Annotated in this window: 46 protein-coding genes, 1 tRNA gene and 2 rRNA genes; 8 read left to right on the top strand and 41 right to left on the bottom strand. The window is 60.0% G+C overall.

Annotated features, from left to right (window positions below; translation table 11 throughout):
- Positions 1-124 precede the first annotated feature (124 nt).
- From hisE to AAAV44_RS08255, 25 genes are all read right to left on the bottom strand, one after another.
- Entirely contained in the window at positions 125-442 is a 318-nt protein-coding gene (gene hisE / locus AAAV44_RS08375) for a phosphoribosyl-ATP diphosphatase (RefSeq protein ID WP_006235893.1), read from the bottom strand.
- A gap of 45 nt (positions 443-487) precedes the next feature.
- Complete coding sequence (gene hisI / locus AAAV44_RS08370; protein WP_055285578.1) at positions 488-817, bottom strand: phosphoribosyl-AMP cyclohydrolase; 330 nt, start codon at positions 815-817, stop codon at positions 488-490.
- Positions 818-957: 140 nt separating this feature from the next.
- The gene (gene hisF, locus AAAV44_RS08365; RefSeq protein WP_117769949.1) at positions 958-1,740 is read right to left on the bottom strand and encodes an imidazole glycerol phosphate synthase subunit HisF; all 783 of its coding nucleotides are present in this window, start codon (positions 1,738-1,740) and stop codon (positions 958-960) included.
- Between the two features lie 3 nt (positions 1,741-1,743).
- Positions 1,744-2,487 carry a HisA/HisF-related TIM barrel protein gene (locus AAAV44_RS08360; RefSeq protein WP_349115317.1) on the bottom strand — a complete coding sequence of 248 codons (744 nt, stop codon included), beginning with the start codon at positions 2,485-2,487 and terminating at the stop codon, positions 1,744-1,746.
- Positions 2,484-3,185, bottom strand: coding sequence for an imidazole glycerol phosphate synthase subunit HisH (locus tag AAAV44_RS08355; protein WP_349115316.1), 702 nt, complete (start codon positions 3,183-3,185; stop codon positions 2,484-2,486). The genes AAAV44_RS08360 and AAAV44_RS08355 overlap by 4 nt, the downstream gene beginning before the upstream one ends.
- Before the next feature lie 88 nt (positions 3,186-3,273).
- Positions 3,274-3,861: an imidazoleglycerol-phosphate dehydratase HisB gene (hisB, locus tag AAAV44_RS08350; RefSeq protein WP_349115315.1), complete on the bottom strand. Its 588-nt coding sequence runs from the start codon at positions 3,859-3,861 to the stop codon at positions 3,274-3,276.
- The gene (gene hisC, locus AAAV44_RS08345; RefSeq protein WP_349115314.1) at positions 3,862-4,977 is read right to left on the bottom strand and encodes a histidinol-phosphate transaminase; all 1,116 of its coding nucleotides are present in this window, start codon (positions 4,975-4,977) and stop codon (positions 3,862-3,864) included.
- A 1-nt stretch (position 4,978) separates the two neighbouring features.
- Entirely contained in the window at positions 4,979-6,415 is a 1,437-nt protein-coding gene (gene hisD / locus AAAV44_RS08340) for a histidinol dehydrogenase (protein ID WP_349115313.1), read from the bottom strand.
- A gap of 105 nt (positions 6,416-6,520) precedes the next feature.
- Entirely contained in the window at positions 6,521-8,236 is a 1,716-nt protein-coding gene (hisG, locus tag AAAV44_RS08335; RefSeq protein ID WP_349115312.1) for an ATP phosphoribosyltransferase, read from the bottom strand.
- A 169-nt stretch (positions 8,237-8,405) separates the two neighbouring features.
- Positions 8,406-9,242: a sugar phosphate isomerase/epimerase gene (locus tag AAAV44_RS08330; protein ID WP_349115311.1), complete on the bottom strand. Its 837-nt coding sequence runs from the start codon at positions 9,240-9,242 to the stop codon at positions 8,406-8,408.
- A gap of 73 nt (positions 9,243-9,315) precedes the next feature.
- Entirely contained in the window at positions 9,316-10,377 is a 1,062-nt protein-coding gene (locus tag AAAV44_RS08325; protein WP_349115310.1) for an SIS domain-containing protein, read from the bottom strand.
- Positions 10,378-10,547: 170 nt separating this feature from the next.
- Positions 10,548-11,762 carry an MFS transporter gene (locus AAAV44_RS08320; protein ID WP_271739664.1) on the bottom strand — a complete coding sequence of 405 codons (1,215 nt, stop codon included), beginning with the start codon at positions 11,760-11,762 and terminating at the stop codon, positions 10,548-10,550.
- 91 nt (positions 11,763-11,853) lie between these two features.
- Positions 11,854-12,687 (bottom strand): PTS system mannose/fructose/sorbose family transporter subunit IID, encoded by an 834-nt coding sequence (locus AAAV44_RS08315; protein ID WP_349115309.1) that lies wholly within the window; start codon positions 12,685-12,687, stop codon positions 11,854-11,856.
- A complete protein-coding gene (locus AAAV44_RS08310) occupies positions 12,668-13,441 on the bottom strand; it encodes a PTS sugar transporter subunit IIC (RefSeq protein ID WP_349115308.1) in 774 nt (257 codons plus the stop codon). The genes AAAV44_RS08315 and AAAV44_RS08310 overlap by 20 nt, the downstream gene beginning before the upstream one ends.
- 227 nt (positions 13,442-13,668) lie before the next feature.
- Positions 13,669-14,559, bottom strand: a complete 891-nt coding sequence (locus AAAV44_RS08305) for a DMT family transporter (RefSeq protein ID WP_271739786.1) — start codon at positions 14,557-14,559, stop codon at positions 13,669-13,671.
- Between the two features lie 88 nt (positions 14,560-14,647).
- Complete coding sequence (locus AAAV44_RS08300; protein ID WP_349115307.1) at positions 14,648-15,481, bottom strand: PTS system mannose/fructose/sorbose family transporter subunit IID; 834 nt, start codon at positions 15,479-15,481, stop codon at positions 14,648-14,650.
- Positions 15,462-16,235, bottom strand: coding sequence for a PTS sugar transporter subunit IIC (locus tag AAAV44_RS08295; RefSeq protein WP_148346726.1), 774 nt, complete (start codon positions 16,233-16,235; stop codon positions 15,462-15,464). The genes AAAV44_RS08300 and AAAV44_RS08295 overlap by 20 nt, the downstream gene beginning before the upstream one ends.
- 58 nt (positions 16,236-16,293) lie before the next feature.
- Complete coding sequence (locus AAAV44_RS08290) at positions 16,294-16,776, bottom strand: PTS sugar transporter subunit IIB (RefSeq protein ID WP_099432286.1); 483 nt, start codon at positions 16,774-16,776, stop codon at positions 16,294-16,296.
- 57 nt (positions 16,777-16,833) lie between these two features.
- Complete coding sequence (locus AAAV44_RS08285; RefSeq protein ID WP_148346728.1) at positions 16,834-17,253, bottom strand: PTS fructose transporter subunit IIA; 420 nt, start codon at positions 17,251-17,253, stop codon at positions 16,834-16,836.
- Between the two features lie 46 nt (positions 17,254-17,299).
- Positions 17,300-18,361 carry an SIS domain-containing protein gene (locus AAAV44_RS08280; protein WP_349115306.1) on the bottom strand — a complete coding sequence of 354 codons (1,062 nt, stop codon included), beginning with the start codon at positions 18,359-18,361 and terminating at the stop codon, positions 17,300-17,302.
- Positions 18,362-18,420: 59 nt separating this feature from the next.
- Entirely contained in the window at positions 18,421-19,536 is a 1,116-nt protein-coding gene (locus tag AAAV44_RS08275) for an SIS domain-containing protein (RefSeq protein ID WP_349115305.1), read from the bottom strand.
- A 193-nt stretch (positions 19,537-19,729) separates the two neighbouring features.
- The gene (locus AAAV44_RS08270) at positions 19,730-20,443 is read right to left on the bottom strand and encodes a GntR family transcriptional regulator (protein ID WP_250787564.1); all 714 of its coding nucleotides are present in this window, start codon (positions 20,441-20,443) and stop codon (positions 19,730-19,732) included.
- Positions 20,428-21,195, bottom strand: a complete 768-nt coding sequence (locus tag AAAV44_RS08265) for a GntR family transcriptional regulator (RefSeq protein WP_196022646.1) — start codon at positions 21,193-21,195, stop codon at positions 20,428-20,430. Before AAAV44_RS08265 ends, AAAV44_RS08270 begins: the two co-directional genes overlap by 16 nt.
- A 38-nt stretch (positions 21,196-21,233) precedes the next feature.
- Positions 21,234-21,722, bottom strand: coding sequence for a hypothetical protein (locus tag AAAV44_RS08260; RefSeq protein WP_117847836.1), 489 nt, complete (start codon positions 21,720-21,722; stop codon positions 21,234-21,236).
- A 250-nt stretch (positions 21,723-21,972) separates the two neighbouring features.
- Entirely contained in the window at positions 21,973-23,001 is a 1,029-nt protein-coding gene (locus AAAV44_RS08255; protein WP_349115304.1) for a LacI family DNA-binding transcriptional regulator, read from the bottom strand.
- Positions 23,002-23,184: 183 nt separating this feature from the next.
- On the opposite strand from AAAV44_RS08255, the gene murB reads away from it, so the two are divergent.
- Positions 23,185-24,147 (top strand): UDP-N-acetylmuramate dehydrogenase, encoded by a 963-nt coding sequence (gene murB, locus AAAV44_RS08250; protein WP_349115303.1) that lies wholly within the window; start codon positions 23,185-23,187, stop codon positions 24,145-24,147.
- Between the two features lie 228 nt (positions 24,148-24,375).
- Here the strand turns inward: murB and AAAV44_RS08245 are convergent, their stop codons facing one another.
- The gene (locus tag AAAV44_RS08245; RefSeq protein ID WP_161144585.1) at positions 24,376-25,566 is read right to left on the bottom strand and encodes a hypothetical protein; all 1,191 of its coding nucleotides are present in this window, start codon (positions 25,564-25,566) and stop codon (positions 24,376-24,378) included.
- 265 nt (positions 25,567-25,831) lie between these two features.
- Between AAAV44_RS08245 and galE the strand changes: the two genes are divergently transcribed.
- The 3 genes from galE (at position 25,832) to glgP (ending at position 31,016) form a co-directional block, all read left to right on the top strand.
- Positions 25,832-26,893 carry a UDP-glucose 4-epimerase GalE gene (galE, locus tag AAAV44_RS08240; protein WP_006235870.1) on the top strand — a complete coding sequence of 354 codons (1,062 nt, stop codon included), beginning with the start codon at positions 25,832-25,834 and terminating at the stop codon, positions 26,891-26,893.
- A gap of 209 nt (positions 26,894-27,102) precedes the next feature.
- Positions 27,103-28,620 carry a 4-alpha-glucanotransferase gene (malQ, locus tag AAAV44_RS08235; RefSeq protein ID WP_349115302.1) on the top strand — a complete coding sequence of 506 codons (1,518 nt, stop codon included), beginning with the start codon at positions 27,103-27,105 and terminating at the stop codon, positions 28,618-28,620.
- 128 nt (positions 28,621-28,748) lie between these two features.
- Positions 28,749-31,016 (top strand): glycogen/starch/alpha-glucan family phosphorylase, encoded by a 2,268-nt coding sequence (gene glgP / locus AAAV44_RS08230; RefSeq protein WP_349115301.1) that lies wholly within the window; start codon positions 28,749-28,751, stop codon positions 31,014-31,016.
- A 457-nt stretch (positions 31,017-31,473) separates the two neighbouring features.
- On the opposite strand, the gene ugpC is transcribed toward glgP, so the two are convergent.
- The 5 genes from ugpC to AAAV44_RS08205 form a co-directional block, all read right to left on the bottom strand.
- On the bottom strand, positions 31,474-32,673 hold the full coding sequence (gene ugpC, locus AAAV44_RS08225; protein WP_035137764.1) for a sn-glycerol-3-phosphate ABC transporter ATP-binding protein UgpC: 1,200 nt from the start codon (positions 32,671-32,673) through the stop codon (positions 31,474-31,476).
- Between the two features lie 68 nt (positions 32,674-32,741).
- Entirely contained in the window at positions 32,742-33,581 is an 840-nt protein-coding gene (locus tag AAAV44_RS08220; RefSeq protein ID WP_022095055.1) for a carbohydrate ABC transporter permease, read from the bottom strand.
- On the bottom strand, positions 33,581-34,435 hold the full coding sequence (locus AAAV44_RS08215; RefSeq protein WP_006235864.1) for a sugar ABC transporter permease: 855 nt from the start codon (positions 34,433-34,435) through the stop codon (positions 33,581-33,583). The genes AAAV44_RS08220 and AAAV44_RS08215 overlap by 1 nt, the downstream gene beginning before the upstream one ends.
- Positions 34,436-34,522: 87 nt before the next feature.
- Positions 34,523-35,839 carry an ABC transporter substrate-binding protein gene (locus tag AAAV44_RS08210; protein WP_006235863.1) on the bottom strand — a complete coding sequence of 439 codons (1,317 nt, stop codon included), beginning with the start codon at positions 35,837-35,839 and terminating at the stop codon, positions 34,523-34,525.
- 306 nt (positions 35,840-36,145) lie between these two features.
- Entirely contained in the window at positions 36,146-36,865 is a 720-nt protein-coding gene (locus AAAV44_RS08205) for a GntR family transcriptional regulator (protein ID WP_035137765.1), read from the bottom strand.
- A gap of 229 nt (positions 36,866-37,094) precedes the next feature.
- Here AAAV44_RS08205 and AAAV44_RS08200 point away from each other — a divergent pair, with 229 nt between their 5' ends.
- The 4 genes from AAAV44_RS08200 (at position 37,095) to AAAV44_RS08185 (ending at position 41,838) form a co-directional block, all read left to right on the top strand.
- Entirely contained in the window at positions 37,095-39,545 is a 2,451-nt protein-coding gene (locus AAAV44_RS08200; protein ID WP_349115300.1) for a PTS transporter subunit EIIC, read from the top strand.
- Between the two features lie 125 nt (positions 39,546-39,670).
- A complete protein-coding gene (locus AAAV44_RS08195) occupies positions 39,671-40,684 on the top strand; it encodes a polyprenyl synthetase family protein (protein WP_260699342.1) in 1,014 nt (337 codons plus the stop codon).
- A gap of 138 nt (positions 40,685-40,822) precedes the next feature.
- Entirely contained in the window at positions 40,823-41,728 is a 906-nt protein-coding gene (locus AAAV44_RS08190) for a peptidoglycan-binding protein (protein WP_022094145.1), read from the top strand.
- Positions 41,729-41,766: 38 nt separating this feature from the next.
- Positions 41,767-41,838: transfer RNA gene (locus AAAV44_RS08185), tRNA-Gln, on the top strand.
- Positions 41,839-42,263: 425 nt separating this feature from the next.
- On the opposite strand, the gene AAAV44_RS08180 is transcribed toward AAAV44_RS08185, so the two are convergent.
- The 10 genes from AAAV44_RS08180 to AAAV44_RS08135 all read right to left on the bottom strand — a co-directional run.
- Positions 42,264-44,447: a hypothetical protein gene (locus AAAV44_RS08180; protein ID WP_349115299.1), complete on the bottom strand. Its 2,184-nt coding sequence runs from the start codon at positions 44,445-44,447 to the stop codon at positions 42,264-42,266.
- Positions 44,448-44,630: 183 nt separating this feature from the next.
- A complete protein-coding gene (locus AAAV44_RS08175; RefSeq protein ID WP_349115298.1) occupies positions 44,631-46,520 on the bottom strand; it encodes a carbon starvation CstA family protein in 1,890 nt (629 codons plus the stop codon).
- Positions 46,521-47,331: 811 nt separating this feature from the next.
- Positions 47,332-49,716, bottom strand: a complete 2,385-nt coding sequence (gene tsaD, locus AAAV44_RS08170) for a tRNA (adenosine(37)-N6)-threonylcarbamoyltransferase complex transferase subunit TsaD (RefSeq protein ID WP_349115297.1) — start codon at positions 49,714-49,716, stop codon at positions 47,332-47,334.
- Entirely contained in the window at positions 49,703-50,209 is a 507-nt protein-coding gene (tsaE, locus tag AAAV44_RS08165) for a tRNA (adenosine(37)-N6)-threonylcarbamoyltransferase complex ATPase subunit type 1 TsaE (RefSeq protein ID WP_117735673.1), read from the bottom strand. Before tsaE ends, tsaD begins: the two co-directional genes overlap by 14 nt.
- A gap of 12 nt (positions 50,210-50,221) precedes the next feature.
- Positions 50,222-50,842 carry a uracil-DNA glycosylase gene (locus AAAV44_RS08160; RefSeq protein WP_349115296.1) on the bottom strand — a complete coding sequence of 207 codons (621 nt, stop codon included), beginning with the start codon at positions 50,840-50,842 and terminating at the stop codon, positions 50,222-50,224.
- A gap of 8 nt (positions 50,843-50,850) precedes the next feature.
- On the bottom strand, positions 50,851-51,996 hold the full coding sequence (gene alr / locus AAAV44_RS08155; protein WP_035137770.1) for an alanine racemase: 1,146 nt from the start codon (positions 51,994-51,996) through the stop codon (positions 50,851-50,853).
- A gap of 2 nt (positions 51,997-51,998) precedes the next feature.
- Positions 51,999-53,615, bottom strand: a complete 1,617-nt coding sequence (locus AAAV44_RS08150; RefSeq protein WP_195521708.1) for an NAD(P)H-hydrate dehydratase — start codon at positions 53,613-53,615, stop codon at positions 51,999-52,001.
- On the bottom strand, positions 53,616-54,155 hold the full coding sequence (gene acpS, locus AAAV44_RS08145) for a holo-ACP synthase (RefSeq protein WP_349115295.1): 540 nt from the start codon (positions 54,153-54,155) through the stop codon (positions 53,616-53,618). It abuts the gene before it with no gap.
- Positions 54,156-54,330: 175 nt separating this feature from the next.
- Positions 54,331-54,446: ribosomal RNA gene (gene rrf / locus AAAV44_RS08140) — 5S ribosomal RNA — on the bottom strand.
- A 148-nt stretch (positions 54,447-54,594) separates the two neighbouring features.
- Positions 54,595-54,771 (bottom strand): 23S ribosomal RNA (locus tag AAAV44_RS08135); the annotation flags it as partial.

Raw genomic sequence — 54,771 nt, 5'->3', positions numbered from 1 at the left:
CACGGGCGGGCGCTCAAGGCCGTCGCGAGGAAGCGGCTCAGGGCGATATACGCCGTGATGCGCGACCGGGTGCCCTACCGGGAGTAGCCCCGACGGTTGACAAAACTATAGGAACACCCAATGACTAGTGGCGGCGGGCGTTGAGTTCGCCGGCCAGTTCGTCGAGGGTGATGCCGTAGCGCTCGAGCGTCACGAGCAGGTGGTAGACCAGGTCGCCGGCCTCATAGCGAATGTGATCGTGGTCGTTATCCTTGCAGGCCATGATCACCTCGCTCGCCTCCTCGGCAAGCTTCTTGAGCAGCTCATCCTCGACGTCGGTCAGCAGACGCGCGGTATAGCTCTCCTGCGGCGATGCATCACGACGACCGTGAATCACCTCGGCCAGACCTGTCAGCGTCTCACCGATATTTCCATCCTGAACGTTTGCGGTGCGCACACCCATGGTTCAATCCTTTCTGGTGGCCGAGCGTCTAATCGAGCGCCCGCCCTACGCGAGTTTCTTAAAGAAGCAGGTACGGTTGCCGGTATGGCAGGCCGGACCCGGCGAGTCGACCTTGACCAGCAGCGTATCGCTATCGCAGTCGGCCCAAAGCTCCTTGACCTCCTGCATGTTGCCGCTCGTCGCGCCCTTGTTCCAGAGCTCCTGACGGCTGCGGCTCCAAAACCACGTGGTCCCGGTCTTGAGCGTCAGCCCCACCGATTCCTCGTTCATCCAAGCAACCATAAGCACCTCGCCGGTGTCATACTGCTGAACCACACAAGGAATCAGCCCCTTGGCGTCATACGTAAGCTTTGAAGGATCGGTTATCTCTTCCATTTTTCTCCCCAATTAAAACCTCGCAGATCGGCGAGGGTTGCCCAGGTGCCGCAGGTTGCCGCGAAAGAGGAGCGACGCGTACTTTGGTACGCGAGCGACGGTTTGAGCGGCAAGATGCGGCACCTGGGCAAGCCGCAGCGCTAAAAGTCCAGCCTCACAGGGATGCCCTGCGACGCCATATACTCCTTCACCTGGCGAATGCTGAAGGTTCCAAAGTGAAAGACGCTCGCCGCCAGCACGGCATCGGCCTCGCCCTCGATCACGCCCTCGGCAAAATGCTCGAGCGTGCCCACGCCGCCGCTCGCGATGACGGGAATCGGCACCGCGCGCGCCACGGCGCGGGTGAGCGCCAGGTCAAAGCCGGCCTTGGTGCCGTCGCGATCCATGCTGGTGAGCAAGATCTCGCCGGCGCCGCGACGAGCCGCCTCCTCGGCCCACGCCACCGCGTCGATGCCCGTGGCGTTGCGGCCGCCCGCCGTGAAGACCTCCCACTTGTCGGCACCAGATGCGCCGGGCAAACCGACGCGCTTGGCATCGATCGCCACGACCACGGCCTGGCTACCAAACGCCGCGGCAGCTTGGCTAATCAGCGACGGGTCACGCACGGCCGCCGAGTTGAGCGACACCTTGTCAGCACCGGCGGCAACCATGGTGCGCATGCCTGCCAGGTCGCGAAAGCCGCCGCCCACGGTATAGGGAATGGCCAGCTCCTCGGCTGCATGCGCCGCCATCTCGATAGTCGTCGCACGGTTGTCGCTCGTGGCGGTAATGTCCAAGAAGACGACCTCGTCCGCACCCTCGCGGTCGTAGGCGCGTGCCAGCTCCACCGGATCGCCCGCATCGCGCAGGCTCACAAAGTTGACGCCCTTGACCACACGGCCGTCCTTGACGTCCAGGCAGGGAATCACGCGTTTGGTAAGCATGGGCTACTCCTCCCCTCGGACGGCGTCCAGCGCCTGGACCAGCGTAAAGTTGCCCTCGTAGAGTGCGCGACCGGTAATGGCACCTTCAATCGCGCCCTCACCCACTGCGGCCAGCGCACGGATGTCGTCGAGCGTCGAGATGCCGCCCGATGCCACGACGGGAAAGCCCGCGACCTCGGCCACATGGCGATACGCCGCCACATCGATGCCCGTCTGCATGCCATCGCGCGCAATGTCGGTATACACCAGATGCTTAAAACCCAGCTCGGAAAGCTGCGCCACGGCGTCGTCGAGCGCCACGCCCGCGCCGTCACGCCAGCCATTCACCTTGACCTGGCCGTCGCGTGCGGCAATATCTGCCACCAACAGCTCGCCAAAGCCTTGGGCCGCCACCTCGGCAAAACCCGGCTCGGTCACGAGCACCGTGCCTAGTGCGATGCGGCGCGCACCGTAGCCGACCAACTCGTCGATGCGCGCGAGCGAGCGGACGCCGCCGCCCACGTCCACGGACAGACCGTTGACGCCGCAGATGGCCTTAATCGCCGCCGAGTTGGCAGCGCATGTGTCCTCGTCCTCGCCAAAGGCAGCGGACAGGTCGACGACGTGCACCCAGCTTGCGCCCTGCTCGGCAAACGAGCGAGCAACGGCCACGGGGTCGTCGGAATATACCTTGCAGCGGCTGCGGTCGCCACGCTCCAGGCGCACGACCTTGCCGCCGATCAGATCGATTGCGGGAAACAGGATCATCGGCCAGCCTCCTCGACGATGTTGACGAAGTTCTTAAGGATGCGCTGACCCAGCGCGGAGGATTTCTCGGGATGGAACTGGCAGCCCCACACGTTGCCATGGCGCACGATGCACGGGAAGCTCCGCGTATAGTGCGTGCGCGCCAGTACATCGGCGGCATCGGCGTCGTCGGCCACCGCGTAGCTGTGGGTGAAATACATGTTGGCGCCCTCGGCAAAACCGGCAAGCAGCGGATCGGCCGCACCGGCAGGCGTCATGTGCACCTGGTCCCAGCCCACGTGCGGCACCTTCAGGCGGCTCGACTCCAAGCGCGTGCACGAGCCGCGCATAATGTCCAGGCCATCGACCCAGGGACCACCAGCCTGCTCGGAAGCGCTGTCGTCCGCGTCCGCACCCTCGTCCGCTGGCACGCCCTCGTTGCCGCGCTCAAAAAACAGCTGAAGGCCCAGGCAGATGCCGAGCAGCGGAGTTCCGGCGGCAACGACATCGAGCACGGCCGCCTCCTCGCCGCTCCGACGCATAAAGGCAATCGCGTCATAGAACGCGCCCACGCCCGGGATGACCAGGCCGTCGGCATTGCGGATCTGCTCCGGATCGTCCGACGTGCAGGCGGCGGCACCGGCGCGCGCAAGCCCGCGCACAACGCTCGACAAGTTGCCCTTGTGGTAGTCGACCACCACGATCTTCGGTTCGCCCACGCGACCCTCCCTTATCTCATCATCCAAAACCACCACAAAGGTGCCTGTCCCCTTTGTGGCGGTTTTGCCCTTACGGCGGTTGCAGCGGTTACAGCGAGCCCTTGGTGCTGGGGATGCCTTGCACGCGGGGATCGAGCTCACAGGCGCGGCGCATCGTGCGGCCCACGGCCTTAAAGGCGGCCTCGATAATATGGTGCGAATTGCCGCCCGCCAGCTCGCGCACGTGCAGCGTGAGCTTGGCGTCGCGCGCGAAGGCATAGAAGAACTCAACGGCCAGCTCGGTATCAAAGCTGCCCACGCGCTCGGTCGGCACGGGCAGCTCGCAGTAGGCCTGGCCGCGACCCGAAATGTCCACGGCAGCCATCACGAGCGTCTCGTCCATGGCAATCGCTGCATCGGCAAAGCGCGTAATGCCCGCCTTGTCGCCCAGCGCCTTGCAAAATGCCTCGCCCAGCACAATGCCCGTGTCCTCGACGGTGTGGTGCGCGTCGACCTCAACGTCGCCTACCGCATGCACCGTCAAATCAAACAGTCCATGACGGCCAAAGGCGTTGAGCATATGGTCGAAAAACGGCACGCCGGTCGAGATATCGCACACGCCGCTTCCGTCCAGGTCGAGCTTGACGACAATGTCGGTCTCACCCGTCTTGCGGGTCACCTCGGCATAACGGCCCATCTACATCTCCTCCTTCACCAGCGCGGCAAACGCGGCCAGCACCTCATCGTTTTCCTGCGGCGTGCCAACAGTGATGCGCAGGCAGTCCGCAAGGCCCGGCGCGTAGCTAAAGTCGCGCACCAAAATCGAATACTCGTCGCGCAGGCGCTCACGCACGCGCGTGGCATGCGGCGTGCGCACGAGCACAAAGTTTGCCGCGCTCGGCCATGCCTCCACGGGCATGCCCTCGGCAGCCATCGCGCGCAGGGCGCACAGCTCACGCTCGCGCTCGAATGCGACCTGTGCCCCCACGGGCGCATACGCATCCCGGGCACGCACGCAGGCAAGCGCGGCTGCCTGGCTCAGCACATTGACCGAATAGATCTGGCGAATCGCCGCGAACACGTCGATGACCTCGGGTGCCGCGATCACATAACCCAGACGCGCGCCGGCGGCGCCAAACGCCTTGGACAGCGTATGCAGAATCACCAGGTTGGGATGCTCGGCGATAAGGCCTTGCGCCGTGGTGGCCGCGCCAAACGAATCGTCGGCGAACTCAACGTAGGCCTCGTCGACCATTACCATGCCGGGGCACGCATCGCAAAGCGCCGCGACAAAGTCGAGCGGCGCCACGTCGCCCGTGGGGTTATTGGGCGAGGTCACGATGGCCAGGTTGCACTCCGGCGCCGCGGCGAGCACGGCCGCCTGGTCAAGCTCAAAGCTCGCCGGGTCGCGCCACACGTCGCGCACCTCGGTCTGGCACAGCGACGCAAAGAAGGCATACTCGCTAAAGCACGGCGGACAGTTGAGCAGGATCCTCCCCGCGCCGCCAAACGCCAGCAGATAGTTATAGAGCAGCTCGTCGCCGCCGTTACCCACGCAAATGTTCTCGCGCGTCACGCCATGCCAGGCAGCAAGCTCGTCGCGCAGGTCGTTGGACATGGGATCGGGGTAGCGGTTGAGCGGCGTAGCGGCGAGCGCCGCGTCAATCGCCTCGCGCACGCCGGCCGGCACGGGATAGGTGTTCTCGTTGGCCGAAAGGTTGATGCGCGTGGGCGTAAAGTTGGGATCATAGGGCTCAATGCCGGCCAGGTAGGGCTGGACGAGCTCCTTCATGCGCGGCGTGAGTTCGGCCATGTTAGACCTCCTCGCCGGTCGCGCCAGCGCCATCCGCGCCCGCAGCCGCCAGGTCCACACCCTCGACGACCGTCGCGGTCGTATCGCCCGGCCAGGCGACCTTCGTCAGGTCGGCCGCGGCCAGCGACTCGGCACTCACGGCACCCTCGCCCTGCTCCAGCACACGGCGACGCAGTGCGGCCGAAAGCGCGTGCGCCCACAGGCCTTCGGCCTCGGCTAGACGCTGTGTGGCGGGAGCATCGGAGAGCAGGCCCTCGGGCGTATAGCAAATGACACTCGAGCGCTTGACGAACTCCTCCACCGAAAGCGGGTTGGAGAACATGGCCGTGCCGCCGGTCGGCAGCGTGTGATTGGGGCCGGCAACGTAATCGCCGAGCGGCTCGGAGCTCCAAGCGCCCACAAAGATGGCGCCGGCGTTGCGAATACCGCCAAGCAGGCCCATCGCATCCTTGCAGTGCAGTTCCAGGTGCTCGGGCGCCACGGTGTTCACCGCCTCGACGGCGGCAGCCATGTCGGCGGCTACCACGATAGTGCCTTCATTGTCGAGTGAGGCGCGCGTGATCTCGGCACGCGGGGACTGCGCCACCAGAATATCGACACCCGCCTCGACCTCACGCGCAAACTGCTCGTCGCAGGTCACCAGATAGCAGGCCGCCAGCGGATCGTGCTCGGCCTGGGCCATCAGGTCGGCCGCGACCACCATGGGCTTGGCCGTGGCGTCGGCCAGCACGCAGACCTCGGAGGGACCGGCGACCATATCGATACCCACATCACCCGAGACAATCTGCTTGGCAGCGGCGACAAAGGCGTTACCCGGGCCGGTAATCTTGTCGACACGCGGAATGGTCTCGGTACCGTACGCCAGCGCGGCCACGGCCTGGGCGCCGCCCACCATATAGATCTCGTCCACGCCGCCGAGCTTTGCCGCAGCGAGCGTGTAGGGGCTGATCAGGCCGTCCTTTTGCGGCGGGGTCACCATGACCACGCGTTTGACGCCGGCCACCTTGGCGGGAATGGCGTTCATAAGCACGGTGGAAGGGTACTGTGCACGACCGCCCGGCACGTAGATACCGGCCGCAGCAAGCGGGGTCACCTTAACGCCGAGCATCGTGCCGTCCGGGCGCGTGGTAAACCAGCTCTGCTCGACCTCGCGCTGGTGGAACTCGCGAATCTGGCGTGCAGCCTTTTCGAGCGCCGCGACAAAAGCGGGATCGAGGCCTTCGAGTGCAGCATCAATCTGCTCCTGCGGCAGGCGAAAACTCTGCAGCTCAACGCCGTCAAAACGCTGGCAATAATCGCGCACCGCGGCATCGCCGTTGGCGCGCACGTTGGCCACGATATCGCGGGCGGCGTCGACGATGTTTTGCGGCAGCACGCCCTTGCGGTTGAGCTGGTTGGTAACGAGGCGCTCACCGGGAGCAAGCTTGATGGTCTTCATTTCGGTATCCCCTATCGGTCGAGGTTGCGTTTGAAAAACGAGAGGCCGGACGGCGGCGCCAGTCGACCCGCAGCCCGTACGTTGGGGCGCCCGTGCGTGCTCGCGCTATTGTGCCGAACCCGCGACGGGCTCAAAATGCTTGTCCTTAACAGCAGCTGCCAAGCGATCGGCAAGATTGCGTACGCGCGGATCCAGGCGCGCGGCACCCGGATTGACAAAGAAGCGCGCCGTGCAGTCCATAATGCGACCAGTAATAACCAGGTCGTTATCGCGCAGGGTGGCGCCCGTGGCGGTAATGTCCACGATACGGTCGGTCATACCGACGATGGGGCCCAGCTCGATGTTACCGTGCAACGAGACGATATCGGCATTCACGCCGCGTTCGGCATACCAAGCGCTCGCGATGCGCGGGTACTTGGTGGCCACGCGAAGAGAACCGCGACGGGCATAGTTGCGCTCGACCTGGCCAGCGCGCCACGCGGGCTCCGCCTCGATAAACGTGCACAGGCCGTAGCCCAGGTCGACCAGCTGCAGCAAGTTGAGGTCTGCCTCGATAAGCGAATCCCAACCGCAGATGCCGCAGTCGGCACCGCCACAGCCCACAAAGGCGGGCGCGTCGCTGGGACGCACGATGACAAACTCGATATCGCCGACCGTGCCCTCGCCGACACGCGTGTCGCGACCGCGCACAATCAGGTGACGGCCGGGGTCACGCAGTTCAGAGACGTCCAAGCCCGCGGCCTCGAGCACGTCGAGCGTGTCGGCCTTGAGCGAGCCCTTGGGCACGGCGATGCGCAGTGGACCCTCGGCGCCACGGCCCACGGCATGGTCACCATCGGAAGCAGCGTCCTCGGCCGAGGTATGCGCGGCCTCCAGACGCTCGAGCGAAAAGGCAAAGCCCGCCGCCGGCACCTCGATGCCGTCGCCAAATGCGCCGGTAAAGATGGAGTCGTAGCGTCCGCCCGAACCGACCGGATCGGGCAAGCCACCGGCATAGGCCTTAAAAACCAAGCCCGTGTAGTAATCAAACGAGTTCATGATGGAGAAGTCGAAGGACAGTACCTGGGCGTCCTCGGGAGCCAGGCCCTCGACCAGGGCACGCAGCTCGCGCGTGAGCGGCGCGACGATACCGGCGGCAACCAGCAACGCGTCAACGCGGTCGAGCACTTCGGGGCCACCGTGTAGACGCGGCAGCTCGCTAATGGCGGCCTTGACGGCCTCGGGCTCGGCACTTGCCGCCACGCGGGTATCGAGGCCCACGAAGTCGTTGGCGTGCACACAACGCAATGCCTCGGCAGCCAGTTCGCGATCCTCACAGGCCGCGAGCAGTTCCTTAAACGGACGCACGCTGCCCGCGATAATGCGTGCACCGGGAAGTGCCAGCTTGTGCACGGCCTCGGCGACCAGCGAGACAATCTCGACATCGCCCGCGGCATCACCCGCGCCGATGAGCTCAAAACCCAGTTGCGTAAACTGACGCGAGCCACCGGCATTGCGCTGACACTCGCGAACCACCGGCGCCTCATAGCGCAGGCGCAGCGGCAGATCGGCCGCGCGCATGCGGGTCGAAACCAAGCGCACAATCGGCAGCGTGTTGTCGGGACGGACCACCAGCAGGCGACCGTCGTCATCAAAGAGCTTAAACGGCGTGTCCGCAATGCGGCCGCCCTCCTCGAGCGAGCCCTTGTCCTCGAGCAGCGGCGTCTCGACCGGCAGGTAATGATGCTCCCTAAAGCAGCCCTTCACCGTCAGCGCAATCTCCTCGCGCGCCTGAGCCTCCTCGGGCAATATGTCCCGGAATCCCCACGGTGTGGCCGTCATCTGGTGAGCCTCCTCATGCTGTGTTTCATATAGAACAGAAGACCAGCATAGCTCCGCCGGTCTTCTGGGTACTTTAGCATACTAGAGTGCTTGCGGGGAAAATCCGTCGCAGCCGCTCACACCGTATTCATTTGGAAACATGGGGCAGGTTGCCGCAACCCAACCCCACCTAGGCGCCAATCGCACGACGATACTCTGCCATTACCTGTGCATCGGCAGCTGCGGGGTCAGCAAAATAGCGCCAGTCATAGGTCTCGGCCGAAACAACTCCGCGATAGCCGCGCGCCACCAGCCTATCCAGGTCGGCGCGCATATCGCGGTCGCCGTCACCCCAGGCAAGATGCGTCGTGCCGTCTGCCGCAACATCGACAAAATGCACGTGGGCGACATCATCGCCAAGCAGATCGAAATAATCGTCGATGGTATCCCCCGCCACCGCCATAGCGCCCAAATCCAGACACGCCTTAAGTGCCGGATGATCAACTGCCTCGATCATGCGCTTCGTATCGGCCGCCGAGTTCACGATCATCGACTCAACCGGCTGTAGGGCCTCGAGCACCAGTCGCACGCCGCGTTCTCCCGCATGCTCGGCAATCGCACGCAGCATCGAGGCGCTGCGACCCCACGCGTCCTCGATCGGCTCGTTCAAAAATGCCCAGCCGCTCGAGACCATGACCTGCTCGGCTCCAAGTTCCGCCGCGATATCCACAACGTTCTTAAAGTACGCGAGCGTGCGGGCGCGCGCCTCATTCCCACGCGCCGCAATATTCCACGGCTTGGGGTTGTTCTGTTCGGGACAAAGCCCCACAATCCGAACGCCATACCGCTGTGACAGCTCCCGCACCTGCTCGAGCGAATCGTATCCATGGCAATCAACATACAGATGCATCGCCCCGGTCCAAAGCTCGCAACACGTGTAGCCCGAGGCCGCTGCCGAAGAAAAGAATTCCTCAAGGTCAAAATAACGATGGCTGATATTCATGACGGCAAGCAGGGGGTAGCTCATAATTACTCTCCAACCTAAACGAGGCCCCGTTCCATATAGGAGCGGGGCCCAATTACATAAACGTTATTTGCTCTTAGTAGTCGAACTGGTGATAGTAACGACGGTAGTTGAGGTTGTGCTTGGTGACCGTCTCGTAGTAAGCGGCAAGGCGATCGGTAATCAGCGAGGAGAGGATCCACGGAGACACGATGACGCGGAACTCGTCGTCAAGGCCGGGGATCGCGAACTCGGCGGTGTCGATGATGTTGATGTCGGTGTCGCCGGTCACGCCGCGGGTCAGGAAGGCGCGGACGCGCTCGTCGAGCTTGCGGTTCTCGTCCTCGCCCATGAACAGGAAGACCGGGACGCCGGGCTCCACGAGCTCGAGGGTGCCGTGGAAGAAGTCGGCCGAGGTGATGTAGCGGGTGCGCTTCCACTGCATCTCCTCCAGGATGCACATCGAGAACAGGATCGTCTCGCCCCACAGGGCGCCGGAGCCGATGAACATGGTGTAGGGGGCCAGGGCGTACTTCTTGGCGAGCTCCTCGGCGCGCGGCTCGAAGCTCTTGCGGATGTCGACCAGATGGGTCCAAACATCCTTGGTCTGCTCAATAAACTTGTCGAACTGCGGGAAGCAGCCGCGGCGGTTGAGCAGGCGCAGGCCGAAGCAGTCGGCGAGGTAGTAGCCCATCTCGCAGCCGCCGTTACCGTGATCGGAAGCCATCTTGACGCAGTTCTCGGCGCCGACAGCCTGGCCGATGGGGCCCTCGGGCTTGGTCATGGCGTAGACGCGCACGCCCATGCCCTTCATCTTCTTGACGGCCTCGAGGACCTCGGGGGTGGTGCCGGACTCGGAGGCGGTGATCACGACGGACTTCTCGGTCATGCGCTTGTGGCCGGAGACGTTCCACTCGGCGGCGTGGATCAGGTAGACCTCGAGGTCGCGGTCGCCGAACTTGTTCATGAGGTACTCGAGCTGCATGAGCTCGTCCCAGGTGCCGCCGACGCCCATCAGGAACACGGCGTCGTAGCCCTCGTCGGCGACCTTGTCGGCGAGCTCGATCATCTTCTTGCCGGTCTCATAGACGTTCTTGCCGTCCTCGAGATAGCCCTCCTGGCTAAAGTGCATGATCTCGATCTTCTCGGTTTCCTTCATGGCTTTTCCTTTCTGTCCTGCACGCGACTCTATACATCGCGTTTCTTTTCGATACCAATTATAGACATACACCTAAGGTGTTTTTAATACCACTTATCAATCTGTTCCAATCCTCGGTGAACGGTCGAAATTCTCTGGTGAGTGGTATTAAATTAGAATTGAATGTATAGCTAACACCTCTGGCGCCTCCCTTGTGTGACAAAGAACAGCGTTCCTACCAGCGCAATAATGGTCGATGCCCCAAATAGCACCGCTTGGACGCCCAAAGCCTCCGCCAAAAAAGGAGCCGCCAGCAGCGGCAGCACGCCGGCGCTCATCAGGCCAAAACGCACAAAGCCGGTAATGCGCCCCAGGTATTTGATGTCGGCACGCTCCTGAATCAAGATCATCTGCAGCGGCTCCAGGAACCCCCAGGCCAGACCGTTAATCGCCTGACCGATAATCGCGACCCCCAGCATATCGGTGCCCACGTACACCATGGACCCAATGCCCACGGCCATGAGCGCGCCGAGCAGCAATCGCAGGTTGACATGGCGAGCAGAAAGCTTGGTCAGGATGAACGCACCCACCGAGGAAGTGAGGCCCACGACCGAGGACAACCAGCCCAGCCAGACGATATCCACGTTGAGTACATCACGGTAGAACAACGACTCCAGCGAATCGAACGCGCCAAACGCAAAGAAACCCAAAAAGCCCGAGATAAAGATGAGGCGCAAGTCGTGGTCGCGAAACGTAAGTCGCGCACCCTCGGCCATGCCGCCCAGAATACCGCCCTTCGGCTTCTCCCCTTTTGCGGGAGCAACACACTCGTGACAGCCCAAGGAGAGCACGGCCGCCACACCCATCATGCCCGCCATGAGCAGATAAACCGATTGCGTGGCAAAACAGCTCACGATGGCACCGCCGAGCAGCGGGCCAGCGGTATAGGCGATATTGCTGTAGAACACCATGAGGCCGTTCACGCGGGTACGACCCTCGGTGGTCGACTCCAGGTATCCCGGAAACGCATGCGTGCAGGTGTTGATAAAGCCGCCCGCAAGTCCCAAGACGCACGCGGCAAACACAAGCCCGGGGACAGACAACGGCGCTAACCCCACGCCAAGCGATAGCACTGCCGTAATCACGCACGTCACAAACGACGTCCGGCGCGGTCCAAAGCGATCGATGACCGAGCCCGACACCATATTGCCCACCGACGTCATAAGATTGCGCGCGAGCGTAATGGCGGCAACCAAAAAGGCCGTGCCGGCCAGATCATACGTGGCCGCACCGATAAGCCCCAAAAAGTAGACCGCGTTGTTGGCGCACCACTGCAGGGACTCAATAAGAATCAGCCTGACCTCTGCCGGCGTCAGGCGCATTGCTTCGCGACCCTTCGCGAACATACGAACTCCTTCTATACAAAAAGGGGATGGAGAGCATAGGCCTGCTCCATCCCCTTTCCAGGTTGCAACGAAAATCTATGCAGCCGGGCCCTTACGCCAGCACGCCGAAGAACGCGCCGATGATGCCCACGACCATGGTGGCCACGATCAGCACCATGGGGTTGATCTTCTTGGACAGCAGCCAGTAGTACAGCCAGAAGGCGATCATGCCGAGCATGCCGGGCATGATGCCGTCCAGGATGTCCTGGAGGGTCTGGGCGTCCTCGCCCGAGCCGATGGCCACCGGGATGCTGGCCCAGAACATGTCCTTGCACATGGCGCCCACGACCATGACGCCCACGATGCCCACGCAGGTCATGATCTTCTGCATGAGGCCGGTCCTCTGGGCCTCGTCCAGGAAGCCCACGCCCAGCTCGTAGCCCTTGACGGCGCCCCAGATGCGCAGCGCGAAGCCGGGGACGTTGTAGATGAGCAGGAAGGCGATGGGGCCGAAGGGGTTGCCGGCCTGGCACAGGCTGATGCCCACCGCGGCGGCGACCACGCGCAGCGTCGACAGGAAGATGGAGTCGCCGATGCCGGACAGCGGGCCCATGAGGGCGGCCTTGACGTCGTTGACGCTCTCGGGCTCGATCTCGCCGCGGGCGACCTTCTCCTCCATGGCCATCGCGATGCCGCCGACGAACGGGGCGTACTGGACGGTGATGTTGAAGAACGCGCAGTGTCGGTGCAGGGCCGCGGCGTAGTCGTCGGGGCGGCCGGCGTAGATCTTCTTGAGCATGTTGGCGACCATCAGGCAGAAGGCGATGTTCATCTGCTTGTAGTAGGTCCAGGAGAACTCCATGCCCAGGGCGCCGACGTTGACGGCGCTCTTGACGAGGTCGGAGCGCGTGATCTTGTTCTCGGGACTAGAAGTCATCGTCCTCATCCCCTTCCGCGGAGAGCTGGGGCTGGGCTCCGCCCAGGCCGAGCAGGTCGAACTTGTCGATGCCGATGATGATGGCGATCAGGGCGACGCCCAGGACGGGCACGTTGGCGTAGGAGCACAGCAGGAAGCCCAGGAAGTAGAAGGGCACGAGCTGCTTGGTGAGCACCAGGCGGCCGAGCATGGCGAAGCCCATGGCCGGCAGGATGTTGGCGGCAACGCCGCAACCATCAATGATGAAGGACGGGACGAAGTCGAGCAGGCCCTGGATGGCATCGGAGCCCAGATAGAAGGCGCCGCCGCACAGCAGGAAATACTCAAGGCAGCCCCAAAGACCCATGCCCCAATGAACGGCGTAAATGCCATTAAGGTTTCCCTTGAGGGCGAACCTGTCTGCCATATCGACAAACACGGTGAACAAGGCACTAGTAATGTTGCCGATCGTCAGCGAAAGGACAGCGATGGGCATGGCGAGCGCGATGGCCGTCTCGGTACCCTGACCGAGCTGAATGGCAAACGCGCAGGCGAGCACGCCGCCGATGGTTTCGTTAGGCGGCACGTAGGCGCCGATGGAAACCGAACCCATGAACAGCAGCTCCAGGCTGGCGCCGACGGCAAGACCAGTCTGCAGGTCCCCCAGCACCAGGCCCACGAGCGGGCACAGGACGATGGGGCGGAACGCGTAGAGGGTGCCGAGCTGGTAGTCGAGGCCTCCAAACGCTCCGACTAAGCCGACGAGGATTGCTTGGGTAAGCATGGTTCCTCCAAAATAGGAAATCTCGAGTCATAGCCGGTCACCGTCGCGCGCGTTGTTGATATCAATTCCGGGAGTTCGATTCCACGGCTCGAAGCGTACCTGGTGTGCTGCTAACACCCATGCCAGGCACAAATGATTTGATACCAATTATAGATATGCAGGTTCTTACTATTTAATACCACTCGCTCAGCGGGGTGTTTTTTACCGTAAACGGCAGACGTATCTCATCAGGCGCGCTCTTTGTTTCGATGGCGGACTAGCGCCACCAGAAAGCCATCGCCAAAGGCATCGGATGCCAAGTTGGCCACAATCACCAAAACGATAATCGCCGCGCCCAAAAACTCGTTCCAGCGAAAGACCTCGCCAAAGAAGAGCGCCGACCAGCAGGGAGCGAGCACGACCTCGCTCATGCAAACCAAGTTGGCCGCAAACGCGTTGGTGCGCGCGATTCCCTTGGCATACAGCACGCTCGCAAGGCCACTGCAAAAAAGGCCATGCACCAGCATGAGCCCCCACTCAAATGGTCTCACGGAGTCTAGGGCGCCAGCAAAATAGACGATCGGCAGCATCGAGATACCGCAGGAGATGAGCGAGGACACCATGGGCGACGCATCGGGGCGAGAGTTCAAAAAGAAACACAGCCCAAAGGTGGCCCCCGAAATGACGGCAAGCAGGTTGCCGAGCATGCCCTCGGCACTCAAATCGCCTAAAAAGAAAAGTCCCATACCCGTAAAAGCAACCACCACGGAGGCAATCTTCGCAGGCGAGGGCAACGTGCGGGTTGCGAGCGATTGATACACGATAACGAAAATCATCGAGGTGTACTGCAGAACGATCGCGTTGCCGACCGTCGTGAGCTGGTTGGCAAAGTTAAACGTGGTGCCCGTCACGAAGTTGCAGACGGCCACAAGGGCAATAAGACGGCTGACGCGGAGGACAGGCCTACCGACGAGCAGGATAAAGAGCGCCATAAATATTGCCGTAACGGCACCGATCAAAAGAGCCGACTGCGAATTGGCGCGAACGAGGATGCCGATAAAACTCCACAAGAGCGCCGTGCCAAATAGATACATCGCCCCGCTCACGCCATTATCGGATGGATTGTCAGATCGAATCACGAAGCACCTCCGGCTAGCTTTCGGTAATAAAAAACGGCGACCGCAATGGGTCGCCGTTTCCCTTGGGGGCAGAATAGAACGCAGGAACCTACGCCAGCACGCCGAAGAACGCGCCGATGATGCCCACGACCATGGTGGCCACGATCAGCACCATGGGGTTGATCTTCTTGGACAGCAGCCAGTAGTACAGCCAGAAGGCGATCATGCCGAGCATGCCGGGCATGATGCCGTCCAGGATGTCCTGGAGGGTCTGGGCGTCCTCGCCCGAGCCGATGGCCACCGGGATGCTGGCCCAGAACATGTCCTTGCACATGGCGCCCACGACCATGACGCCCACGATGCCCACGCAGGTCATGATCTTCTGCATGAGGCCGGTCCTCTGGGCCTCGTCCAGGAAGCCCACGCCCAGCTCGTAGCCCTTGACGGCGCCCCAGATGCGCAGCGCGAAGCCGGGGACGTTGTAGATGAGCAGGAAGGCGATGGGGCCGAAGGGGTTGCCGGCCTGGCACAGGCTGATGCCCACCGCGGCGGCGACCACGCGCAGCGTCGACAGGAAGATGGAGTCGCCGATGCCGGACAGCGGGCCCATGAGGGCGGCCTTGACGTCGTTGACGCTCTCGGGCTCGATCTCGCCGCGGGCGACCTTCTCCGCCATGGCCATCGCGATGCCGCCGACGAACGGGGCGAACTGGACGGTGATGTTGAAGAACGCGCAGTGTCGGTGCAGGGCCGCGGCGTAGTCGTCGGGGCGGCCGGCGTAGATCTTCTTGAGCATGTTGGCGACCATCAGGCAGAAGGCGATGTTCATCTGCTTGTAGTAGGTCCAGGAGAACTCCATGCCCAGGGCGCCGACGTTGACGGCGCTCTTGACGAGGTCGGAGCGCGTGATCTTGTTCTCGGGACTAGAAGTCATCGTCCTCATCCCCTTCCGCGGAGAGCTGGGGCTGGGCTCCGCCCAGGCCGAGCAGGTCGAACTTGTCGATGCCGATGATGATGGCGATCAGGGCGACGCCCAGGACGGGCACGTTGGCGTAGGAGCACAGCAGGAAGCCCAGGAAGTAGAAGGGCACGAGCTGCTTGGTGAGCACCAGGCGGCCGAGCATGGCGAAGCCCATGGCCGGCAGGATGTTGGCGGCAACGCCAAAGCCAGCAAGGACAAAGGGCGGGATGAAGTCGAGCAGGCCCTGGATGGCGTCAGCACCCAGATAGAACGACAGCGAGCACAGCAGGAACGCCATGATGATACCGGTCAAACCGATCAGGAAGTGCATCGCATAGACACCCTTAAGGTTGCCCTGGCCGGAGTAGACATCAGCGCGGTCGACCAGGATCGGCAGGGCGGCGTTAAGGATGTTCTTGATGGCAAGGCACAGCGTGGCGATGGGCATGGCAAGCGCGATGGCTGCCTCGGTGCTCTGGCCCAGCTGGATAGCGAAGGCGCAGGCGAGCACGCCGCCGATCGTCTCATCAGGCGGCACGTAGGCGCCGATGGAGATCGAGCCCATGAACAGCAGCTCCAGACTCGCACCGATCGCGAGGCCGGACTGCAGGTCCCCCAGCACCAGGCCCACGAGCGGGCACAGGACGATGGGGCGGAACGCGTAGAGCGTACCGAGCTGGCAGTCGAACTTACCAAATGCGGCGATAAGTCCGATGAGGATTGCTTGGGTAAGCATACATCCCCCTTTCCATATAGGACACTACGAAGAGCTCAGACTCTTCGAAATTGAACGCCTAGAGCACGCTGGCGCAGTCGACCTTGGGGTCATCGGCCAGGGGTCGAATCTCGACCTCAACGCCACGATCCAGCATCTCGCGCACATCGGCTTCCTCGGCCGCGGTCAGGAAGATCTGACGAGAGACCTGACGAGCGTCGGGACGCTTCTCGTCCTTGGGCTTGGTGTTGCCCAGGTTGACCGACTTGATCTGCGGGCAGCCCTCAACAAGCTGCTTTGCCTCAGCGATAGTGGCGACGCAGATGATCATCTTGTACTTGTCGGTCACGCCCGAGTTGATAGCTTCGATTGCATGCTCCATATCTTTGATGACGAGCTTGCAGCCGGCAGGCTTGCCCATCTTGAGCGTCGTCTTCCACACCGGGTCGTTAGCGACCTTATCGCCCACGCAGAAGATGCAGTTGGAGCCAAGGCCCTGAACCCAGGAAACTGCGACCTGGCCATGAAGCAGGCGATGGTCAACGCGAAGTAGCTGAATCATAATGTGACCCCCCAAAGGTCTTGTGCCGTCATACGGCGTGTCAGTAGGTGCTGCGGATTAGAACTCTTCCTCCTCCTCGTCATCGACCAAAAGATCGTTGACAAACTTCACGCGCGTATCGTCCGCAGCGACGATGGCGCGAATCGTCTCCTCAACCGGCGCCGACTCGTCAGAGAACAGCAGCTGGATGAGCAGAGGAAGGTTCATGTTGGTAACGAGGTACGTGCGGGGACGCGTCTGGACGATCTTGGTGAACTCGTTGTTAACGCTACCGCCAAAGAGGTCGGTGCAGACAACGACATCATCGTCGGCAGACATGCCTGCCAGCAGTTTTTGGGCCTCCTCGGCCACGTCCATGCGGCCATCGACGAACATCGAAAGATCGTGGACGTTGTCGCGAGCGCCCGAGAGCAGCTCGACGCTCTCCTTGATGCCGGTGGCGAAGTGCGCATGGCTGGCGATGATGTACTGTCTCATTCTGTGTTCCTCTCAATAGCCCGGCACGTTCCCGCACCCGTTTTCTTTAGTAGTCGAACTGGTGATAGTAGCGACGATACTTGAGGTTGTGCTTGGTGACCGTCTCGTAGTAGCGAGCCAGGCGGTCGGTCACGAGCACCGTCAGAATCCACGGGGAGACGATGACGCGGAACTCGTCGTCAAGGCCGGGGATCGCGAACTCGGCGGTGTCGATGATGTTGATGTCGGTGTCGCCGGTCACGCCGCGGGTCAGGAAGGCGCGGACGCGCTCGTCGAGCTTGCGGTTCTCGTCCTCGCCCATGAACAGGAAGACCGGGACGCCGGGCTCCACGAGCTCGAGGGTGCCGTGGAAGAAGTCGGCCGAGGTGATGTAGCGGGTGCGCTTCCACTGCATCTCCTCCAGGATGCACATCGAGAACAGGATGGTCTCGCCCCACAGGGCGCCGGAGCCGATGAACATGGTGTAGGGGGCCAGGGCGTACTTCTTGGCGAGCTCCTCGGCGCGCGGCTCGAAGCGCTTGCGGATGTCGACCAGATGGGTCCAAACATCCTTGGTCTGCTCAATAAACTTGTCGAACTGCGGGAAGCAGCCGCGGCGGTTGAGCAGGCGCAGGCCGAAGCAGTCGGCGAGGTAGTAGCCCTTCTCGCAGCCGCCCGAACCATGGTCAGAAGCCATGGCGACGCAGTTCTCGGCACCCACAGCCTGGCCGATGGGGCCCTCGGGCTTGGTCATGGCGTAGACGCGCACGCCCATGCCCTTCATCTTCTTGACGGCCTCGAGGACCTCGGGGGTGGTGCCGGACTCGGAGGCGGTGAGCACGACGGACTTCTCGGTCATGCGCTTGTGGCCCATGGCGTTCCACTCGGCGGCGTGGATCAGGTAGACCTCGAGGTCGCGGTCGCCGAACTTGTTCATGAGGTACTCGAGCTGCATGAGCTCGTCCCAGGTGCCGCCGACGCCCATCAGGAACACGGCGTCGTAGCCCTCGTCGGCGACCTTGTCGGCGAGCGCGGTCATCTTCTTGCCGGTCTCGTAGAGCGCCTTACCGTCCTCGAGATAGCCCTCCTGGTCGAAATGCATGATCTCGATCTTCTCGGTTTCCTTCATTTGTCTCTCCTTTCTGGGGTTGTTTCCACATCCCCCATGCCAACGGGCATCAAACCCGCTTACATTCCGTAACACTCGGCCGCTTTGGCCTTAAGCGCATTGACTGACTCTTCGTAGCCCTCTGCCTTGACCTCCATTTGCTTGGAGACAGCATCGAGATACGGGTGCACGTCCCATGACTTCAGACGTTCGGCGATCATCGCCGCAATCGTCTGGAAGAACACGAGATTGGGAATTGCGCTGAGCAGCGGAGCCACCTGAGGCACCGCAACCTCGTGAGCCCTACCCCTGGGATGGGCCGTGAGCAGCACCGTTTTTGTCGTAACATTCGATAGCGCATCGGCGATATTCGCAAGACGCTCCGACCCCTGCGGATCGTCGACGATAAACACCAGATAGCCCGGAACGATCTGCATCTCGGGACCGTGAACAAACTCCTCGCCCTCGTGATGCATGGCAGGAATCTTGATGGTCTCGCTCAGCTTGAGCGCTGCCTCCTCGGCAACACCGTAGTTGGGGCCGTTGCCGACGACCATGGCGGGCGTGTGCTCAGAAAGCTCGAGCATGTGTTCTTGGACATATGCCTCGGCGGTCTTGCACATCACGGCATTGGCATGGATAGCCTCGCGCAGGTCGTCAAGACGCTGGGCAACGCCCTTGGCGTCAATCGTTCCGCGCGCCTGACCGCCGTAGATACCAAAGAGCACCAGGTACTCAACGAGAACCTCAACGCCCAGAGTCACAAAGTCCACCGACTCGACGCCCACACCGTAGTCAAGAACGATGTCAGCGTGCTCCTTGATGGGCGCCTCGACGTTTGCCGTGAGCGCAACTGCAGCCATATCGTGTGCGCGCATGTAATCGAGCGCCGCAATCGTATTGGTCGAATAGCCACTCTGCGAGACGGCGATGTTGAGCGCATGCTGCGGATAGGTGTGTTCAAAATCAACGAAGGCCTCGGGCGTCACAACGGACACCTGCATTTGCAGGGCATCTTGCAGGTAATCGCGGGCGCAATCGGCGGCATGGCGCGACGAACCCGAAGCAACGATGCGCAGCGCGTCAAAAGAACCGGACTGGAAAATATCAACGAGCTGCGCTACCAGCTCAGACGAACGCTCGAGGTTCTCCCCCATACGCACATGGGCAAGCTGAACGTAATCGAGCATCTTCATCGTCTCACCTCGTAACAAATCATTAGTATTTGATACCAATCACAGTTACAGGTTACGGCTTTTTGATACCTCTTTGTCGATTAATTTATCCCCATCGGCGAACGGTCGATTTTGAGCCCTGTAAGGTTGTATATACAGCTGACCCAACGATCAAAACTGGTTAGTTTCCCTGCCGTTATTCACAAAATACCAGCTAGTACGTATAGGTGTAGCCGCCCGTATCGCCACGATTGAAGGACTTTACATACTCGATAGCCTGACCGCTCGCGTCATAGCTCACGCATTCCAAAAGCAAAACAAGATCGCCCTGTTCCAGTCCAAGGAGGCCGGCATCTCGTGCGCCCAGCGCTTCGATATCGAGCTTTTCCTGTGCCATGACTGGCTTTCGGCCCAGCATCTCATAGGTCTCGTACAAACTGAAGACCGACACGTCAATATCTTCGATGGTTGGGAACAGCAGGCAGGGAATCAGCGCCGTCTCAATCGATACGGGGCTACCGTTTATGCAGTTCAGGCGTCGAACGGAATAGAGCAGGTCGTCCTCGGCGATGCCAAACAGGTCGGCGTAATATGGCCCCGCATAACGCTTGGAACGCGCGAGAATACGGACGGACGGCTCGCCGCCCGAAGCACGGACCGATTCACGGAAACCGACCGTGCGTTCAAAAAAAGCAGGTACTTTCTGCGCCACAAAGGCACCTTTTCCCCGAACACGGCGAATCTGCCCGCGCCGAACCAGCTCATCGACAGCGCTTCGGATGGTCAAGCGTGTCGTACCAAATTCCTCGGCAAGGTCTTTTTCGGACGGAATCATGGAACCCGTGGGATATATACCGCGCTCGATACGTTCCTCGATGCGGCGTCGAATGCGCATATAAACCGGGGTGGCATCTACTGTTTCAGCCATTGTTCACCTGCCACGCTCCTCATGCCGTTCTCTTCGCCGTTATCGGCAAAGCGGAACTTTGTGGGCAAAATCACCGATTTGCAATGCTCCACAAAACGCATGTCCTTATCAAATTCGATCGAGCTCTCATAGAACACCGGCGTTCCCTCTTCTTGCTGGAGCAGCTCGGCCTCTTCGGCGTTCAAACGCGAGATGGAGATATGCTCACGTCCATGCTCAACACGCACGCCACCTTCTTTGAGCAAGACATCGTAAAGGCTCTCACACTCAAAATCGTGCTCGGGAAGCGCGGGGCACAGGGACAGGTTAACGTGAGCGGTCTCGATTGACGCCGGCTCGCCCTCTATAAGTCGAATGCGCTGCATGCGGAGTAAAGGAGCGCCCACAGCCACCCCAAGCTTGTCGGCAAGCGCCTCATCCGCCTCGATGGTCCCGGTGGAAACCAGACGAGAAGAGGGGTGCAGGCCGGCAGTCCGCACAGCATCGGAAAAGTTATACGTTTCCTGGAAGATATTCAGCGGCTTGGGAGGACACACATACGTACCCGATCCGCGACGGCTCTCGAGCGTTCCACACGAGATGAGCCGCGTGATACCGGCGCGTAACGCCGTACGCGAAACGCCAATCTCTTCGCACAGCACGCGCTCAGCCGGCAGGCGATCGCCGCCGGCAAGCTGGTGGTGCTGGATATACCAAAGAATTCCCTCAACAGCACGATCTTTGGGGGGAATTGCATAAGATTCGCCTGCCATTGCACAGACTCCTCATTCAGAAACGTATGCCGCCAAAATTAGACCAGCCCTCCCATGGCATCAAATTCGGCCTTAATCTTCTCGGCGACATTCCGATACGACTTATATAGACTTGAATCGCGTTTGACTTCGTCGGTCATAACGGGAATCTCTAATTTGGAAACCTCGTCTTTTCCCGTCTGAACCGCCACAACAACGCCCATACCAAGACACATATTACGCTTGGCAGCGTTTATTTTCGCCGCCTTGGCAGGATTTGCCAGGATACGCTGGGCAAATTCCTGTTTTGAGGCCACTTCCTCGGCCTCCGGATCGCCCGCCTCGGCCACTTCGCACTGCAACACATCCGCATAGTCAAAAATCTTCGGCTCGCCGCCGCGCTGATGCACGGCCCACTTGCGGCGCGTGGCATCCTGGTAGATAGCCGGCAAAAACGTAAACCGCGGCGGGTCCAAAATCGTATCCGTGATGGTAAACACATCGGGATCAAAGGCATCCTGCGGGTTTTTCTTCTTGAACAGCCCCATATCAGCCTCCCGTACTAGCATTAAACAACTCAAGCTGAATATAGCACCAATTTCAAGCCGCTGCCTTACCCTATCGGTACGCGGCGTCTATGGCTCGCCCAGCGGAAAAGTTCACGGACGAGGGCCGGGGAGGCATACTTTGTTTTGAGAAGTGGGCTCCGCGAACTTCTCAAAACAAAGTATGCCTCCCCGGCCCCGCCGGCAAATAGCGGACACTCCGCATGTAATCTATGCAAACAAACAAGTGCGCTTAGCTATATTCGGTAAGATCAAGCACACTGCCCTTCACGATAAGCGCCGGTTCCAGAACGACCTCTTCGGCACGCTTACCGCCCCTACCGGCAAGACGCTTGGACATGCAGGCAAAAGCATGCTCCGCAAGGACACCGGGATCCTGCTCAATCGCAGTCAGCGCCGGCTCAAAGAGAACGTCGGCCGCCGAGTTGTCATAGCTTACGACCGAGATATCGCCTGGGATGCTCTTCCCCATCTCGTGCAAGCGCTTGAGCAGACCGAGGGCAATGTTATCCGAGCTTGCAAACACGGCGGTGGCATCGGTTGCAAGCACGGCCTCCGAGGCCTCGTAGGCGCTCGGGATGTAATATTCGCTCTCAAACTCCAGGCGCGCGTCGATGGGCAGTCCCACCTCGCGCAGCGCGCGCTCGTAACCGGCGAGTCGCTTGCGGCCCGTATTGGAGCGACGCGCGTTAACCAGACAGGCGATGCGGCGATGACCCTGCTCAATCAGATACCGCGTAGCCATGTAGCCGCCCATCTCGTGGTCGAACATCACCTTGTCGCACTCGAGTCCCTCAATGGCACGGTCGACCATCACGGCAGGGATAGGCAGATGGCTCACTTCCTCGCGCAGGGCGCGATCGTCGGAGAACTCGTCACCCACCACCAGAAAGACGCCGTCGACGCCGCGTGTCACCAGCTGGCGTAGCAGTTCCAGATCGTCATCGGCGCTTCCACCCGAGCTGGTAATAAAGAGTGCATAGCCGTCTTCACGGCAGCGCTTTTCCAAGCTGCCGGCGAGCGAGGCAAAAAAGCGACTCTCGATATTGGGAACAATCAGACCTAAGGTGCGCGACTCGCGCATAACCAGGCTACGCGCGATCTGGTTAGGAACATAGTGGTTGCGCGCCGCAACCTCCTTGATGAGCCTGCGGTTTTCTTCCGAGATGCGACAGGGCCGATTATTGAGAACAAGCGAGACCGACGAAGGGGAAAGCCCCACCTCCTGGGCGATCTGCTTGAGGGTGACTTTGTTGGCCATCTCGCTCCTTCCGGGTTTACGCGCAATCTCTTGAAAGTATAGCGACTGCCCATCTACCTCGGTGATAAACACTTTACCAATCCGGTGGACGGCTGTTTTATCGCCGCCAGCGCACCAAATCCGTCCAGGTGGGGTATATTGCAATCGATCGATGACAACAACCACCAAAAGGCGGATATTCGTATGCACGAGAACGACTTTTTTAACGAGGACCTGCTTTGCGCGCTCGCCGGCGTTGCCGGCGAGGACAACGTACTCATGAGCGAGCCCATGCGCGAGCACACCACGTTTAAGATCGGCGGCCCGGCCGATGTCTTCGTCACGCCCGACACCGAGCAGGGCCTCGTCGCCACGCTCGATACCTGTTATCGCTGCGATCTGCCACTCACCATCGTGGGCAACGGCTCCGACTTGCTCGTCGGTGACAAGGGCATCCGCGGCATCGTCGTAGCGCTGGGCAAGGGCCTCTCCGACATTACGGTCGACGGCACGCATGTCACGGCAGCAGCCGGCGCCTTGCTTTCCGATGTCGCCGCGGCGGCAGCCGAGGCCGGTCTCACCGGTATGGAGCCCATCTCGGGTATCCCCGGATCGGTCGGCGGCGCCTGCTACATGAACGCCGGTGCCTACGGTGCCTGCATGGCCGATGTGCTGGAGTCCGTGCGCGTCTACAAACCCGCTCGCCAGCTCGACGACGGCACCCGCGGCAGCGGCAATATCATTGAGTTCGATGTCGATGAGCTCAACCTGGGCTATCGCAAGAGCCGCATTGCCGACGACGGCTTCATCGTGCTTTCGGCCACCTTCAATCTCGCTCCGGGCAACGCCGCGATGATCAAGGCCGACATGGACGACTACCGCCAGCGCCGTGAGGACAAGCAGCCGCTCGACATGCCGAGCGCCGGCTCCACTTTCAAGCGCCCCGAGGGTTACTTTGCCGGCAAACTCATCATGGATGCCGGCCTGCGAGGACACGCCGTTGGCGGCGCGCAGGTGAGCGAGAAGCACTGCGGCTTCATCGTCAACGCTGACCACGCCACCGCCGCCGATGTCGACGAGCTCATCCGCCACATCCAGGCAACCGTCAAAGACCAATTCGGCGTAGACCTAGAACCCGAAGTCCACCGAGTCGGCGAATTTTTATAAAAAAGAAGGCCCCGAAAGGTGCCTTCGCCATATTTATTCAGATAACCCAGTCCGGCGTGTGACGTATTGGACCCGAGAGGTCCGTGGCTGCCCGAAAGGCATTAGGTTGATCGCGAGTTCCGCACGAGCCGGAGAGCACTTAATGTGCTCTCCGTGCGAGCAGGACTGTCCGAGCAGGCAACCTAATGCCTTTCGGGCAGCCACGGACCAACTTACTTCAAACCACCGTTACGACAGCGCAATACCGCCGAGCCAGCCCCAGCGCACGCCAGAGCCAGTACCATAAAAGCTGATGAACGAATCAAGCGACTTAGACGTAATGGCACCCTCGTTGCTCATAACGATGCCGCCGCCAACGTAGATACCCACATGACCGTAGATAAGGCCCGGAGCACCCGTGCCGCTGTGCGAGGAATCGGCCACGATCATGCCCACCTGCAGCGCCGAGCGGTCGGAGCTATAGCACCAGGCGTTAAACATGTCGCACGCATTGCCGCCAAAGTAGCCAACGCCGGCGTTACGGAAGACATTGGTGACCCACGCCGCGCACCAGTTCTGACCCGGCGAAGGCGTGGAGTAGCACGCGTTGACGACAGCCTGCTGCTTGCCCGAGCCGGCATTCTGCTGCGGAGTTCCGGGCGCGTACGATCCACCACCCGAGTAGGAATTGTTCTTGTTCGCGGCAGCCGCGGCAGCGGCAGCCTTCCTAGCGGCCTCCTCAGCCTGGGCGGCAGCGAGGATCTCGGAATCGCGCTGAGCCATGAGCTCCTTGACGTCGTCGGAAAGACCGTTCAGCACGGTCTGGACTTCTTGCTGCTTGGCCTGCATGTCCTGCATCTGGGCAGTCTGCTGGTCCTTGAGCTTCTCTAAGTCGGCCTTCTGCGACTCGAGCTCGGTCTTTTGCGCATCGAGCTCTTCCTGGATGGTCTGAATGTCCTCGATGGCGTCGCGGTCGCTCTTGTTGATCTTCTCAACGTAATGCGCGTTGGCGACGAGTTCCTCAAACGAGCCAGAGGCCAGCAGCAGCGACAGGATGTTCGTGCCGCCGGACTTGTAGCTGGCGGCCACGCGATCGGAAAGGTCGTTGCGCTTCTTCTTGAGCTCGGCCTTCTTTTCATCGATCTGGGCCTGCGTGTCGTCAATCTTGCCCTGGACATTCTCGATGTCGTTGAGAGTCTGGGCATTCTTGTTGGCCAGCGCCGCATACTCATTTGCGATGCTGTCGAGCTGGGCCTGAACCTCGTCGAGCTGGGCCTGGGCGGCATTCAGTTTATCGGTGGTTTCTTTGGAAGCCTCCGCCGCATGGGCGCGAGCGGGCAGGCCAAAAAGAACTGCCGCAGAAGCGGCGCCGAACAGGGCCTTGAGGGCAGTGCGGCGCGAAAGCTCCTGGGAAAGGATGGAATCGCTGTTTGGTGACATATGTACTCCGTTACATGCTTATTTATATGTCGCTCAACTCATACATATTAGCGTACATATGGCGCGTCCCAACGATTTCCACGAACGGCAGGAAACTGCAAGGTCGGCGGCTCGTAAACAAATGCCAAAGATCAGGTTATGCGTACGCAAGCTCTGTTATGAGTACGTTAACATAATCCTCTGCTTTTCCTACAGCGCACGATTTGGGCGTCCCTGCCTGCGCTATACTCCCTCTAGAAGTGTTCCTGATTCGATAGGAGACTACATGTCCAAAGCACTCGACCCCAAAGACACCTGCGTCCTCGTTACCGGTGGCGCCGGCTTTATCGGCTCGCACACCGTCGTTCAGCTGCTCGAGGGTGGCTACCAGGTCGTCATCGTCGATGATCTCTCCAACTCCAGCGCCGTCGCCGTCGACCGCGTCAAGACCATCGTGGGCGACGAGGCCGCCAAGAACCTCACCTTCTACGAGGCCAACGTGCTCGACCGCGATGCGATGAACAAGATCTTCGATACCCATCAGATCGACCGCGTCATCCACTTTGCCGGCTTTAAGGCCGTCGGCGAGTCGGTGAGCAAGCCCGTCGAGTACTACCACAACAACATCGAGAACACCCTGGTGCTGATCGACGTCATGCGCAACCATGGCTGCAAGTCCATCATCTTCTCGAGCTCCTCGACCGTCTACGGCGACCCGGACAACCCGCCCGTCACCGAGGAGGATCCTAAGAAGCCCGCGACCAACCCCTATGGTTGGACCAAGTGGATGATCGAGCAGATCCTTATGGACGTCCACACCGCCGACCCCGAGTGGGACGTCGTGCTGCTCCGTTACTTCAACCCCATCGGCGCTCATCCGTCGGGCCTGATCGGCGAGGACCCCAAGGGCATCCCCAACAACCTGGTGCCCTATGTCGCCCAGGTCGCCGTGGGCAAGCTCGAGGCCGTTCAGGTCTTTGGCAACGACTACCCCACCCCCGACGGCACCGGCGTGCGCGACTATATCCACGTGTGCGATCTGGCATCTGGTCACGTGGCCGCCCTCAACTGGATGAACGGCAAGACCGGCGTCGAGATCTTTAACCTGGGCACCGGCACCGGCACCTCGGTACTCGAGGTCGTCGCCGCCTTCTCCAAGGCTTGTGGCAAGGAGCTGCCCTACGTGATCCGCGAGCGCCGCGCCGGCGACATCGCTGCCAACTGGTGCGATGCCTCCAAGGCCGAGCGCATGATGGGCTGGAAGGCCCAGTACGACATCGCGGACATGTGCCGCGATAGCTGGAACTGGCAGAGCCACAACCCCAACGGCTTCGCCGACGCCGAGTAGCAAAAAACCTACATACCGCTCTTGCCCCGATCTCACGTTGTGAGGTCGGGGCTTTTTCATGGCATGTAACCATTCGCCGAAAATCGACCAACTTTTTTATCTTGCCTGTACATGTTTAAACAACATGTTTTACAATAGGCGTATCGAATCAGAACATCGGAGGCGGACTGCACCCCCATCGGCAGTCCGACCCCACAACAAGAAGGTTGGTGAGCGCATTCATGGAGCGTGCAAGCGGCGTCCTCATGCCCGTCTCATCTCTGCCCGGACCATACGGAATCGGCGGCTTTGGCTGGAATGCCTACGACTTCGTCGATTTTCTCGTCTCGTGCAAACAACATTACTGGCAGATTCTGCCCCTTACGACGACCAGCTATGGCGATTCGCCCTATCAGTCGTTCTCGGCCCGCGCAGGCAACCCCAACTTTATCGACTTTGCCGAGCTTATCGAGGCAGGGTATCTGGAGCAGCGCGATATCGATGGCGTGTATCTGGGATCCGACCCCAGCAATGTCGACTACGGTGCCATCTTTGGTGGCCGCCGTCAGATTCTCGACCGCGCCGCCGAGCGCTTTGCCGCCGACAAGCCGGCCGATTTCGATGACTTTATCCAGGCCAACGAGGACTGGCTCATCCCCTACTGTGAGTTCATGACCGTCAAAGAGGAGTGCGGTCTCAAGGCGTTTTGGGAGTGGCCCGCGGAGCTCCGCACCCGCGGCGAGGCTTCCGCCAAGGTCTGCGCCGACCATCCGGCGCGTATGCTCTACCACCAGATGACCCAGTACTTCTTCGATCGCCAGTGGAGCCGCCTCAAGGCCTATGCCAACGAGCGCGACATTCTCATCATCGGCGACCTGCCCATCTATGTCTCGCGTGACTCCGTCGAGATGTGGGCGACGCCTGAGCTCTTTAAGATCGACGCCGCCGGCAATCCTGTGAGCGTCGCCGGCACGCCGCCCGACCAGTTCTCGGCCACCGGCCAGTACTGGGGCAACCCCATCTACGACTGGGACGCCATGGAGTCCGACGGCTTCTCCTGGTGGGAGGGCCGCATTCGCGCCGCCCTCGACATGTACGACGTCATCCGCCTGGATCACTTCCGCGGCTTCGAGGCTTATTGGGAGGTGCCGTTCTCCTCTCCCGATTCGTCCTACGGTTCGTGGACGCAGGGTCCCGGCCTCAAGTTCTTCAAGACGCTCGAGGAAAAGCTCGGCACGCTGCCCATCATCGCCGAGGACTTGGGCTTCCTCACCCCCGGCGTCATCGACATGCGCGACAACTCGGGCTTCCCCGGCATGAAGATCCTGCAGTTTGCCTTTGAGGGCACCAACTCGTACTACCTGCCGCATAACTACATCGCCAACACCGTCGCCTATGTGGGCACCCACGACAACGAGACGGCGCGCGGTTGGTTTGAGGGAACGGCCACCCCGCGTCAGCGCGAGCAGGCAGCCCTGTACACCCATCAGCAGGCCGGCGAACCCATGGCAGATGCACTCAACCGCACCATCGCCGCCAGCGTGAGCGACACGTGCATCTACACCATGCAGGACCTGCTCAACTTGGGCAACGAGGCGCGCATCAACACCCCTGCCACGCTGGGCGGCAACTGGACCTGGCGCATGCTCGACGGCGCCATCACCCGCGAGCTCGAGCACAAGCTCACCGACTGGACCGAGACCTACTTCCGCATCCCGTCGGAAGCCGAAATCGAGCTTCCTCAATAGGAGCTACCGCGCCCAACCCCTCCCCACCGTGCGGACGCGCTTGCTTTTCCCGCGCGAGGCCACCCCAATCCCCTCGCGCGGGCTTCTTATGAATTGCAGACATGAAACAACCCATCACAGGAGAAAACATGCCCCAAATTAACCTCATGGAACTCGCCGAGCAGTCTTTTGGCACCTCGCTCGAGCAGCTCGACGACCGTCGCATTTACAAGCTGCTGGTCAAACTCGTGCAGGAGCGCTCCGCCGCCTGCCCGCTCAACAACGACAAGAAAAAGCTCTATTACATTTCCGCCGAATTTTTGATCGGCAAGCTGCTCATCAACAACATGATCGACCTTGGCATCTACGACGAGGTTAAGGACCAGCTCACCGCCGCAGGCCACGACCTCAACAAGATCGAGGAGTTCGAGGTCGAGCCGTCGCTCGGCAACGGCGGCCTGGGCCGCCTGGCCGCGTGCTTCCTGGATTCCATCGCCACGCTGGGCTTGACCGGCGATGGCGTGGGCCTCAACTATCACTACGGTCTGTTCCGTCAGCGCTTTGTCGACAACCAGCAGAAGGCCGTCCCCGACGAGTGGCTCGGCGAGCAGGACATCCTAGTCGACGATGACCGCTCCTACACCGTCGAGTTCGGCGATTTTGCCGTTACCTCCAAGCTCGTCAACATCGATGTGCCCGGTTACGGCCAGCCCACCAAGAACCGCCTGCGCCTGTTCGACCTGGCGAGCGTCGACGACGGCCTGGTCCCCGGCAGCTCCATCGACTTCGACAAGACCGAGATCGCCAAGAACCTCACCTTGTTCCTCTACCCCGATGATTCCGACGAGCAGGGCCGCCTACTTCGCATCTATCAGGAGTACTTCATGGTGAGCAACGCCGCCCAGCTCCTGATCGACGAGGCCGTCGAGCGCGGCAGCAACCTGCACGATCTGGCCGACTACGCCGTGGTCCAAATTAACGACACGCACCCCACCATGGTCATCCCCGAGCTCATTCGCTTGCTCACCACCGAGCATGGCATCGAGTTTGACGAGGCCGTGACCATCGTACGCTCCATGGTCGCCTACACTAACCACACGATTCTTGCCGAGGCGCTCGAGAAGTGGCCGCTCGCCAGCCTGCAGAAGGTCTCCCCTGCCATCGCCGACATTATCGTCAAGCTCGATGAGATCGCGAAGGCCGAGCACGATGACCCGCGCGTCGCCATCATCGACGAATACGACACCGTCCACATGGCCCACATGGACATCCACTTTGGCTTCTCCATCAACGGCGTAGCCGCCCTCCACACCAAGATCCTGGAGGACACCGAGCTTCATCCGTTCTACGAGATCTATCCCAAGAAGTTCTCCAATAAGACCAACGGCATCACCTTCCGCCGCTGGATCCATGGGGCCAACCCCGCGCTCGCCAGCCTGCTCGACGATGTGATCGGCACCGACTGGCGCAGCACCGGCGATCTGAGCAAACTCGCCAAGTTCGCCGACGACAAGGACGTTCTTGAGCGCCTGGCCGCCATCAAGGTCGAGGCCAAGGCCATCATGCGCCAGTTCATGGCGCTCGAGCAGGGCGTGACCATTCCCTCCAACGCCATCATCGACGTCCAGGTCAAGCGCATCCACGAATACAAGCGCCAGCAGATGCTCGCGCTCTACATCATCTGGAAGTACCTCGATATCAAGAACGGCAACAGGCCTAAGCACCCCGTCACCATCATCTTTGGCGGCAAGGCGGCGCCTGCCTACACTATCGCGCAGGACATCATCCATCTGATCCTGACGCTATCGCTGTGGATTGCAAACGACCCCGACGTGGCTCCCTACCTGCAGGTTGTCATGATTGAGAACTACAACGTCACCGCCGCCGAGCGCGTGATTCCCGCCGCTGACATCTCCGAGCAGATCAGCCTGGCCTCCAAGGAGGCGAGCGGCACCTCCAACATGAAGTTCATGCTCAACGGCGCCCTAACCCTGTGCACGCTCGACGGCGCCAACGTGGAGATTGCCGAGCTCGTGGGCGACGAGAACATCTATACCTTTGGTGCCTCGTCCAAACAGGTCGAGCAGCTCTACGCCGACGGCAGCTATAACGCCAGCGCACTCTACCGCAAGCCTGGTATCAAGCTGCTGGTGGACTTTATCACCAACCCCGCCTTTATGGCGACCGGCAACGCCGAGCGCCTGCAGCGCCTGCACGACGACATTAAGGGCAAGGACTGGTTTATGGCCCTGCTCGACATTGAGGAGTACATCCAGACCAAGGAGCGCGTACTGGCCGACTACGAGGACCAGGACGCCTGGATGCGCAAGGCGCTCATCAATATCGCCAACGCCGGCACTTTCTCGTCCGACCGCACCATCTCCCAGTACAACGACGAGATCTGGCACCTGAACTAATTTCGCTTCCCTTACCCATCCTCTTGAGAAACGGGGTCGTTGCAACACGGCTCCGTTTTTTGTGCCCGCACGTTACCCTGTGACCCGACTCGACCAAACAATCTCGATCCATAACAACTACTCAACCAAAACGGTCCCAGCTGTTACAGATTGAGACATACCAGCCCCTCCCCTTGGGTTTATCTCAACCTGTAACATCTAGCAGCTGAAATTCGCCTTTGGTGTTACAGATTTAGATGAAATGGTTAGCTCAGCGGGACCGTCTCGATCTGTAACATCTAACGTCCGAAATCGGCCCTACCTGTTACAGATCGAGACAAACGACCGGTCAGACAACCCCAACACAAAGAAAGGCTCCCCTCTCGCCCAGCGGACGGGAGGGGAGCCTTATATGTGACCGCGGCAAAAGGATGGCAATACCGCAGTCGCCCAAAGGGAGGGCCTGGATGCACCGGGCCTAGATAAGGTTCTTGCCAGAGACCTTATCGAAGAGGTGGGTCGCGTTCTTCTCGAACTTGAACCAGATGGTGTCGCCAGCCTTGAGCGCGCCCTTGGCCTCGAGGTCGACGACGGGGATAATCAGGACAAACTGGCCGTCGGGAGCGGTCACGTGGACATGCTCGGTCGAGCCCATGAGCTCGGTCACCTCGACGGTACCCTGGAGCGCGCCCTCCTCGCCCTTGTCGGCAAGCAGAATCTGCTCGGGGCGCACGCCGGCCGTGATCTCCTTCACGTCGCCGCCGTCCCAGTTGAGGGCAAGCTGAGCGCAAGTCTCGGGGGCGAGCGCCACGTTCATATCCTCGGTCTTGACGGTAAAGCCGTTGCCCGAGCGCACCAGCTGGGCATCGAAGAAGTTCATCTGCGGCACGCCGATGAAGCCGGCGACGAAGATGTTCGCGGGATGGTTGAAGACCTCCTGCGGCGTGGCGATCTGCTGGACGACGCCGTCCTTCATGACCACGATACGGTCACCGAGGGTCATAGCCTCGGTCTGGTCGTGAGTAACATAAATGAACGTGCCCTTGATCTCGTGGCGCAGCTTAATGAGCTCGGCACGCATCTGGTTACGAAGCTTGGCGTCCAGGTTGGACAGCGGCTCGTCCATCAGGAAGACCTTGGGGTCACGCACGATGGCGCGGCCGATAGCGACACGCTGGCGCTGGCCGCCGGAGAGCGCCTTGGGCTTACGGTCGAGGTACTCGGTAATGCCCAGAATCTCGGCAGCAGAGCGAACCTTGCGGTCGATCTCGTCCTTGGGAACCTTCTTGAGCTCGAGCGTAAATGCCATGTTCTCGTACACCGTCATATTGGGATACAGAGCGTAGCTCTGGAACACCATGGCGATGTCGCGGTCCTTGGGCGCCACGTCGTTGACACGCTTGCCGTCGATGAGCACATCGCCCGAGGTAATGTCCTCCAGGCCGGCGACCATGCGCATCGTCGTGGACTTACCGCAGCCAGAGGGGCCAACGAGGACGACGAACTCCTGGTCGTGAACGGTGAGGTTGAAGTCCTCTACAGCGAGCACACCGTCCTCGGTAACCTTGAGGTTGTGCTTCTTCTCCTCGGTCTTCTTCTTTTTGCCAAAGAAGCCCTTCTTTTTTGACTCGTTGTTGGGATACACCTTCTGAACATGTTTGAGAACGATCTCGGCCATGTCTCTACCTTTCGATATGCGGCGCCGCGCTGAGGGGCGCCGCAGAAACTTGCAAAACAGTTACGGCATCAGCCCTTGACGGCACCTGCCACCACGCCGTCGATGATGTACTTCTGACAGAGGATGTACATGATAACGATGGGGATAACGACCATCATGATGCAGGCCATCATGGGGCCGAGCTCGACGTGGCCGTAGCCGCCGCGGAAGTACTGGATCAAGATAGGAATGGTCTTGTACTTGGTGGAGTCGAGCGTAAGGTAGGGCAGCAGATAGTCGTTCCAGACCCACATGGTCTCGAGGATGCCGACCGAAAGATAGGTGGGCTTCATGATGGGAAGGACGATCTTAAAGAACACCTGGACCGGGTTGCAGCCGTCGATCATGGCCGCCTCTTCGATCTCGAGCGGAATGTTCTTTACAAAGCCGGCGAACATAAAGACCGCCAGGCCCGCGCCAAAGCCAAGGTAGATAAAGCAGATGTTGAACGGCGTGTTGAAGCCGATGCGGTCCGCCAAATTGGACAGCGTGAACATGAGCATCTGGAACGGCACGACCATCGAGAAGACGAACAGGTAATAGAAGAAGTTCGAGATCTTGTTGTTGACACGAACCACGTACCAAGCGCACATGGAGCAGCACACCAAAATCAGCACGACCGACGTGACCGTGATGATGAGCGAGTACATAAATGCCGAGGCAAAGCCCTGCTCGTTAAGGGCGTGCATGTAGTTTGCGAGGCCGTTGAACGTCTCGGGCGTGAGCAGATCGAATGCCGTGGTGGTGCTGATTGCGGTCGCTTTCTTAAAAGAATTAAGCGCAATCATGAACACGGGGTAGATCCACGCGAGCGACAGGATCGTAAAGAAAATCGAGAGCGCGCGGTTGATAACCTTATCGCGTTTCATTACTGCTGCACCTCCTTGGACCTCGTGGCCTTAAGCTGGATCATGGAGATGGCCACGACCAGGATGCAGAAGATAACCGCCTTGGCCTGACCAATGCCCTGCCATGCGATACCGGCACGCGAATAGAACGTGTTGTAGATGTTCAGGGCGAGCATCTCGGTGGAGTGCGCGGGGGCGCCGCCGGTAAGGGCGAGGTTCTGGTCGAACAGCTTAAAGCCGTTGGTGATGGACAGGAACAGGCAGATGGTGATGGTCGGCATCAGGTTAGGGATCTTAACCTTCCAAAACGTCTGCCATGCCGTAGCGCCGTCGACCTTGGCGGCCTCGATGTAGTCGGACGGAATGGACTGCAGACCAGCGATGTAGATGATCATCATGTAGCCGACCTGCTGCCACAGGGTCAGGATGATAAGGCCCCAGAAGCCAGCAGCAGAGTTAAGAGCGATGAGCTGGGCGCCCACGTTGGAGAGCAGGCAGTTGATCAGAATCTGCCAAATGTAGCCCAGCACGATGCCGCCGATCAGGTTAGGCATAAAGAAGATCGTACGGAAGATGTTGGTGCCTTTGAGCGCCTTGCGGGTGAGCGCCTGCGCAATGGCCAGGGCGATCACGTTGATGAGCACCGTCGACAGGAAGGCAAACGCCACGGTAAAGAAGAACGACGTGGAGAACTGCGGATCGGACAGCGCGCGCACGTAGTTCTCGATACCGACAAAGTGCGCGTTACTAATGATAATAAACTGGCAGAACGAGAGATAGAAGCCCTGGATAAAAGGGATCACGAACCCGATCATAAACGCCAGGCACGTGGGCAGCATAAAGAGCGGCCACCAGCGCTTGAGTGCTTTGCCCATAAAAGGGTCCTTTCAATATGCAGGGGGCGGGCAAACCAACGTCTGCCCGCCCCCTGTCGCTAATCAGATAGCTTGGGCAGCAACTGCTTACTCGGAAGCGGCCTTCTCGGTCTTCCAGCCATCGACGAAGGCGTTCTTGACGCCGTCCCACTTGCTGTTATCGGCAGCGTAGGCAATTAGAGCCTGCTTGAGGTTCTTCTTCCACTCCTCGGAGGGAATGTAGACGAAGTCCCAAGCGACGGTCTTCTTGCCGTCCTTGGCCATGGCAACGGCCTGCTGCGAGAAGACGTTGGTGGTCTCCTTGGCGCTCTTGAACGGAGCGGTCAGACCCATCTTGTCGGCGATGATGCTGGTCGGGGTGTCAGCGGTGACGCACCAATACATGAAGTCCTCGGTGGCCTTCTGGGCATCCTCGGAAGCCTGGGAACTGACGCACCAGTAGTTCTCGCCGCCGGAGCACAGGCCCTGGTTCTCCTCGCCGTCAACACCGATGTAGATGGGCATCATGCCAATCTGATCGTCGGTCATGCCGGCCTTGACGAGGTCAGAGTAGGCCCAAGAGCCGTTCTGGTAGAAGACGGCCTTGCCGGTTGCGAACTCGTTGGTGGCGTCGTCGCCGGTCTTGGAAGCAAGCTGCGAAGGATCGCAGGTGGAGTCGGTGATGTACAGGTCGAAGATCTGCTTGTAGTTGTCGAGGAACTCACCCTTGATCTCGTCGTCCTCCTGGTTGTGCTCCTTCTCAAACTCGTAGTAGAGCGGCATGTTGGCAAGGTGGGTGGTGTAGCGCCAGCTGGAGGAGTCGTCCATGCCGGCGGAAGTGAAGGCACCCTCGACACCAAGCTCGTCCTTGCGGGCCTGGATGTCGTCGGCACAAGCCTTCAGCTTGTCGAAGGAGTTGATGTCCTCGGCCTTGTAGCCAGCCTTCTCGAGCAGCTGCTTGTTGTAGATGATGCCGAAGCTCTCCTGAACCCAGTCGATGCACACATCCTTGCCGTCGGACTGCAGAGCCAGGGAGTCGTCAATGAGCTCACCGCGGAGCTTGGTATCGGACAGGTCGGCGCAGTAATCCTTCCAGTTCTTAAGACCGGTGGGGCCGTTGACCTGGAACAGGGTCGGAGCGGAGCTCTTGGACATCTCGGACTTGAGCTTCTCCTCGTAGGTGTTGGAGGCAGCGGTCACGATCTTGACCTCGACGCCCTTCTCCTTCTTATAGGCCTTGGCGATCTCCTTCCACTCCTTGTCGACCTCGGGCTTGAATTGGAGGAAGTAGACCTCGGCAGCGTCACCAGAAGCAGAGGAGCCGGAGCCGGCAGAACCACCGCAACCCACGAGGCCCAGACCAAGAACTGCAGCCGCGGAACCAGCAAAGCCCAGGAACTGCCTTCTGCTCATTTCGTTCTTCATTACAATCCACCCTTTCACACCGTGGCGGCACCCTTTGCCGCCGCCTTCGGAGATTGGCTCGGGGACTTTGCCCCTTTTGCTAATTTGAACGATACGCTATTTGGCTAGTTGTTTGAACAAGTATTACTAGAGCGGTAGAAAAACTTCGGTGAACGGTAATTTCAACTTGATACTTGACAAGTTTTGTATAAACAATTATTTGTTATCTAATGCAGAGAAAACGCCCGGTCAAGCCGATGTACCGTCGGTTTGACCGGGCGTTTTCTCTTTGAGGCCATGAGTCTCGTCAGGCTGCGAGCTAGCCGGCTATCGCTTGGAATTGACACGGTAATGGAAGATCTCGGGGTGTGTGCGAGTGTGCGTCACCTCAAACAAGATGCCGTCCGAGGTGTACGACTGACTCTCCATGACGGCAACGCAGTTGTATTTGCCGAGGTCAAGATAGCTGCAGTCCTCATCGTTGGCGAGCTCGACACTCACCGTACGACGGCTCGCCATCACTTTGACACCGCGCTTGTGCTCCAGATAGCCGTAAATAGAATCTGCCGCGATCTCGGGAGTCAGGCCCTTGGCGATCGACGCCAAAAAATAGCCATGGTCCACTTGGCGCGCGTTGCCGTTGAGGCTTCGGACACGCACTACGCGAATCAACTCCTCGCCCACCTTAAAGCCCAGGTGACGAGAGAGTTGCTCGGTGCAAACCAGATGTTCGAAAGACTTAACGTCCGTAGATGCAACGGCATTGTTGCGCTTTGCAAACTCGCCAAACGACTCAACCTCTTCGAGTGCGCCCAACATGTCGGTTTCGCCCTTAAGCCAAATAACGCGCACGCCCTTGCCGTGTATGGGCTGCACAAACATCCCGTCGGCCAGCATACCCAAGGCGCGACGGACGGTATTGCGAGTGCATCCGAACTCCGCGGTCAGCTCGGCTTCGGTTGGCAGCATCTCCTGAAACGCATAGGTCCCATTAATGATGCGCGAGCGTATTTCTCGGTAGATTCCTTCGTATATCGCTTTTGGCATTGTTTCACCTCTACATTATTCATTTCCGGCTAGGCACGATAGCATTTCTTAAAGTTGTTTAAACCGAATATCGGTAAAGCGACAGGATTTAACCGTTGACGGTTTCTGTCATGCCCAAATCGGTTTCGCTCAAAACTGCCGGTACGACAATCGTCTGGTCCTCTACAATGAATCCATTGTTTAAACGTTTCCCCACGCGCAACGCGCCTCGATATTCGGAAGGCAGAACATGCTGCAAAAAATCCAACGCTTTGGCGGGGCAATGTTCGCGCCCGCCATGCTGTTTTCTATATCAGGCCTCATGGTCGGCGTCTCCGCTCTCGCAACGACTGCGGACATCGTCGGCGATCTCGCCGTATACGGAACCCCTTGGTACGTTTTTTGGACCATCATCCAGCGCGGCTCGTGGACGGTCTTTAAACGCCTCCCGCTCCTTTTTGCCGTAGCGCTGCCCATCGGTCTTGCCCAAAAACAACCGGCTCGTTGCTGTCTCGAGGCTCTCGTCGCCTATTTTGCCTACTGCTTCTTTTTGAGCGAGATCATTAAGCTGAGCGGAGACAACCTTGGACTTGAGTACCCGTCATCTTTGACCTCCGCCAGCGGTATCACCGTCATCGACGGCATCAAGACGCTCGACACCGGCATTATCGGCCCGCTGGCGGTATCGGCAACCGTCGTTGCCATCCATGACCGCTTCTACGATGCCAAGGTTCCCGATTGGCTCGGCACCTTCTCGGGCTCCTCGCTGGTCTACCTCATCAGCTTTTTTGCCGTGTTTGCCCTTGCCGCTATCTCGGCCGCCATCGTGCCCTACGTATACGATGTAACCGATACGCTGCGTCACGCGCTTGCAGGCGTCGGTCCCTTTGGCGTGGGCATCTTTGTCTTTTTAGAACGAGCACTCGAGCCCTTTGGCCTGCACCACCTGCTCTACATGCCGATCTACTACGACAACCTGGTCATTAACGACGGCATCTACGCCACGTGGAGCAGTTTGCTCCCCATCCTCTCCCATAGCACGCGCCCCCTTAATGAGCTTGCACCGTGGGCCGGTTTTACCGCCACCGGCTGGGTCAAGCTCTTTGGCCTTCCTGCCATCGCAGCTGCGTTCTACTCCACCGCAAAACCCGAGCGCCGCGCCGGCCTCAGGGTCATCCTTGTTCCCGCCATCATCGCCTCGGTGGTTTGCGGCGTTACCGAGCCACTCGAGTTTCTCTTTATGTTCACCCACCCCGGGCTCTTTTTGCTCTACGCCGTCTTATCGTCTTGCCTTGCCACAACCATGAATCTCTTTGGCATCGTCGGCATCTTCTCGGGCGGCCTGATGGAGATGGCAGCCTTCAACTTTATTCCGCTCATGCGCACGCATGCCGGTGCCTATCTTTTGGCGCTCGGTATCGGCCTTGCCTTTAGCCTCATCTTTTTTGTTAGTTTTCGAGCACTCATCTTGGTCTATGACCTTAAGACACCGGGCCGCGAGGATCATGTTGCCAATCGCGCGGCAATCGATTGTTTAACGGGAAGCGACTTTGCCAAAGAGCAATCCCCCAATGACGAGGTCGATAGTCGATCCGATCAAGATCACGTCCTCGCTGAGCGGGTAATTCAGCTTTTAGGTGGCGTTGGCAATATCGTGGGCGCAACCAACTGCGCCACGCGCCTGCGCGTCGAGGTCGCAGACCCTTCCATCGTTGCAGATAACGCGTCGTTTGTCGCGGTGGGCGCCAAGGGCCTCATCATTACGGGCAAGACCGCCCAGGTGGTCATCGGCATCTCCGTTCCCCGCGTTAAAGAGCATTTTGACCAGATCATGGGCCTCGAGCCGGAATTTGTGCCCACCACCTCGGCCTCCCCTGCCGCCAGCGCAGCCCATAAGCGCGGCGATATCTGCTTCTTCGATATCGACGGAACGCTCGCCTGGCAAGACCCCAGGCTCGCCCAAGACCTTCCCGAAGACGAGCGGGACCTCTCCCCCTATCCCAACGAGGCGGTTTCGCAGGCAATCCGCGAGTTTGTCGCCAACGGCAACATGGCCTTTATCTGCACGGGACGTACCCTCAGCTGCATCCACCCCAAACTTCTTGAGCTGCCTTGGACCGGCATCGTCTGTCTTGCGGGCGGTTACGCCGAGATCAACGGACACGCAATTCGCGATCTGTCGATGACGCCCAGTATGCTGCAGCGTCTTGCCCCCTACCTTGAGCAATCGGGCGAGGTCATCCGCTTTGAGGGCCTCAACGGCGTCGTGCGCATGAGTGCCGATGCGCCCGATGCCCCCGGATACGCGCGCACCCTGGGCGACGCAGTCACGCAGCTGCAACATTACAGTGTCTACAAGATCTTGATGTCTACATCGCTCGCCAACCACATCGCTCAAGATAAGACACTTGAGCCGCTGCTGTGCTTTAACGAGCTCGAACTCGAGGTAACCGAAATCTCGCCCCGCGAATGCACGAAGCGCGGGGGCATCCAGTCTGTACTCGACGCCCTCGACCCCCACCACGGAACCGTATACGGCATTGGCGACGCCAGCAATGACGTCTCGCTGATGAACGCCGTCGATGTCGGTATCGCCATGGGCAATGCGCCGGACTATCTCAAGGATAAGGCCGATTACGTGACCGACACCGTCGATCACGACGGTGTCGTTGCGGCGCTCGAGCATTTTAGGCTGATTTAGGCACACTCCATCAAACGCACGCCCGTTGTCCTAAATCGCCAAAACTGCCGCGCCAAACGCCCTAATGTGGCAATATGTTGTCTGCATATTGCATCAATGCAACCTCAGAAAGAATGCGAGAACCCGTGTCCAGTCCGTTTACCAGCTTTTTAGCCCAGCACTTTGACCAGATTAACGACTATCTGGCCACGTTCTTTGACGGACAGGCGACCTCTGCCGATATCGAGCGCTACCTGTATGCGCCGCTCTCGGCTTTTACGGCCAACGCCGGCAAGCGCCACCGCCCGCTTATCTGCATGCTCGCCGCAACCGCAGTGGGCGGTAGCTTTGAGAGCGCCCGCAGCGCCGCGGCAGCCATCGAGCATTTCCAGTCGGGCGCGCTGATCCACGACGACATCGCCGACAACGGACAGCTTCGTCGAGGCAAGCCCTGCATGCACCTTACCGAGGGCACGGGCCTTGCCATCAATTGTGGCGACCTGGCGCTCACCATGGTCACCAAGACGGTTCTCGACGACCCTACGCTGGAGTCCGACGTGAAGCTGCGCGTGCTCCACGAGCTTACCGAGATGATCGTCCGCACCATCGAGGGTCAAGCACTCGACCTGGGTTGGGTCCGCGACGGGCGCTTTGATATCTCGGTTGATGACTACCTGGACATGGCGACGCACAAGACCGCGTTTTACAGCGGAGCCACGCCGCTTGCCGCCGGAGCCATTATCGGCGGCGGCAGCGATGAGCAAATCGAAGCGCTGCGCGCCTTTGGCCTGCACACGGGCCTTGCCTTTCAGATTCAGGACGACCTGCTCAACCTTGTCGGCACTAAGGAAGCCGCCAACAAGGACTTCCGCACCGACATCACCGAGGGCAAGCGCACGCTTGTCGCCGTACACGCCCTCTCTGATGAGCGCCACCACGACGAGGTCGAGGCGATTCTTTCCTCGGGCACCGATGATCCCGCGCAGCTCGCACGCGCCGTGGAGATCTTCCAGGAGACCGGCTCCATCGATTACGCCCACACTTACGCGCTCGACCTGACCGCTAAGGCCAAAGCGGCCATCGAGAACGTTGAGCTTGATCCGCACGCACGCGAGCTGTTCCTCTCCATGGCAGATTTCTTTGTGGAGCGCCTTAACTAACGGGGGTTATAAAACCTGTCAGCAGCGTATTTAGGCACAACTTGCTACACTGTTGAGTGAATGTTTATGCATCCCTTTGCGTTGTCTATCCGACAGACGCTCAAATAGTACGAATGGTACGCCGAAAGGGGTTCGTTCATGGAACCTATTACAACGGGCATGCAAGGAGCAGCCGTCGAAGACGTGCAGTCTCGTCTCCTGCAGCTCGGCTACACGATTGATGCCGCCGAAGTCACCGACAAGTACTTTGGAGCCACCACTGAGCAGGCCGTCAGCACCTTCAGGCTCGACAGCGGCCTTGCTGCCGGTCATGCCGTCGATATCCCCTGCTGGAGCGCCCTTGTAGACGCTTCGTATAAGCTGGGCGACCGCACTCTCTATCTGCGCATGCCCAATTTCCATGGCGCCGATGTGCAGGCCCTGCAGCGCGCTCTCAACGTTTTGGGCTTTGCCTGTGGCGAAGACGACGGCTACTTTGGTCCGCATACCGAGGCCGCCCTGCAGCAGTTCCAGGAAAATGTCGGCCTGTTTGCCGACGGCATGGCCTTCCAGGACACCTACGCCTACATCAACCGCCTGCACCATGTGTGGGAGGGCAAGCCCTCGGTCACCGAAGCCGAGTCCCGTATCGGTTTTGCTCGCGCCGCCAACGTGCTCGAGCGCTTCCAGATTGCCGTTATCGGCGAGGACCCCATCGCACGCAGCGTTGCGTCGCGCATGTGGAATATCGCCACGGCAACGACCGACAACAGCGGCATGATGCTCTGCGACTCCGAGGTCCCAACCGACGTTGACCTGGTGCTCGAGATCGCAAGCGATGAGCTGCCCGCCGACGCCGCACCGCGCGCCACGATCGCCCTCGCCGAGTGCCACAACCTGGCCCAGCGCATCCGCACCGCCAATGTCGCCGCGCAGCAGAAGCCGGCTCGCATTCGCATTGAGCTCACGGGCATGACGCGCTACAACGGCACCTTCACGGCCAGCGACGCGCAGACACTCGCCGTACGCCTGCTCGATGGCGTTTGCGATGCCCTCGCAGATTAGGTAAACTAAACGAGTTGCTTTTGGGCAACGCCACACATTGGGACGTAGTTCAACGGTAGAACTCCGGTTTTTGGTGCCGGCTGTTGGGGGTTCGAATCCCTCCGTCCCAGCCCTTAAGAACACAGCGCTCCAGGCCCTTATGAACCTGGAGCGCTTTCTTGTGGGCAAGCGGAGGAATTCGAACCCGCAAGGGTGCGGAGCTGAGGAAACGCGAAGGCGCCCCAAGCCCATTAGGACCAAGAGCGCCTAACATCAAGAAAATATCAGCCCCGTTCCGAAAAGCGAGCCGTCATCTACAAAATGGCGTGTGGCCCCGACGGGCCGGGCATTAAGTTTGTCGCGAGTTCCGCACGAACAGGAGGCCACTTAACCTCGATGTTTTGGACGTGACAGCGAGAGGGGCCCTGGTATGGCAAGGTGACGTGAAACAAGGCGGCGCTGACCTTCTGGTCGCGCCGCCGAAGTTGAACGTCAGATTGCCGTGCCAGGGCCCCTCGCAGCGTCAAGAAGACCGCCGTTCGGTAGAACGGCGGAGCTAATTGTTCAGCATGCGGTCGAAGCTTCCCGAGTCGCCATCCCGATAGTCGGCGGTCATCAGAATCTCCTGCGGAATGCGTCCGCCCTCGCGCAGCACATTGCGGAACTGTACGCGCGTAACCATGGGCAGATCCTTGATCGTCGCTGCCAGGTTCTGCGGCACACCCTGGTTGGCAGCCGCGGGTTCGCACTCTCCGCCGGCCTTCACGCGACGCTTATGCTCGGCGAGCATAGCGCGATACATGCCGGCATGCAGGCGAATCTCAACCACATTGGCATTGCGAGTCTGCTCGACGATGCGCGCACCCTCGCGATCGATATCGCCCACGTAGTAGACGTAGTTAAAGCGATAGCCAATCTCGGCCAGATAATCGTCCAGGGCATGCGAGACGCTCGCCTTGCATCCGCCGCCAAAAATCACGCCGCCCACCTTGATGCCAAAGAGCTTGGCGTGCTTGCGGCCACGCAGCAGCTTGACGATCTCGTCGTAGGTGTCCAGGTTCTCGACCATAATGAACGGCTTGTCGGCGCCCAGCGTAAAGAAGCCCGTAAAGTGCACGGGGCGATTGGGGGCGACCTTGATCGCCTGCATGCTGATGCCCTTTTCGGTCATACGCCTGATCAAGCGCTCACCGTGCTTGCCGTCAAAAGCCTTCTCGTCGTTAAAGATCTGGTAGGCACGCTGGCGGCGCGAGGCAACCGGCGTATCGGCACCTCGGTTCTGCTCGATCCAAGCCTGGATGATTGCGATTTCCTCGGCAATCTTGCGGTTGGACATCTCGTTGTGCTGAGTGCGCTGCGGAGCCTTTTTGCCGTCCTTGCCCTCGACCTTTACGATCTGTGTCTGCTGCTCCTTGATCTTAGAGAGCGCCGTGGGCGTAGGGACAACTTTGAGCAGCTGCCTGCCTAAAACGCGGGCAAGGGCAAACGCCGAGGCCTCGCCGTGAACGGCCGACTTGGACTGCTGGGCAGCAGTATCTGCTGCGGCAGACTCCGGCTTCCTCTGAGACTTGCGCTTAGAATCGCCTTGGGAATTGCGCTCGCGCTTCGGCATAGACGCCTGCTTCTGCGGACGAACGGACTTGCTCTCCTTCGCCGGCTGGCGCTTAGGCTGCCCCGAAGAAACCTCGGCCTTCGCATCCTCGTTCTGCGGCGTGGTCTTCTCGGCCGCAGTCTCGGCATGGGAACTGCGGCCCCCACGATGGCGACGGCGGCGAGGCTTGCTCGACGCGCCCTGCTCCGTCTGCTCATCAGTAGGCTGCTGGCCCTTGGCCTCGGCATCAACCTCAAGCTGCGGCTCAACAGGCTTTTGCTCGCGAGCCACCGGCTCAACGGCCTTCTCGTCCTTCTCGTCCTGGGTGGTCGAAACCGACTCGCCCTTCTCCTGATGCTTTACGGGATACGCGCGTCCCGCAAAACCGCGGCCGGGACGACACGAACCCGGAGCCTTCTTGGCAGACTCCTCAACATCGTCCGCAACCTCAGAAGACTCTTCAACCTCACGCGCGGCATCCTGCTGTGCAGTCTTAAAGTGAGCACCGCGACGACGCTTGGGCTCTTGGGCCTCCACGGGCTTTTGCTCCCTCGCGGGCTTCTGCGACTCGGCAGCAACCTCGGTCTCAACAGCCTCGGCATCCGTCTCACCCTTTCGAGCAACGGCGCGACGGAAGCGCTCCTGCTGGGCGCGGCGCTGCGCATCGCGCTTGCCACCCCCGCCAAAACCGCCGCGTCCTGCCTTGGCCGTAAAGGCACGCACGACGTTCTCATCGAGCAACTCATCGGTATCGACATGCTCACGCGGAGCAGCTTCTTCCACAGCAGGCACGTCAGCGGAATCCTCGACGACAAAATCTTCGACGGACTCGGCAGGCTGCTCCTGGACATCGCGGATCTCGGCATTGATGGTATAGAACGCCGGGCGCCCGTTAATGCCGCTACCCTCGATCTTGGTCACGATCTTTGCCGCGATAAGCTCATCGCGCATCGCCTTGGTGTCGCACTCCTTATCGACGGAGCGGAAAATCTGCGCCAGCGCACTCGACTTAATCTTGAGCGCCTTGCGGCAAAGCAGGTCGTAGGCAACCAGCTTGGCACGCTCAGCAGAAAGCGACGTCTGGCTGCTCAGGCGCTCAGCCAAAGCATCGACATTATTTTGATTATCGGAATATACCGTCTTGGCCACGGGGCCCCTTTCATATGTACACATATACGTCTATATGGTACAACGCGCGCCCTTATCCACGCAAAACATCTGCGAGAACACTCGAGCGTCACCCGCTTTCGCATGAAAAAAGACCGAGCCCGCGAAGTCGCGGACCCGATCTTTCCGAGTCATTTGGATGGAACGGTTAGTCCATCAAGCTGACTAGGCCTTGGCGGCCTCGGCGTCAGCGGGAGCCTCGGCGGCAGCGGCGCGACCGTACTCGGCCTTGCCCATCTCGGACCACTCGGGCTCCTCATCAGGCATGGAGCCAGCCTCCTTGCCGAAGAACTCCTTGAGGCAGTTGACGGCGACGATGAGGCCCAGGACCATCAGCAGGACGGCAAAGACGAGCTGCAGGCCCTTGGTGGCGGCGACGGAGACGGCGGCCGTGGTGGCGGTAGCCGGGATGGTGCCGAAGAAGCCGTAAGCCTGGACGGCGGCCATGCAGCCCATGGCGCTCTGGACCAGCGAGGTGAAGGTGCAGCAGAGCAGGAAGGCGACGGGCACGTAGAGCATCCAACCCTTGCGGCCGGTGCACTTGCAGAACACGGCGAGGGTGATCATGGTCATGCCGCCGAGCAGCTGATTGGAAGCACCAAAGAGCGGCCAGATGTTGGCATAGCCACCAAAAGCGAGGGCGAGACCGGGAAGCAGGGTAACGACCGTGGCGAACCAGGGGTTGCCGAGGACCTTCATGTAGCCGGCCTTGGACTCGATGGCCAGGGCGTCGTTGGTCTGGGCAAAGAACTCGGAGAACGAGGTGCGGGCGATGCGGGCGACGGCGTCGAGCGAGGTCAGGGCCAGAGCAGAGACGTTCATGGTCATGAAGACGGTAGCGAGCGTGCCGTCAACACCGAAGGCCTGCATACCGCGGGAGATGCCAGCGGCGAAGATCTGGAACGGGGTGGAAGCGACACCGGCGTTGAGGGCGCCGGTACCGGCGGTGTTCATATCGGAGAACATGATGCCGGCAACGATGATGGCAAGGATGCCGACGAAGGACTCGACGATCATTGCGCCGTAACCGACCTTGACGGCGTCCTGCTCCTTCTCGACCTGCTTGGAAGAGGTGCCGGAAGAAACGAGGCTGTGGAAACCGGAGAGAGCACCGCAAGCGACGGAGACGAACAGGACCGGGAACATCATGCCGGAGGCAGTGGAGAAGCCGGTGAAGACCGGAGCGGTGATAGTGGCCTGACCGTTGACGCCCAGGACGACGATGCCGAGGACAGCGCAGACGATCATGACGATCATCATGATGGAAGTGAGGTAGTCACGCGGGGTCTTGAGCATCTGGATGGGCATAGCGCCAGCGAAGACCAGGTAGACCATGACGACGGCGAACCACTGGAACTTATCCAGGTAGACCGGAAACTGCATACCGACGGCGAACATGAGAACCATGAGGACCACGCCGGTGACGAACTCGGCAGCGCCGGTGAGGTTGAACTTCTTCTGGGCCCAACCAAAGGCGATAGCGACGAAGGTGAACAGGATGGAGATGGTACCAGCGCAGCCGGCGGCATAGGACTTGGTGAAGTCGATGGCACCGGTAGCAGCACCAGAAGCGTCAACGGCCGGGGTGAACATGAACGTCTTGCAGACCATGTCGGTGAAGGCGGCGATGACGATGATGCAGAACAGCCAGCAGAACAGCAGGAACAGGCGACGGCCGGTCTTGCCGATGTACTTCTCGATGAGCTGAGCGAGCGACTTGCCGTTGTTCTTCATCGAGGCGTACAGGGCACCAAAGTCGTGGACGGCACCAAAGAAGATGCCGCCGACGAGGACCCAGAGCACGACGGGCAGCCAGCCAAAGGCCATGGCGACGATCGTACCCGTAACAGGGCCAGCACCGCAGATCGAGCTGAACTGGTGCGAGAACGCGGTGAAGGCGGAGACGGGTGAGAAGCTGTTGCCGTCCTTCATGCGCTTGGCCGGCGTGAGGGCATCCTTGTCAACGCCCCACTTGTTGGCCAGCCAGCGGCCATAGCCCAGATAGCCGCAGGCGAGCACCGCCGCGGCCACAACCATGAGCAAAACTCCGTTCATTACATTTCCTCCTCTAAAAAGAACTTCCTAGACATAAAAAATGAGGGCCGTCGGTTGCGCTCGACGGCCCTCATCTTCATCAGCCGCCCGTTATCGTACGGGCTAGCTGTATGTGCTAACCCGCATCAGATAATTACTACGCTGATAATGTTTAGCTGATGCGTGAACATGTCTAAGAAATCCTCTTCAATCATGATGCGAACGATCCGTGCGTGTTCACATCCCCCAGTGGTTGAAAAGGAGTATGAAACTTTAGTTACCTAAAGTCAACGCAAATATGTAATGAATTTTCAACTTTTTTTGAATTTCTCGGTATAAAACGCCACTGACCTCGGACTTTACCCGACAAAAGTTTTTGCATGAGAGATGCCCCTGGGAGCGGCGGGAGCCGGGCGGCGCATATGAACTTTCCTGCTCTACAGTCCTGCGCAAGACGGAAAGCACATTAAGTGCTTTCCTTTGCGTGCGGAACTCGCGATAAAGTTCATATGCGCCGCCCGGCTCCCGCCGCTCCCAGGGGCTCCCATCCCAAATGTGCGGAGCAAAGCTCCGCACACCAACTTTTTCTTTCAGCTAAAGAACGCCGGAAATTCGACACTGGCTTGTTAACTTTGCTGGACGTTGTCGACGCCAAACCAGCTCAGAAGCTATATCGACACAGAAAGGTCCCCGGACGGAGGGGCCGGATATAAGGTTTATCGCGAGTTCCGCACGCAAAGAAGGCCACTTAATGTGGCCTTCGTCTTGCGCAGGACTGTAGAGCAGGAAACCTTATATCCGGCCCCTCCGTCCGGGGACCGCGCCGTACCAGCTACAGCGTCATGTTTGGATCGGCGTCGACGTCGAACGGCGAGATTTCACCTCGGTCGAATTTACGGCGGGCAACCTCCGCGATCATCGCAGCGTTGTCGGTGCATGCCGAAAGAGGCGGCACCGTCACGCGGATGCCCTGGCGCCCGAGCTTCTTGATCATCATCTCGCGCAGATGCGGGTTAGCCGAGACGCCGCCACCGATGCAGTATTCCTTGCATCCGGTAGCGTGCAGTGCGTTTTTGGCCTTCTTGTACTGCACGTCAAAGACAGCTGCCTCAAACGAAGCTGCCAGATCGGGCAGGTGAATCGTGCGCCCGGCCTTGGTCTCTTGCTCGATGTAGAGCGTCACCGCCGTCTTGAGGCCCGAAAGCGAGAAGCGGTAGTCCCCCCTGCTGTTAAGCGCACGGGGGAAATCGATCGCCTTGGGGTTGCCCGTCTCGGCCAGCTTAGAGATGATGGGGCCACCGGGATAGCCCAGGCCCAGCGCCTTGGCCACCTTGTCGAAGGCCTCGCCCACGGCGTCGTCGAGCGTCTCTCCGAGCACCTCGTAGTCGCCCCACGCCTTCACGTGCACGAGCATGGTGTGCCCGCCCGAGACAAGCGTGAAGATGAACGGCGGCTTGAGGTCGGGCTGCGCCAGCAAGTTGGCAAACAGGTGCCCCTCCAGATGGTTGACGCATACGAGCGGCTTGCCAGCAGCGTAGGCAAAGCCCTTGGCGAAGGCGACGCCAACCACGAGGGCGCCCACCAGGCCCGGACCCTGCGTCACGCCCACGGCGGCAAGCTCACTTGGTGCAATGGCTCCGCCCGTAAGGCCCAGCGATGCTGCGGCATCCTCGAGCGCCGCATCCACGACACTCACAATCACCTCAACGTGTTTGCGCGAGGCGATCTCGGGCACCACGCCGCCAAAGCGGGCATGAAAATCAATCTGTGTCGACACCTGGTTGGCCAGCATATTGCCATCCGCATCGATAATCGCCACGGCCGTCTCGTCGCAGGAACTCTCGATAGCGAGCACTAGGCGACGGCGCTCAATTTCAGCGCGCTCCTCAACGGTTCGCTCGGGCGCAGGCAGCGGCCATACACGCTGCTCAGCCGCCGTCGGCTCGGGCGAAGCGTTGTCAACCGGGAGCACCAAGGGCAGCGGCGCCGTCATGACGATGGCATCTTTGCCAACACCGTAGTAACCGCGGCGACGGCCAGCCTCGGTAAAGCCCAGAGCGTTATAAAGCGCGATCGCTCCCTCGTTACCGTCCTCGACCTCGAGCGAAGCCGTGGTGCAGCCGAGCATCTGGGCATCATAGCTCACATGCGACAGCATCTTGCGGGCAATGCCCTCACGGCGATGTGCCGGGTCGACGGCGACATCCAGAATCTGCACATCACCGTCCACGACCATACCGCCGGCAAGGCCCAGCAGCTTGCCGTCGTCGTGTGCCACCCACCAACTACGCGGCGCAGCGACGTCCTCGCCCAGTTCGGACAGGAACATGCCCGGCGTCCACGCCTCGTGTCCGGCGCCTTCAAAGCAGACAGCCTCCAGCGCGCTCGCGCCCTCGGCATCCGCCGCGCCCATGGGACGGAACTGCAGATGGCGACCGGCGAGTTCATCGGCAACGCCCGTAATTTCGCTCTGCGCACTCTCGGCAAGACCAAGACGCTTGCGCTCGTTTTCCTCGGCATCCGAAAGGCGCGTGTAAATCGGCAAGGCGCGGGCCGGATCGCCGTCACCCGCAGCGTGTGCGAGCAGCAACCCCTCGCCCGAAGGCCACCACAGGTCTCGCTCCACGCAGCGGGCGGTCTCGTCCTCACCCAGCAGCTTGCCATAGCGCACGAGACCGTCACCGGTCAGCTGAACCTGGTCCCAGTCCGCTGCTTGGCGCCACTCATCGAGCGCCACGGCGGCCTTGACCACGTGTTCGCGCTCAAATTGACGCTCGAGACCCTCATCGACCAGCATATACAGCGCCGGATATACCTCACCGCGCATAGCATCGGCCAAGATACCAAGCTTGCCGCGCACGCCAGCCTTCCACGCCGTCCAAGCGCAAGCGTCGAGCGTCGACACGCCCAGCAGCGGAACATTGGCACCGCGCGCGAGGCCCTTGGCAGTGGAGATGCCGATGCGCACACCCGTAAACGACCCCGGGCCGCGGCCGACCACGTAGCAACCAACATCGCTGCGATCCAGACCGGCTTGAGCCAGCACGCCATCAACGGTATTCACGAGCTCAACGTTTGCGTGACGGCGACACATGTGGTCGCCACTCACGAGCTTCGTCTCGCCCGTCTGCCCATCAATCCAGCTTGCCGCGCAGGCAAGCATGTCGGTCGAGGTATCGAGCGCCACCACCAGCGCGTTGTCGTTATGCAAGCTCATCTTGTACAGCCTTATCAATCAAATGGGAAAGCTCCATTGCGCGGTCACCGTGCGCCTCAAGCGTTATCGTTCGCACATCGCTGTCGCCCTCATCACGCTTGAGCGTCACCGAAAGATACTCATCCGTCAGCTCGTCCTGGAATTGTTCGCCCCATTCCAGCAGGCAAGCACCCTCATAGCCCAGCACATCGAAAATGCCCGTATCCTCGAGCTCGTAGGCATGCTCCAGGCGGTATAGATCAAAGTGAAACAGTGGAATACGACCTTGATCGTGAACGGCCATGAGCGCAAACGTAGGGCTCGTAACCATATGCTCATCGCCCAGCCCGCGCGAGACGCCCTTGGTAAAGTGAGTTTTGCCCACTCCCAGGCCGCCGGTCAGGATGAGCACATCGCCGTCCTCAAGGCACGGTGCAATTAGCTCGCCAAAGTACTCCGTATCGGCAGCGCAAGTCGTTTTGTAAGTACCTACCCCCAGGCGCTCCAGGGACATATATGCTCCTTATTATTCCGAGGCGTCCTCTGGTGCGGGATGTCGCTCCAGATAGTCGCCCAGCATCTTAAAGTCTTCCTCCAACAGCTCCTGCCACGCCGGATTGCGCAGCGCTGCTGCCGGATGGAACGTGGGCATTACTACAAAATGCCCCATCTGGTGGAACCTACCGCGCAGCTTAGTAATGCCAATCTCGGTCTTAAGCACAAAGTGCGTCGCGGGGTTGCCGAGCGTCACGATGATATCGGGCCAGATGCTACGAATCTGCTCACGCAAAAACGGCGAGCAAGCCAGCACTTCCTCGGGGCGCGGATTGCGGTTTCCCGGCGGGCGGCACTTAAGCACATTGGCAACGTAGACGTCTTCGCGTTTAAGACCCGCCAGGGACAAAATGCCGTTGAGGTCCTCGCCTGCCGCCCCCACAAAGGGTTCGCCCTGCAAATCCTCATTGCGACCCGGTGCCTCGCCAATAAACATCACGCGAGCGCGGGGATTTCCCACGCCAAACACGATATTGTGACGCGACTGGTAGAGCTGGCAGAGGTGACAATCGCCCAGAACGGCCTCGATCTCCTCGAGTGCGACCTCACGCGGCGCCTGATGGGTATGGCCCGGGATGTGCATGACGCCCATAGCGGCTCCTACACGTAGACCTTGTCGAGACGCATGCCAAAGCCGCAGGCGACCTCGTAGTTAATCGTTCCGCGCAGTCGGGCCATCTCGTCCATAGTAATCTCGGCATCGCCATCGCGGCCGACAATGATCATCTCGTCACCATACTCGGCCTCGGGAATCTCGTGTGCCGGGTTGGACTGAATGGCGACCATAAACTGGTCCATGCAGATATTGCCAACCTGATGCACGCGCTCGCCGCGATACAGCACATCCATACGATTGGAAAGCGTACGCGATAGGCCATCGGCATAACCGATCGGCAGCGTGCAGATCTGAACGCGCGTACGCGGTACGCGGTAGGTAAAACCGTAGCCCACGCCCTCACCCATCGCAGGGTGTGCCACGCGCGTCACACGCGCATGGACGCTCATAACGGGATCAAGCTGCATCACGCGGCCACTCAGCTCGCACGGCTGCATGCCATACAAGCCAACGCCGGCGCGGATCATATCAAAATGCATCGAGGGGTCGAGCATCGAGGACGGCGTGTTGGCGCAGTGCACGATACCGCACTCAAAACCCGCATCCTTAATGGCCTGAACGGCCTCGGTAAAGCGCTGACACTGCAGCTTGTAGTCCCAGCCCGAAGGTTCATCGGCCGTGGCGAAGTGCGTAAATACGCCGTCGCACTGAATACCGCGATGGAAATTAATACCGCGGACAAAGTCGAGCACCTGCGTGTAATGTACGCCAATGCGGTTCATGCCCGTCTCGATGGCGAGATGATACTTGCCCACCTTGCCCGCCGCGACGGCACATTCGCCATACGCAAGAGCAAAGTCAGACGTATAGACCGAAGGCATGATATCAAACTCGAGCAACGTCGGAATGGCCTCGATAGGCGGCTCGCTTAGGATGAGGATGGGCTTCGTAATCCCGCCCTGTCGGAGCTCAACGCCCTCGTTAACCGTCGCCACGGCAAACATGTCGGCACCGGCCGAATACATGATCTTGGCGCACTCAACAGCTCCATGACCATAAGCATCGGCCTTAACCACGCAGCACAGGCGCTGACGCGGATTCAGCAAGTTCTTATAGGCCCTCGTGTTGCGACGGAGCGCCCCGCGGTCGATCTCGACCCAGGACCAGCGCGTCAAATCGGCTTTATTCATGATTAGTCATCCGACCCTTCGTCCATGATTCCCAGATCTTCGAGCGCATCCTTTGCCGCCAGCTCCATGGCAGGACCGATCAAGTCGATAAGATCGGTCGCGATAACGCTCTTCTCACCATACTCCGTCGCCGCGGCAAAACCGGCGTAGCTGTGAAGTGCGACGGCGTACGAATACAGCAACTCCCAACGATCCATCTCGTCGCGCATGGTGGCAAGCGTGCCGGCCAAAATACCCGCGAGAACATCACCTGAACCGGCAGTTGCCAGAGAAGCCGGACCCGAGAGCGGCAGCAGCACACGCTCAACGCCACAGATAGCCGTCGTCGGCCCCTTGGCAATGACCACCAGATTGTCGGAGCCTGCAGCCCAGACAACCTTCTGCGCGGCTGCAATCGCGGTACCAAGGTCGTTCACCTCGTCACCGGCAACCAGACGCGAAAGCTCACGATAGTGCGGCGTCATAACCAACGGCTGCTCGCGACGATACATCTCGGGGTTACTATCAATACCGTCAATGGCAATCTTAGCAAGGCAGTTGAGTGCATCGGCATCCAAAATAAGCGGTACATCAAGCTCGAGCAAGCCCGAAACCACCTGCATAGCGCCGGCAGACGTCGTCATACCGGGACCGCACAGTACGCAGCTGTACTTCTTTGCAATCTCGCACACCGTCATGCGCGCAGCGGCGCCAAAGGAGCCGCGGGAATCAGACGGAATAGCAAAGACGGGAATCGAAGGAAGTGCCATGCGAATAAGATTAGCGCAGGCGTCAGGAGCCGCGACTGCCACGTAACCAGCACCCGCGCGAGCTGCAGACTTGGCCGCCATAATGGCAGCACCAGGATATTGCGCAGACCCGGCGACAATAAGCACAGAGCCACGGGAATACTTATCGATATTCGTAGGTAGTGGGGCAAAGTAATCAACTAAGTCACCGGGCTCGACAATCTCAGCGGCGTGGTCGACATCATCGATGACCTCGTCAAGACGGTCGTAAAGATTGCCGCAGATCAAATCGCCAGCATACTCAGGGCCATCAGCGCTATACAAACCAATCTTGGGCGCAATCATCGTCACCGTATGCTCGGCACGAATGCAGTCGTCATCAACAACGCCCGTCTCGGCATTCAGGCCCGAGGGGACATCAATGGATACGACACAGTCGGCGCATTCATTGACCGTAGGAATCCAGATGGAGAACGGCGCACGCAGATTCCCGTGAAAACCGGTACCAAAAATGGCATCGACAACAACATCGGCCTTATCGATCAAAACCTCGAGTTCATCACGCGAGGGGCCGACGCAAACGTGCACATCGCGGCCGGCAGTACGACGAGCAACATGACGTGCCAGAGCAGCAGGAATCTCATCCGGCTCAACCGGAGAAACGATATCGACGTCCACACCCTTATGGCTCAGAATATCGGCGGCAACCCAACCGTCGCCGCCATTATTACCAAAACCGACCAGAACGAGAACCCGATCGGGATTGAGCTTCAAGATCTCGTTGGCGGCAAACTCACCCGCGAGCTCCATAAGCTCGGCCTTCGAAGTCCCTTCGCGTTCGATGATATCCTCGAGACGAACGACTTCTTCGGTACTCAAAACCGGTTTCATCTATGCTCCTAGCGTATCTTGCGAAGCATCGCCCAGGTGCTCCGTCAATGCTGAATTCTGCAGCTGCTCAAGCTCATCTAAAACAGAGCGAGCCTCTTTAAATGTCTGCGCTACGCGTTTCTTGGTGCTCACCTTTTCCTCTTTTGGCTTAGGCCGAGCATCTTCGGTAATCGCGATGGCATTCGCAACGGCTAAGTCTCCTGTAAGCGTAATGGAAAGAGCAACCTCAACAACACCCAGCTCATGAGCGATCTCGAGTGCACGGCCCGAAAGCAGCGCTTTCGGTTTGCCAAGTTTATCACGCGTAACCGAAACATCCTTGCGACCAACGCCTTGACTAAAACCCGTGCCGAGAGCTTTAAGTACCGCCTCGCGCGAAGCAAAGCGGCTGGCATAGTGAGCAGCGGGACGCGATGATGCATCACAATACGCACGCTCTTCTTCGGTAAACACACGCCGAGCAAACGACGGCGTCTCTTCAAGTATTGATTTCATACGGGAAATCTCGACGATATCAACGCCGATACCAGCTTCAGCCATGTTCACCTCCATATCGCACAGACTAAGTTATTGTAGCCCGTTCACAGAAGATGCGACAAACGAGGGTTATAAAACACAGCTACTATGTGAGACAAAAGCCCGTAAACGCAAAAAAGGGGGAGGCCGCGAGGCCTCCCCCTTCTCAGTTCAAGCGCACGGCTCGGTGCCGTCCACCGGTCAGCGGCGCCCTGGCCTCCCACGGGCTGACCCCGCAGTACTCTCGGCGCGATGGGGCTTAGCTTCCGGGTTCGGAACGGGACCGGGCGTGCCCCCCATGCTCTGGCCGCTGACCGGTGGGCGGCGCCCACCGTTACGGTGTCCTGGGTCTCACTCTACACGTGCCCTGGGGGCCGCATGGCGTATAGGAGGAGTCGACTCGGGGGCATCCTCGTGCCCGGACCGCGCATGAGCGCTCAGTCCCGCGGGCCGCGAGGTGCGGTTCCGGAAGAGCTCGGGCGATTAGTGCGGCTCGGCTGAGGACGTCGCCGCCCTTGCACCTGCCGTCTATCGACCAGGTAGTCTACCTGGGCCCTTACCGGAAGGAGAACTAATCCCTGGAACGGCTTCCCGCTTAGATGCCTTCAGCGGTTATCCGCGCCGCACGCGGCTACCCGGC

This window comes from Collinsella sp. CLA-AP-H1 (assembly GCF_040092945.1).
Taxonomy (GTDB): domain Bacteria; phylum Actinomycetota; class Coriobacteriia; order Coriobacteriales; family Coriobacteriaceae; genus Collinsella.
This window is presented reverse-complemented; position numbering and strand designations above follow the sequence as displayed.

Bases quoted from the DNA above. Each gene is read 5' to 3' on its own strand.
- AAAV44_RS08360 (WP_349115317.1), bottom strand. From the start codon at position 2,487: ATGATCCTGTTTCCCGCAATCGATCTGATCGGCGGCAAGGTCGTGCGC.
- AAAV44_RS08270 (WP_250787564.1), bottom strand. From the start codon at position 20,443: ATGGCTGAAACAGTAGATGCCACCCCGGTTTATATGCGCATTCGACGC.
- AAAV44_RS08325 (WP_349115310.1), bottom strand. From the start codon at position 10,377: ATGAAGGAAACCGAGAAGATCGAGATCATGCACTTTAGCCAGGAGGGC.
- AAAV44_RS08280 (WP_349115306.1), bottom strand. From the start codon at position 18,361: ATGAAGGAAACCGAGAAGATCGAGATCATGCATTTCGACCAGGAGGGC.
- AAAV44_RS08320 (WP_271739664.1), bottom strand. From the start codon at position 11,762: ATGTTCGCGAAGGGTCGCGAAGCAATGCGCCTGACGCCGGCAGAGGTC.
- AAAV44_RS08310 (WP_349115308.1), bottom strand. From the start codon at position 13,441: ATGCTTACCCAAGCAATCCTCGTCGGCTTAGTCGGAGCGTTTGGAGGC.
- galE (WP_006235870.1), top strand. From the start codon at position 25,832: ATGTCCAAAGCACTCGACCCCAAAGACACCTGCGTCCTCGTTACCGGT.
- alr (WP_035137770.1), bottom strand. From the start codon at position 51,996: ATGAATAAAGCCGATTTGACGCGCTGGTCCTGGGTCGAGATCGACCGC.
- tsaE (WP_117735673.1), bottom strand. From the start codon at position 50,209: ATGTCCCTGGAGCGCCTGGGGGTAGGTACTTACAAAACGACTTGCGCT.
- AAAV44_RS08255 (WP_349115304.1), bottom strand. From the start codon at position 23,001: ATGGCCAACAAAGTCACCCTCAAGCAGATCGCCCAGGAGGTGGGGCTT.
- AAAV44_RS08150 (WP_195521708.1), bottom strand. From the start codon at position 53,615: ATGAAACCGGTTTTGAGTACCGAAGAAGTCGTTCGTCTCGAGGATATC.
- hisB (WP_349115315.1), bottom strand. From the start codon at position 3,861: ATGGGCCGTTATGCCGAGGTGACCCGCAAGACGGGTGAGACCGACATT.
- AAAV44_RS08205 (WP_035137765.1), bottom strand. From the start codon at position 36,865: ATGCCAAAAGCGATATACGAAGGAATCTACCGAGAAATACGCTCGCGC.
- AAAV44_RS08300 (WP_349115307.1), bottom strand. From the start codon at position 15,481: ATGAGGACGATGACTTCTAGTCCCGAGAACAAGATCACGCGCTCCGAC.
- murB (WP_349115303.1), top strand. From the start codon at position 23,185: ATGCACGAGAACGACTTTTTTAACGAGGACCTGCTTTGCGCGCTCGCC.
- hisF (WP_117769949.1), bottom strand. From the start codon at position 1,740: ATGCTTACCAAACGCGTGATTCCCTGCCTGGACGTCAAGGACGGCCGT.
- ugpC (WP_035137764.1), bottom strand. From the start codon at position 32,673: ATGGCCGAGATCGTTCTCAAACATGTTCAGAAGGTGTATCCCAACAAC.
- hisG (WP_349115312.1), bottom strand. From the start codon at position 8,236: ATGACGGCCACACCGTGGGGATTCCGGGACATATTGCCCGAGGAGGCT.
- AAAV44_RS08200 (WP_349115300.1), top strand. From the start codon at position 37,095: ATGCTGCAAAAAATCCAACGCTTTGGCGGGGCAATGTTCGCGCCCGCC.
- AAAV44_RS08160 (WP_349115296.1), bottom strand. From the start codon at position 50,842: ATGGGCGTCATGCACATCCCGGGCCATACCCATCAGGCGCCGCGTGAG.
- AAAV44_RS08245 (WP_161144585.1), bottom strand. From the start codon at position 25,566: ATGTCACCAAACAGCGATTCCATCCTTTCCCAGGAGCTTTCGCGCCGC.
- AAAV44_RS08285 (WP_148346728.1), bottom strand. From the start codon at position 17,253: ATGAGACAGTACATCATCGCCAGCCATGCGCACTTCGCCACCGGCATC.
- AAAV44_RS08215 (WP_006235864.1), bottom strand. From the start codon at position 34,435: ATGGGCAAAGCACTCAAGCGCTGGTGGCCGCTCTTTATGCTGCCCACG.
- AAAV44_RS08210 (WP_006235863.1), bottom strand. From the start codon at position 35,839: ATGAAGAACGAAATGAGCAGAAGGCAGTTCCTGGGCTTTGCTGGTTCC.
- AAAV44_RS08295 (WP_148346726.1), bottom strand. From the start codon at position 16,235: ATGCTTACCCAAGCAATCCTCATCGGACTTATCGCCGCATTTGGTAAG.
- AAAV44_RS08175 (WP_349115298.1), bottom strand. From the start codon at position 46,520: ATGAACGGAGTTTTGCTCATGGTTGTGGCCGCGGCGGTGCTCGCCTGC.
- AAAV44_RS08190 (WP_022094145.1), top strand. From the start codon at position 40,823: ATGGAACCTATTACAACGGGCATGCAAGGAGCAGCCGTCGAAGACGTG.
- AAAV44_RS08290 (WP_099432286.1), bottom strand. From the start codon at position 16,776: ATGATTCAGCTACTTCGCGTTGACCATCGCCTGCTTCATGGCCAGGTC.
- AAAV44_RS08315 (WP_349115309.1), bottom strand. From the start codon at position 12,687: ATGAGGACGATGACTTCTAGTCCCGAGAACAAGATCACGCGCTCCGAC.
- hisE (WP_006235893.1), bottom strand. From the start codon at position 442: ATGGGTGTGCGCACCGCAAACGTTCAGGATGGAAATATCGGTGAGACG.
- AAAV44_RS08330 (WP_349115311.1), bottom strand. From the start codon at position 9,242: ATGAGCTACCCCCTGCTTGCCGTCATGAATATCAGCCATCGTTATTTT.
- hisD (WP_349115313.1), bottom strand. From the start codon at position 6,415: ATGAAGACCATCAAGCTTGCTCCCGGTGAGCGCCTCGTTACCAACCAG.
- AAAV44_RS08260 (WP_117847836.1), bottom strand. From the start codon at position 21,722: ATGGGGCTGTTCAAGAAGAAAAACCCGCAGGATGCCTTTGATCCCGAT.
- AAAV44_RS08220 (WP_022095055.1), bottom strand. From the start codon at position 33,581: ATGAAACGCGATAAGGTTATCAACCGCGCGCTCTCGATTTTCTTTACG.
- AAAV44_RS08275 (WP_349115305.1), bottom strand. From the start codon at position 19,536: ATGAAGATGCTCGATTACGTTCAGCTTGCCCATGTGCGTATGGGGGAG.
- hisI (WP_055285578.1), bottom strand. From the start codon at position 817: ATGGAAGAGATAACCGATCCTTCAAAGCTTACGTATGACGCCAAGGGG.
- tsaD (WP_349115297.1), bottom strand. From the start codon at position 49,716: ATGAGCTTGCATAACGACAACGCGCTGGTGGTGGCGCTCGATACCTCG.
- acpS (WP_349115295.1), bottom strand. From the start codon at position 54,155: ATGGCTGAAGCTGGTATCGGCGTTGATATCGTCGAGATTTCCCGTATG.
- AAAV44_RS08265 (WP_196022646.1), bottom strand. From the start codon at position 21,195: ATGGCAGGCGAATCTTATGCAATTCCCCCCAAAGATCGTGCTGTTGAG.
- hisC (WP_349115314.1), bottom strand. From the start codon at position 4,977: ATGGCCGAACTCACGCCGCGCATGAAGGAGCTCGTCCAGCCCTACCTG.
- glgP (WP_349115301.1), top strand. From the start codon at position 28,749: ATGCCCCAAATTAACCTCATGGAACTCGCCGAGCAGTCTTTTGGCACC.